This is a genomic window from Cerasibacillus sp., from assembly GCF_036516575.1.
In the GTDB taxonomy this organism is placed as follows: domain Bacteria; phylum Bacillota; class Bacilli; order Bacillales; family Amphibacillaceae; genus Cerasibacillus.
On sequence record NZ_DATBTY010000006.1, the window covers coordinates 57,672 to 115,342 of the forward strand.

Annotated in this window: 47 protein-coding genes, 1 pseudogene and 1 riboswitch (2 of these 49 cut by a window edge); of the genes and pseudogenes, 30 read left to right on the plus strand and 18 right to left on the minus strand. The window is 37.6% G+C overall.

The window, feature by feature from the left end:
* On the minus strand, window positions 1–568 hold the 5' portion of the coding sequence (locus VIG73_RS01540) for an ABC transporter ATP-binding protein (RefSeq protein ID WP_331638689.1). The gene continues 536 nt to the left of window position 1, outside the view; only the first 568 of its 1,104 coding nucleotides appear in the window; it begins with the start codon at window positions 566–568; the stop codon falls past the left edge of the window.
* 277 nt (window positions 569–845) lie between these two features.
* Between VIG73_RS01540 and VIG73_RS01545 the strand changes: the two genes are divergently transcribed.
* The 3 genes from VIG73_RS01545 to VIG73_RS01555 all read left to right on the plus strand — a co-directional run bounded on the left by VIG73_RS01545 (window position 846) and on the right by VIG73_RS01555 (window position 4,934).
* Window positions 846–2,207 (plus strand): alkaline phosphatase, encoded by a 1,362-nt coding sequence (locus VIG73_RS01545; RefSeq protein WP_331638691.1) that lies wholly within the window; start codon window positions 846–848, stop codon window positions 2,205–2,207.
* Window positions 2,208–2,429: 222 nt separating this feature from the next.
* Window positions 2,430–3,641, plus strand: a complete 1,212-nt coding sequence (locus tag VIG73_RS01550) for an MFS transporter (RefSeq protein ID WP_331638693.1) — start codon at window positions 2,430–2,432, stop codon at window positions 3,639–3,641.
* Window positions 3,642–3,704: 63 nt separating this feature from the next.
* Entirely contained in the window at window positions 3,705–4,934 is a 1,230-nt protein-coding gene (locus tag VIG73_RS01555; protein WP_331638695.1) for a DUF819 domain-containing protein, read from the plus strand.
* A gap of 63 nt (window positions 4,935–4,997) precedes the next feature.
* On the opposite strand, the gene VIG73_RS01560 is transcribed toward VIG73_RS01555, so the two are convergent.
* Together VIG73_RS01560 and VIG73_RS01565 are read right to left on the minus strand one after the other, a co-directional pair.
* On the minus strand, window positions 4,998–6,050 hold the full coding sequence (locus VIG73_RS01560; RefSeq protein WP_331638697.1) for a 2,3-butanediol dehydrogenase: 1,053 nt from the start codon (window positions 6,048–6,050) through the stop codon (window positions 4,998–5,000).
* Between the two features lie 140 nt (window positions 6,051–6,190).
* Window positions 6,191–7,516: a YjiH family protein gene (locus VIG73_RS01565; RefSeq protein ID WP_331638922.1), complete on the minus strand. Its 1,326-nt coding sequence runs from the start codon at window positions 7,514–7,516 to the stop codon at window positions 6,191–6,193.
* 394 nt (window positions 7,517–7,910) lie between these two features.
* Here VIG73_RS01565 and VIG73_RS01570 point away from each other — a divergent pair, with 394 nt between their 5' ends.
* From VIG73_RS01570 to hutG, 7 genes are all read left to right on the plus strand, one after another.
* Complete coding sequence (locus tag VIG73_RS01570; protein WP_331638699.1) at window positions 7,911–9,083, plus strand: CoA transferase; 1,173 nt, start codon at window positions 7,911–7,913, stop codon at window positions 9,081–9,083.
* On the plus strand, window positions 9,073–10,218 hold the full coding sequence (locus VIG73_RS01575; protein WP_331638702.1) for an acyl-CoA dehydrogenase family protein: 1,146 nt from the start codon (window positions 9,073–9,075) through the stop codon (window positions 10,216–10,218). The genes VIG73_RS01570 and VIG73_RS01575 overlap by 11 nt, the downstream gene beginning before the upstream one ends.
* Before the next feature lie 11 nt (window positions 10,219–10,229).
* Entirely contained in the window at window positions 10,230–11,903 is a 1,674-nt protein-coding gene (hutU, locus tag VIG73_RS01580) for a urocanate hydratase (RefSeq protein WP_331638704.1), read from the plus strand.
* Between the two features lie 102 nt (window positions 11,904–12,005).
* Window positions 12,006–13,661 (plus strand): urocanate hydratase, encoded by a 1,656-nt coding sequence (gene hutU / locus VIG73_RS01585; protein WP_414648353.1) that lies wholly within the window; start codon window positions 12,006–12,008, stop codon window positions 13,659–13,661.
* Between the two features lie 17 nt (window positions 13,662–13,678).
* Window positions 13,679–15,334, plus strand: coding sequence for an AraC family transcriptional regulator (locus VIG73_RS01590; RefSeq protein ID WP_331638708.1), 1,656 nt, complete (start codon window positions 13,679–13,681; stop codon window positions 15,332–15,334).
* A gap of 24 nt (window positions 15,335–15,358) precedes the next feature.
* On the plus strand, window positions 15,359–16,609 hold the full coding sequence (gene hutI, locus VIG73_RS01595; protein ID WP_331638710.1) for an imidazolonepropionase: 1,251 nt from the start codon (window positions 15,359–15,361) through the stop codon (window positions 16,607–16,609).
* Between the two features lie 16 nt (window positions 16,610–16,625).
* A complete protein-coding gene (gene hutG / locus VIG73_RS01600) occupies window positions 16,626–17,555 on the plus strand; it encodes a formimidoylglutamase (RefSeq protein WP_331638712.1) in 930 nt (309 codons plus the stop codon).
* A gap of 371 nt (window positions 17,556–17,926) precedes the next feature.
* On the opposite strand, the gene VIG73_RS01605 is transcribed toward hutG, so the two are convergent.
* Window positions 17,927–18,451, minus strand: coding sequence for a transcription repressor NadR (locus VIG73_RS01605; protein WP_331638714.1), 525 nt, complete (start codon window positions 18,449–18,451; stop codon window positions 17,927–17,929).
* Between the two features lie 450 nt (window positions 18,452–18,901).
* Here VIG73_RS01605 and nadC point away from each other — a divergent pair, with 450 nt between their 5' ends.
* From nadC to VIG73_RS01635, 6 genes are all read left to right on the plus strand, one after another.
* Entirely contained in the window at window positions 18,902–19,735 is an 834-nt protein-coding gene (gene nadC / locus VIG73_RS01610; RefSeq protein WP_331638716.1) for a carboxylating nicotinate-nucleotide diphosphorylase, read from the plus strand.
* An 89-nt stretch (window positions 19,736–19,824) separates the two neighbouring features.
* On the plus strand, window positions 19,825–20,829 hold the full coding sequence (locus tag VIG73_RS01615; protein ID WP_331638718.1) for a TAXI family TRAP transporter solute-binding subunit: 1,005 nt from the start codon (window positions 19,825–19,827) through the stop codon (window positions 20,827–20,829).
* Between the two features lie 30 nt (window positions 20,830–20,859).
* Entirely contained in the window at window positions 20,860–22,761 is a 1,902-nt protein-coding gene (locus VIG73_RS01620) for a TRAP transporter fused permease subunit (RefSeq protein WP_331638720.1), read from the plus strand.
* Window positions 22,762–22,825: 64 nt separating this feature from the next.
* Window positions 22,826–23,362, plus strand: coding sequence for an EndoU domain-containing protein (locus VIG73_RS01625; protein WP_331638722.1), 537 nt, complete (start codon window positions 22,826–22,828; stop codon window positions 23,360–23,362).
* Complete coding sequence (locus VIG73_RS01630; RefSeq protein WP_331638724.1) at window positions 23,362–23,736, plus strand: hypothetical protein; 375 nt, start codon at window positions 23,362–23,364, stop codon at window positions 23,734–23,736. Before VIG73_RS01625 ends, VIG73_RS01630 begins: the two co-directional genes overlap by 1 nt.
* Window positions 23,737–23,851: 115 nt before the next feature.
* On the plus strand, window positions 23,852–25,108 hold the full coding sequence (locus tag VIG73_RS01635) for a serpin family protein (RefSeq protein WP_331638726.1): 1,257 nt from the start codon (window positions 23,852–23,854) through the stop codon (window positions 25,106–25,108).
* Between the two features lie 640 nt (window positions 25,109–25,748).
* On the opposite strand, the gene VIG73_RS01640 is transcribed toward VIG73_RS01635, so the two are convergent.
* A complete protein-coding gene (locus tag VIG73_RS01640) occupies window positions 25,749–26,519 on the minus strand; it encodes a VLRF1 family aeRF1-type release factor (protein WP_331638728.1) in 771 nt (256 codons plus the stop codon).
* Window positions 26,520–26,748: 229 nt separating this feature from the next.
* On the opposite strand from VIG73_RS01640, the gene VIG73_RS01645 reads away from it, so the two are divergent.
* Window positions 26,749–27,024, plus strand: a complete 276-nt coding sequence (locus VIG73_RS01645; protein ID WP_331638730.1) for a PepSY domain-containing protein — start codon at window positions 26,749–26,751, stop codon at window positions 27,022–27,024.
* 222 nt (window positions 27,025–27,246) lie between these two features.
* Here VIG73_RS01645 and VIG73_RS01650 read toward each other — a convergent pair whose 3' ends face one another.
* The 3 genes from VIG73_RS01650 to VIG73_RS01660 form a co-directional block, all read right to left on the minus strand.
* Window positions 27,247–27,942, minus strand: coding sequence for an ABC transporter ATP-binding protein (locus tag VIG73_RS01650; protein WP_331638732.1), 696 nt, complete (start codon window positions 27,940–27,942; stop codon window positions 27,247–27,249).
* 30 nt (window positions 27,943–27,972) lie between these two features.
* Window positions 27,973–30,567, minus strand: a complete 2,595-nt coding sequence (locus VIG73_RS01655) for an FtsX-like permease family protein (RefSeq protein ID WP_331638734.1) — start codon at window positions 30,565–30,567, stop codon at window positions 27,973–27,975.
* A 64-nt stretch (window positions 30,568–30,631) separates the two neighbouring features.
* Window positions 30,632–30,916 carry a hypothetical protein gene (locus tag VIG73_RS01660; protein WP_331638737.1) on the minus strand — a complete coding sequence of 95 codons (285 nt, stop codon included), beginning with the start codon at window positions 30,914–30,916 and terminating at the stop codon, window positions 30,632–30,634.
* 310 nt (window positions 30,917–31,226) lie between these two features.
* Here VIG73_RS01660 and VIG73_RS01665 point away from each other — a divergent pair, with 310 nt between their 5' ends.
* From VIG73_RS01665 to VIG73_RS01675, 3 genes are all read left to right on the plus strand, one after another.
* Window positions 31,227–32,393, plus strand: coding sequence for an exonuclease SbcCD subunit D (locus tag VIG73_RS01665; protein WP_331638739.1), 1,167 nt, complete (start codon window positions 31,227–31,229; stop codon window positions 32,391–32,393).
* Window positions 32,394–32,408: 15 nt separating this feature from the next.
* Window positions 32,409–35,501 (plus strand): SMC family ATPase, encoded by a 3,093-nt coding sequence (locus tag VIG73_RS01670; protein WP_331638741.1) that lies wholly within the window; start codon window positions 32,409–32,411, stop codon window positions 35,499–35,501.
* Window positions 35,502–35,584: 83 nt separating this feature from the next.
* Window positions 35,585–36,691 (plus strand): nitric oxide synthase oxygenase, encoded by a 1,107-nt coding sequence (locus VIG73_RS01675; RefSeq protein ID WP_331638743.1) that lies wholly within the window; start codon window positions 35,585–35,587, stop codon window positions 36,689–36,691.
* 103 nt (window positions 36,692–36,794) lie between these two features.
* Here VIG73_RS01675 and VIG73_RS01680 read toward each other — a convergent pair whose 3' ends face one another.
* On the minus strand, window positions 36,795–37,883 hold the full coding sequence (locus VIG73_RS01680; protein WP_331638745.1) for an acyl-CoA dehydrogenase family protein: 1,089 nt from the start codon (window positions 37,881–37,883) through the stop codon (window positions 36,795–36,797).
* Window positions 37,884–38,161: 278 nt separating this feature from the next.
* Here VIG73_RS01680 and VIG73_RS01685 point away from each other — a divergent pair, with 278 nt between their 5' ends.
* The 6 genes from VIG73_RS01685 to VIG73_RS01710 all read left to right on the plus strand — a co-directional run bounded on the left by VIG73_RS01685 (window position 38,162) and on the right by VIG73_RS01710 (window position 44,430).
* Window positions 38,162–40,702, plus strand: coding sequence for a hypothetical protein (locus VIG73_RS01685; protein WP_331638747.1), 2,541 nt, complete (start codon window positions 38,162–38,164; stop codon window positions 40,700–40,702).
* Window positions 40,677–41,351: an ABC transporter ATP-binding protein gene (locus tag VIG73_RS01690; RefSeq protein WP_331638749.1), complete on the plus strand. Its 675-nt coding sequence runs from the start codon at window positions 40,677–40,679 to the stop codon at window positions 41,349–41,351. The genes VIG73_RS01685 and VIG73_RS01690 overlap by 26 nt, the downstream gene beginning before the upstream one ends.
* Window positions 41,352–41,412: 61 nt before the next feature.
* Window positions 41,413–41,524: riboswitch (TPP riboswitch) on the plus strand.
* A gap of 94 nt (window positions 41,525–41,618) precedes the next feature.
* A complete protein-coding gene (locus VIG73_RS01695) occupies window positions 41,619–42,626 on the plus strand; it encodes an ABC transporter substrate-binding protein (RefSeq protein WP_331638751.1) in 1,008 nt (335 codons plus the stop codon).
* A gap of 14 nt (window positions 42,627–42,640) precedes the next feature.
* The gene (locus VIG73_RS01700) at window positions 42,641–42,931 is read left to right on the plus strand and encodes a thiamine-binding protein (RefSeq protein ID WP_331638753.1); all 291 of its coding nucleotides are present in this window, start codon (window positions 42,641–42,643) and stop codon (window positions 42,929–42,931) included.
* A 1-nt stretch (window position 42,932) separates the two neighbouring features.
* Window positions 42,933–43,718, plus strand: a complete 786-nt coding sequence (locus VIG73_RS01705) for an ABC transporter permease (protein WP_331638756.1) — start codon at window positions 42,933–42,935, stop codon at window positions 43,716–43,718.
* Window positions 43,699–44,430, plus strand: coding sequence for an ABC transporter ATP-binding protein (locus VIG73_RS01710; RefSeq protein ID WP_331638758.1), 732 nt, complete (start codon window positions 43,699–43,701; stop codon window positions 44,428–44,430). Before VIG73_RS01705 ends, VIG73_RS01710 begins: the two co-directional genes overlap by 20 nt.
* A gap of 8 nt (window positions 44,431–44,438) precedes the next feature.
* Here the strand turns inward: VIG73_RS01710 and VIG73_RS15775 are convergent.
* The 4 genes and pseudogenes from VIG73_RS15775 to VIG73_RS01730 all read right to left on the minus strand — a co-directional run.
* A pseudogene (locus tag VIG73_RS15775) lies at window positions 44,439–44,694 on the minus strand (transposase); the annotation flags it as partial.
* A gap of 342 nt (window positions 44,695–45,036) precedes the next feature.
* On the minus strand, window positions 45,037–45,930 hold the full coding sequence (locus VIG73_RS01720; protein ID WP_331638760.1) for a manganese catalase family protein: 894 nt from the start codon (window positions 45,928–45,930) through the stop codon (window positions 45,037–45,039).
* Window positions 45,931–45,959: 29 nt separating this feature from the next.
* Window positions 45,960–46,184 carry a DUF2642 domain-containing protein gene (locus VIG73_RS01725; protein ID WP_331638762.1) on the minus strand — a complete coding sequence of 75 codons (225 nt, stop codon included), beginning with the start codon at window positions 46,182–46,184 and terminating at the stop codon, window positions 45,960–45,962.
* 142 nt (window positions 46,185–46,326) lie between these two features.
* Window positions 46,327–47,721, minus strand: coding sequence for an NAD-dependent succinate-semialdehyde dehydrogenase (locus tag VIG73_RS01730; protein WP_331638923.1), 1,395 nt, complete (start codon window positions 47,719–47,721; stop codon window positions 46,327–46,329).
* 148 nt (window positions 47,722–47,869) lie between these two features.
* On the opposite strand from VIG73_RS01730, the gene VIG73_RS01735 reads away from it, so the two are divergent.
* The 3 genes from VIG73_RS01735 to VIG73_RS01745 are packed head-to-tail and all read left to right on the plus strand — an operon-like array spanning window position 47,870 to window position 50,608.
* Window positions 47,870–49,051, plus strand: coding sequence for an RtcB family protein (locus tag VIG73_RS01735; RefSeq protein WP_331638764.1), 1,182 nt, complete (start codon window positions 47,870–47,872; stop codon window positions 49,049–49,051).
* A 34-nt stretch (window positions 49,052–49,085) separates the two neighbouring features.
* Window positions 49,086–49,793 carry a CBS domain-containing protein gene (locus tag VIG73_RS01740; RefSeq protein ID WP_331638766.1) on the plus strand — a complete coding sequence of 236 codons (708 nt, stop codon included), beginning with the start codon at window positions 49,086–49,088 and terminating at the stop codon, window positions 49,791–49,793.
* Window positions 49,794–49,825: 32 nt separating this feature from the next.
* Complete coding sequence (locus VIG73_RS01745) at window positions 49,826–50,608, plus strand: HAD family hydrolase (protein ID WP_331638768.1); 783 nt, start codon at window positions 49,826–49,828, stop codon at window positions 50,606–50,608.
* A gap of 271 nt (window positions 50,609–50,879) precedes the next feature.
* Here VIG73_RS01745 and serA read toward each other — a convergent pair whose 3' ends face one another.
* From serA to VIG73_RS01765, 5 genes are all read right to left on the minus strand, one after another.
* Window positions 50,880–52,466, minus strand: a complete 1,587-nt coding sequence (gene serA / locus VIG73_RS01750; RefSeq protein ID WP_331638770.1) for a phosphoglycerate dehydrogenase — start codon at window positions 52,464–52,466, stop codon at window positions 50,880–50,882.
* A 36-nt stretch (window positions 52,467–52,502) separates the two neighbouring features.
* Window positions 52,503–53,651 (minus strand): alanine--glyoxylate aminotransferase family protein, encoded by a 1,149-nt coding sequence (locus tag VIG73_RS01755; RefSeq protein ID WP_331638772.1) that lies wholly within the window; start codon window positions 53,649–53,651, stop codon window positions 52,503–52,505.
* A gap of 426 nt (window positions 53,652–54,077) precedes the next feature.
* Window positions 54,078–54,185 (minus strand): cytochrome bd oxidase small subunit CydS, encoded by a 108-nt coding sequence (gene cydS / locus VIG73_RS15680; RefSeq protein WP_414648355.1) that lies wholly within the window; start codon window positions 54,183–54,185, stop codon window positions 54,078–54,080.
* 17 nt (window positions 54,186–54,202) lie between these two features.
* Window positions 54,203–55,228, minus strand: a complete 1,026-nt coding sequence (locus tag VIG73_RS01760; protein ID WP_331638774.1) for a cytochrome d ubiquinol oxidase subunit II — start codon at window positions 55,226–55,228, stop codon at window positions 54,203–54,205.
* Between the two features lie 24 nt (window positions 55,229–55,252).
* Complete coding sequence (locus VIG73_RS01765; protein WP_331638776.1) at window positions 55,253–56,581, minus strand: cytochrome ubiquinol oxidase subunit I; 1,329 nt, start codon at window positions 56,579–56,581, stop codon at window positions 55,253–55,255.
* A gap of 261 nt (window positions 56,582–56,842) precedes the next feature.
* Between VIG73_RS01765 and VIG73_RS01770 the strand changes: the two genes are divergently transcribed.
* Window positions 56,843–57,671, plus strand: the 5' portion of a protein-coding gene (locus VIG73_RS01770) for a nucleoside hydrolase (protein WP_331638778.1). Its footprint extends 107 nt past the window's final position; 829 of the gene's 936 nt are visible here — the first part of the coding sequence; the start codon lies at window positions 56,843–56,845; its stop codon lies off the right edge, out of view.

Genomic DNA, 57,671 nt, shown 5'->3' on the forward strand with positions numbered 1-57,671 from the left:
ACGTAATTCCGAGCCGACGCTGAAGTTCTCTTAATTCATATTGCATTTGTGTCCGTAACTTTAAATCTAAGGCGGAGAGTGGTTCGTCAAGTAAAATAACGTCTGGTTCATTAACTATTGCCCGGGCAATAGCGACACGTTGTTTTTGTCCACCAGACATTTGCTTGATGTCCCTATCTTCATATCCCGAAAGATTAACAAAAGATAATGCTTCTTTTACTTTTTCTTCGATGATTTTTTGTTTAAACTTTTTGATACGTAATCCAAACGCGACATTTTCAAACACATTTAAATGAGGAAAAAGTGCATAGTCTTGAAATACGGTGTTCACTTTTCGTTTGTTTGGAGGAATCGTGTTTACTTTTTTACCATCAAAAAATATTTCACCTTTTGTTGCTTCAGTAAATCCAGCAATTAGACGGAGAATGGTCGTTTTTCCGCAGCCTGACGGTCCAAGTAATGTATAAAACTTCCCACGCTCTAATTCAAAACTGACATCATCAAGGACAAGATCATCATGATATGTTTTAGTCACATGTTGAAATTTAATAATGATATTATTTTCCATAAGATACCCCCATGTCATTATAGTTCTATGTTAAAAAGTGTTTTTTTATTTTTATCGGAATAATTATAACTGAAAATGAAAAAAAGGGAATAGTTTTTTTGAAAAAATTAAGTATCATGTTAAGTTTTTTTACGGTCATAGAAAGGAGAGCGTATTTAGTAGTATTGTCATTTGAAGGAATATAAAAGTTTAACACTGAATTTACAGGATATAAATAGTGACTTAATATTCATAATATATATTTGTATTAAATATATTAATAGGAGGTAGGTCATGCATGTCAAAAAGAATAGGTGTTGTTTTACTTAGTTTTTTACTCATTTTCTCTGGCTTATTACTAGGAACTACTGAGGCTAAGCCTGAGTGGGCGGGCAAACAACATCAACAAGAACGGACACAATTAGATAAGAATAATAACGGTAAGGTAAAAAATGTGATTTATATGATACCTGATGGTTTTAATGCCGATTATGCAACAAACTATCGCTGGTATAAAGGTGATGATGCTGTTTGGGATGAACACTTAAAAGGAATGTTTAAAACATACTCCGCGAATTCGCGTGTTACGGATTCAGCTGCAGCCGGTACAGCGATGGCAACAGGTGTTAAAACGAATAACGGTGTAGTAGGTTTAGATAAAGATGGTAATAAAGTGGAAACAATTTTAGAAGCTTCAAAGAAAGAAGGAAAATCTACAGGACTTGTTGCAACATCTACGATTACACATGCAACCCCTGCGGTATTTGCAGCACATGTAGAAAGTAGAAACAATCAAGCTGTTATTGCCAAACAATACATTGCTAATGACGTAGATGTTCTACTTGGTGGCGGAAAGGATTATTTCACCTTAGAATCAGATGGTGGTAAGCAAAAGGATGATCATTTGATTGAACAAGCTAAGGATAAGGGATACACTTTTATTGAAACGCGTCAAGAATTAAAGGCAATAAATAATAAAGACAAAAAGGTGTTAGGCCTGTTTGCAAATGATGCTTTAGCACCTGAGTTACATCGTGACTTAACAGAAGAACCGAGCTTAGCAGAGATGACAACTGCAGCCATTGATGTCCTTAGTCAAAATAAAGACGGTTTCTTCCTTATGGTAGAAGGAAGTCAGATTGATTGGGCGGGTCATGCTCATGATGCTGCGTGGGCTATGTCTGATGTTGAAGCTTTTGAAAAAGCTGTTGAAGTGGCAATAGAATATGCAAAACGTGATGGTAAAACATTGGTTGTTATTGGTGGTGACCATGAAACAGGTGGTATGACAGTAGGGGCAAATGGTGTTTATGATGTGGAACCTGAAATTTTGAAAGAAGTTACTGCGACTGGAAACTTTATGGCACAAGAATTAAATCAACAACGCTCAAATATTCGAGAAGTAATTGAAAAGTATACACCTTTTACCTTGTCAGATGAAGAAGTTCAAGTCATAAAGGACTCTAAAAATCCAGCTAACGAAATAAATGACATACTGAGTGATAAGGTGTTAATAGGTTGGACGAGTGGGGCACATACAGGTGTCGATATTCCAGTTTATGCTTATGGCCCACAATCAGAGCGTTTTGTTGGATTGCTAGAAAATACAGATTTACCTATTATAATGGCCGAAGTAATGAAAATAGAATTAAATAATTAAGTGAATGTGTTCGAATACACACCCTCTCCTCACATTAGGGAGAGGGTTTTTGCTGTCTTTTTATGTTATATGATATGATCTGATGGCTTTTATTAAATAGTGAACAGTAAAACATAAGTTTATAATGATTAAGTTATACTTTTCTGTACTTTTTTCCAAATTAAATGTCCCCATTAAGTAGACTTTATGCTATATTCTTATAGTAGGAAGGAGAGTCACCTTTTGTTTACAAAAGTATCTAAGAAACAATCAACCTTTCGCATATTACTTATTATTGGCATTCTTTTCGCAGCATTTAATTTACGACCTGCTATTACATCGGTTGGGCCCATTATTGGTATGATTCGCGATCATGTCGGTATGGCTAATTGGAGTGTTGGTTTATTAACGACTTTGCCACTCATAGCATTTGCTTTTATGTCGCCTTTAGTACCACGTATTGCTCGCCATTATTCGAATGAACGTGTTCTCTCATGGGGGTTAATGATTTTAGTTATTGGAATAGGGATACGCTCTCTTTCATACATGATTTCATTATTTTTAGGAACTTTGCTCGTTGGGATTGGCATTTCTATTTGTAATGTGTTATTGCCTGGAATTGTTAAAGAAAAATATCCAACCAAAGTTGGGTTAATGACGAGTGTATATTCGACAGCGATGGGATTATTTGCTGCGATAGCATCAGGTTTGAGCGTACCATTAGCCATTGGCCTTGACCTTGGTTGGCAAATGACGCTATTAGTTTGGATTATTCCAGCGATTTTAGGTAGTTTTATTTGGTTTTATTTATCTAAGAAAAATCGTGCGCAAAATAACGTAGATGTCGCTTTTATATCATCAAGTAAGCGCATGTGGCGTTCACCTCTTGCGTGGCAAGTCGCTTGTTATATGGGATTACAGTCTTTTTTGTTTTATGTGACGATTTCGTGGTTACCAGAGATTTTACATGACATAAGTGGCATGAATATGACCACTGCTGGTTGGATGCTATCACTCTTACAATTGTTAGGACTTCCAGCTAGTTTTCTTATACCTGTCATGGCCGGAAGAATGCGTTCACAAAGGAGTATTGTGATTATTTTATCTATTTGTTCAATTGGGGGATTCTTAGGTCTGTTATTTGGAACATCTATGTGGATGACTGTATTAAGTATCGTGTTACTAGGTGTGACTTTAGGTGGCACGTTCGCTCTAGCATTATCCTTTTTAGCGATGCGAGCCAAACATGCGAATGAAGCAGCTGAATTATCAGGCATGGCACAGTCAATTGGCTATTTATTAGCCGCATTAGGACCAGTCTTCATTGGCTTTTTGCATGATGTAAGTGATTCATGGACCGCACCACTATTGATGTTGATTATCATTTCTATTCTTGTTCTTCTATTTGGATTAGGGGCAGCAAGAGATCGTTATGTGTTTGATGATGTTCCATAGCCTATAGAAGGTGAATAAAATAGAGAGTTAATCCATATTTTCTTCAAACAAAGGAGGAGAGTCATGTATTTATATTCACTTATTCAACCAGATGATACGTTAACATTGTGGGGAATTATTGTCGTTTTAGCATCGGTTAGTATCTTGCTAGAACAGCGTTATACTTGGGCATCAAAGTTAACAGGGGCTATTATTGCTTTAATCGGTGCAATCATTTTATCGAATACAGGTGTTATTCCAACCGAATCACCAGTTTATGATGCTGTTTGGGGTGTGATTGTGCCATTAGCGATTCCGCTTTTATTATTTCATATCAAATTGGGTAAAATATGGCAAGAGAGTGGCAAGCTCTTGCTTATCTTCTTAATTAGTTCTATTGGGACTGTGGCAGGGACTATGACGAGCTTTTTCCTATTGAAAGACCATATTCCTTACCTTGATAAAATAAGTGCGATGATAAGTGCCTCTTATACTGGTGGAGGTGTGAACTTTGCTGCGATGTCAGCTAAGTTTGAAACGCCTGGTGAATGGGTATCGGCAACTGTTGTAGCTGACAACTTGATGATGGCCATCTATTTTGTTATTTTGATGTTAATCCCGACATTAAGCTTTTTTAGAAAACGCTTTCCAACACCGCATATTCAAGAAGTTGAACGTCAGGCAGATGATAAAAGTGGAAAAACATTGGCGGAAAGCTTTTGGAAACGTAAAGATATATCGTTAAAGGATATGGCTCTTTCAGTTGGAACTGCTTTTTTATTAGTGATTATATCGTTTAAGTTTGCTGGGGCATTAGGAGAAGTTATCCCTTCAGGGGAGAATGTATCTTTTCTATTGAATCTATTAAACGGATTATTAGGAGACAATTATTTAGTGCTAACAACACTAACGATTATTGCACTAGCGTTATTTCCTTCTTATTTCGAAAAACTTAACGGTAGTCAGGAAATCGGAACATATTTAATTTATTTATTCTTCGTCGTCATTGGAATTCCGGCATCCATTCCTCTTATTTTGAAGAATGCGCCGTTATTACTGTTATTCGTCTTTATTATTGTTCTCATTAACATGGTTGTTTCCTTTACAGCTGGGCGTTTCTTGAAAGTAAATCTTGAGGATATCATTTTAGCCAGTAATGCAAATATTGGTGGACCAACGACAGCAGCTGCATTAGCGATTGCAAACGGTTGGAAAAACTTAATCGGTCCTATCCTCGTCGTTGGAACGTTAGGTTATATTATTGGAAACTATATCGGTACATTTATAGGTGTTTGGTTTTCAGGATTGATGTAATGAATAAAAACGAGTAATTACTAAATTTAAAAAGGGCGCCTTTATGGAGAGACGCCCTTCAGTTTATTCTGGTTTAACTAATATTTTAATTTGATTTTTCTCTTTAACAAGTGCTTCAAATCCTTCTGAAACGATATCATCAAGCTCAATTTTCTTTGTAACGAGTTTGTCCGCTGAAAAATAGCCTTGATTCATTAATTCCATAACAGCGGGGAAAATATCACGATAAGCGATAATACCTTTTACTGTGCGCTCACTTAAAACGATATTATTTGGCTGAATATTAGCTTCTGTTTCCCAGATTGATACGATGACTGTTTCACCTTCGAATGTTGTTGAGTCAATACATTGTTGTAGGACGACGGGTACTCCCGTAACTTCAAAAGCAACGTCGACACCACCATCAGTTAGTTGTCGTATACGTTCAACAGCGTCGATGTCAGCAGGATTAATCACTTCTTTAGCACCTAGTTCTTTAGCTTTAGCGGCTCGTTCGGGAGATAATTCAACCGCATAGATTTCCGCTGCTCCTGCCGCACGAAGCGCTTCAATAACAAGAAGACCAATTGGCCCTGCACCGAAAACGGCTGCTTTATCGCCGGCTTTAACTTTACTTAAGCGCACGGCATGTAGAGCAACGGCGGCAGGTTCAACTAGTGCACCTTGTTCAAATGACAGGCCTTCAGGCATTTTATGTACCATATGCTCATCGACCATCGTGTATTCAGCAAAACCTCCACCACCGCCCGATAGACCGTGGAATCCAAGGTGTTCACATATATTATATTTTCCTTTTTGACAGGCAGCACATGTTCCACAGCTTAAAATAGGTTCTACGACGACGGGATCTCCGACTTTAACTTTAGTAACCCCTTCGCCTATTTCTGTAACATAGCCCGAAAATTCATGTCCCATAACAATTGGGGCTTTATCTTTACTAACATAATGTGGCTCTTCTACAGGAACAAAGATAGGACCAGCTGCATATTCATGTAAATCACTACCACAAATTCCAGTCCATTCGACTTTTATTTTCACTTTTCCTGGTTCAATCTTAGGTTCCTCTATCGATTCGATACGGATATCTTTTTGAGCGTGCCATCTAGCTGCTTTCATGTAAATCCCTCCACATTTATATTTAATTGTACATATTCATTATATCACGATTAATACGTTTAATAATGCGATAACCTTATGAACTTATGCCAATAAAAAAACAGCTCTGGAATTAAAGAGCTGCTTGCATAATTAAAAATTCAAATCACGAATAGTAAAGTAAATGGAATGATAATAATTAATGTTAAAATAACACGTTGGAACCAGATGATGATAATATTTCTTATGCTAATTGGAATATCAGTTGCTAAAATCGTAGGTATAATAGCCGAGAAAAAAAGAATAGAAGAAACAGACAATACACCGACGATAAATCGTGTTGCTAGAACAGCATCAGTAACTAATAATGAAGGTAAAAAGATTTCTGATATTGAGATAGCTGCTGCTTTTGCTGTTAGTAAAGGCTCAGGTGCTCGTAGGACATAGGTCAGTGGGTAGAAAATATAACCCATATAATCAAATAATGGTGTATAAGTAGCTAAGACGAGCCCGATTAATCCAATAGACATAATGGTTGCTAAAATATTCATTGTCATGATGAGACCATCTTTTAGGTTAGCCCATATATTGATAGGAAGAGAAGGTGTTTGATCAGCTGTTTTCATCGCTTCATTCCAGGCTGTTTTTATACGGTTTCTCTTAATGATTTCTTCAGGTTGACCTTCACCATTCTTATATTCATCACTGATTGTTCGTAATGGACGTAGGCGAACGGTAATAGCTGTGACAATAAATGTAACAATAAATGCTGTCCAAAAGTATAGATTCCACATTGGCATGAGGTTGAGTGTATTTGCGATCACGACCATAAATGTCACCGATACTGTAGAAAATCCTGTTGCAATAATCGTTGCTTCACGGATAGTATACTTTCCTTCATTAAAAATTCGATTTGTAACTAATAAACCAATCGAATAACTACCGACAAACGATGCAACGGCATCAATGGCTGACCGCCCAGGTGTACGGAAAATCGGACGCATGACGGGTTGCATGAATACACCAACAAATTCCAAAAGTCCGTAACTAACGAGAAGTGCAAGAAAAACCGCCCCAATAGGTATTAATAGACTTACCGGTTTAATTAATTTATCAAATAGAAATGGCCCCATACTTGGATCAAATAACCATGCTGGACCGACATTGAAAACAATCATTAGGCCAAAAATAGCCCCGAGTATTTTTAAAAAAGAAAAAATGATGTTGGCAGCAGATTCATTCCAAGTCTGATTAATAATAGGATATATCGCTCCAAGCATGAGGATGACGAGTGCATACATTGTGACCATTTGTGGTGCGAACTGACTAATTCCGGAAACAATATGATCTAAAATAATTGACGACTTTCCGTTCCAATTAATAGGAATAAAAAAGACGATAATCCCAATGAAACTGTAGATAAAAAACTTCAAAATATTTGTCCCCGTTGTGACGATCTTTGGAGCTACTTTTTTTGTTTCTGTTATTCCTTCAGATATTTGCTCACTTGCAGTAAAATGCTGTTGACCTTCGACGCGTGAGTTTGACACAATTTCCACCCCTCAAATAATTGTTCACTGACAGAGTCCCCAAATCTCCTATATCAGTGAATGAAAGTAAGCGCTTTCTATTACTCTTGTTAATTATTATAGAAAATAGAGTAAATTGTTAACAGTGTATGATTTGTTGAAAATGAGTATTATTTTACGTTAGCTTACTAAAAAATTTCCATATAAAAATGAATTAACCAGTTAATGATTCTCGTGTGCAATATATTCAGATTAATCGTAATAAAATCCACGTTTTCTTTAAAAATACGACTTTTCATGAAAAAGTAAACAATCCATAATGGAATTAATAGAAAGAGAGGGGGAGGAATAATTGAGACAACCGTTAGAAGGGGTAAAGGTACTTGATTTTAGTCGTGTATTAGCTGGGCCTTATTGTGCTACTCTTCTCGCAGATATGGGGGCAGAGGTCATAAAAATTGAACGCCCAAAGTATGGGGATGATTCACGACATTTCGGTCCTTTTCAAAATAAGGAGAGTGCTTATTTTGAGTTGTTCAATCGTGGGAAGAAAAGTATTGCACTCAACTTAAAGGATGACAGAGATTTGGAAATTGTCGAGCAACTCGTTCGGGAAGCTGATATAATAGTAGAGAACTTCCGACCTGGTGTAATGAAGAAACTTGGTTTAGATTACGAGAAAATGAAAGCGGTTAATCCGCGGATTATTTACACTTCTATTTCAGGATTTGGTCAATATGGTCCATATAGTCAACGACCAGCTTATGACCTGGTTGCACAAGCGATGGGTGGGATGACTAGTATTACAGGTCATCCTAACGATCCACCGACACGTGTTGGATCTTCATTAGGTGATATGAGTGGTGCATTATACGGTGCATTTGGATCAATGGTCGCTCTGTATCATCGTGAAAGAACAGGAGAAGGACAACATGTAGATGTAGCCATGATGGATACCATCTTTTCAATGCTAGAGACAAACGTATTACGTTATACGATTTCGGGTGAAAACCCAGGGCGTATTGGTAGTAGACATCCAATCAGTACACCATTCGATATTTATCAAGCGAAGGATGGCTATATCGTTATTGCTGTTGCAAATGACTCTTTATTTAAACGTTTATGTGAAACAATCGGTAGAGAAGATCTTATAACTGATCCACGTTTTATAACCGATCCATTACGGACAAAACATGAAAAAGAGTTAAAAGGAATTCTCGAGAAGTACTTGGCTGATTATACAGTCGAAGAAGCAGAAGAAATGATAGGTATTAAGGCAGGCATTCCATGTTCAAAAATATATACGATACAAGATGTTGTTGCGGATGAACATTCGAGGATTAGAGAGATGGTGTTTGAAGTTGAACATCCGCGTGCTGGAAAGATGACGATGGTTGGTAATCCGGTTAAACTTTCTAAAACACCACCGCAAGTGAAAAAGGTAGCGCCTGCATTGGATGAACATCGCGAGGAAATAATGGAACATTTGAACAAATCGGTAGGGAGTGTCGAATATGGACTTTAATTTAACAGACGAACAAAGAGAAATTAGAAAAATGGTGCGCGAATTTAGTCAAAATGTATTAAAACCAAAGGCACAAGAATTAGATGTTAATAATCGTTTTCCAATTGAAACAATCCCACAATTGGCGGAACTTGGTTTACTTGGTATTGCTTACCCAGAAGAAGATGGTGGGGTTGGAGCAGACGCTGTATCCGAAGCTATTGCAGTAGAGGAAATCACGGCTGCTTGTGCGGCAACTGGCTCAATTGTAACAGCGCATTATTTGGGAATTGATGGTCTTTACTTGGCGGCAAATGAAGCACAACGCAAAAAATACTTAGTACCTGGTTGTAGAGGGGAAAAACTATTTGCATTTGGTTTAACTGAACCAAGTGGTGGAACAGACGTAAATGCGATGCGAACAACAGCAGTTCAGGATGGAGATGACTACGTACTAAATGGGTCAAAAGTGTTCATTACAAATGCCGGGTATGCAGATATAGTCGTTGTTTATGCAAAAACGGATCCAGCAAAAGGTTCGAGAGGGATTAGTGCTTTTATCGTTGAAAAAGATACACCAGGATTATCCTTTGGAACCGGTGATGACAAAATGGGTATTCGAGGTGCTCAAACGAATGAAGTGATTTTCGAAAACTGCCGAATCCCGAAAGAAAACCTGGTCGGTGAAGAAGGGTCTGGCTTTAAACTAGCCATGCAAGTTGTTGACCGTGGACGTATTGGGATTGCCGCCATGGCGGTTGGATTATCTCAAGCTGCTTTAGATGAAACAATTCAATATTCAAAGGAAAGAATAGCATTTGATCAAACAATTTCTAAATTTCAAGGTATCCAATGGATGATTGCTGATATGGCTGTTGATGTGGAAGTTGGTCGACTGTATACGTATTACGCAGCGAGTTTGAAAGATAAGAAAGGTTACCGACTATCAAAAGAAGCAGCAATTTCAAAATTATTTACATCAGAAGCTTCAAATAGAGTCGTCAATAAAGCTGTACAAATTCATGGTGGATATGGCTATATGAAAGAATATACGGTCGAACGTTTATATCGAGACCAACGTATTTTAGAGATTTTTGAAGGAACATCTCAAGTTCAAAAAATGGTTATTTCGAGCCATGTTATACCAAGGGATTAGGAGGAAGAAAAATGACAAACAAACTAAAAAGAATGATTCGTGCTGACAGAGGGACAGAGCTTTCATGTAAAGGATGGCAACAAGAAGCCGCTTTAAGAATGTTGATGAATAATTTAGATCCAGAAGTGGCAGAAAATCCGGATGAGCTCGTTGTTTATGGGGGAATTGGAAAAGCAGCACGAAACTGGGAAAGCTTTGATGCGATTGTACGAGAATTGAAAGAATTAGAAAACGATGAGACACTGCTTATTCAATCGGGAAAACCAGTTGGTGTGTTTCGTACACATGACCGGGCACCACGCGTATTAATTGCGAATTCCAATCTTGTACCTGCCTGGGCTAATTGGGAAACGTTTAATGAATTAGATCAAAAAGGCTTAATGATGTATGGACAGATGACAGCAGGTAGTTGGATTTACATTGGGGCACAAGGAATTTTACAAGGGACGTATCTCAGTTTTGTTGAAGCGGGTAAGAAAGTGTTTGGTACAGCTGATTTAACAGGTAAATTCATCCTTACTGGTGGGATGGGTGGTATGAGTGGGGCTCAACCACTTGCTGGAAAAATGGCCAAAGCTGTTATTCTTGTCGTTGAAGTTGACCGTAAGCGGATCGAACGAAAAATTAAAGAAGGCTATTGTGATTATATGGCTGAAACCCTTGATGAAGCACTAGAAATGGTAGAAAAACTTAAGAAAGAAGGTAAGCCAGCATCGATTGGTCTTGTTGGAAACTGTGCTGATGTTTATCCAGAAATGGTAAAACGTGATGTTGTTCCAGATATTGTGACAGACCAAACAAGTGCTCATGATCCGTTAAATGGATACGTGCCAAATGGGATGACAATAGAAGAAGCTTTTGAATTAAGAAAGCAAGATCCAACAGCTTATGAACAAAAATCAAAACAAGCGATGGCAGATCATGTGCAAGCGATGCTTGATTTACAAGCTAAAGGTGCGGAAACATTTGATTATGGAAATAACATAAGGAAATATGCAAAAGAGATGGGTGTCGACAATGCTTTCGATTTCCCAGGGTTTGTTCCCGCTTATTTACGTCCGTTATTCTGTGAAGGAAAAGGACCGTTCCGTTGGGCTGCTTTATCTGGAGACCCAGAAGATATTTACAAAACGGACCAACTCGCAATGGAAATGTTTAAGGAAGATGAAGGATTAGTTAACTGGATTCAAATGGCGCAGAAAATGGTCAAATGGCAAGGTTTACCAGCGCGTATTTGCTGGTTAGGTTATGGAGAGCGCCATCGCTTTGCATTAAAAGTAAATGAGATGGTTGCTAGTGGTGAGATTAAGGCACCAGTTGTATTTGGTCGTGATCATTTAGATTCAGGTTCTGTTGCATCACCGAATCGTGAAACAGAATCAATGAAAGACGGTAGCGATGCAATTGCTGACTGGCCGATTTTGAACGCTTTAATCAATACAAGTGGCGGTGCTAGTTGGGTAAGTGTCCATCATGGCGGTGGTGTTGGTATGGGCTATTCAATACATGCTGGTCAAGTTCTTGTAGCTGATGGAACAAAAGAAGCCGAAGAACGAATCAAACGTGTCCTTGTTTCTGATCCAGGGATGGGAGTTATTCGTCATGCAGATGCGGGGTATAGCCGTGCCATTGAAGTAGCGAAAGAACGGGGTGTTAAGATTCCAATGCTAGATGCAGAAAAATAAAACTGAAGAGCTGTCTCGTTGATCGGGACAGTTTTTCATGCTTCAATCGTTTTAATATAATATAATTATATGTAAGCGCTATCCTGGTATATCTTCAAGGAGGTGAGTAAGGTGTCAAAAACAGCAAGATATTCGCCAGTCGGTTTAGAAAAATCATGCACCAATTGGGAAACAGAGGCATTACTAAGATTATTGCTAAATAGTTTGGATCCACGAGTTGCTGAAAAAGCAGAAGAACTTATTGTTTATGGGGGAACAGGAAAAGCCGCTCGGGATGAAGTGCACTTACAACAGATAATCCTTGAGTTACAACAACTTAAAGCAGAAGAAACCTTACTCATTCAATCTGGGAAACCTGTTGGCGTTTTTCAAACATATCCCGAAGCACCACGCGTCGTTTCTTCAACAGCGATGCTTGTGCCGAGTGAAGCCGACTCAGACACATTTCGTCAACTAGAAGAAAAAGGCTTAACCATGTATGGGCAGGCAACCGCTGCATCTTGGTCTTATATCGGTGTTCAAGGTGTTCTGCAAGCGACATTTGAAACAATGGGGGAAGTGGCCGACCGTTATTTCGGTGGTTCATTAGCTGGTAGAATCGTCCTTTCTTCTGGTTTAGGTGGAATGGGTTCTGCTCAGCCTCTATCGGTATCGATGCATCATGGCGTTTCAATCATCGTTGAAATTGATGAGGCGAAAATTCATAAACGTCTCATGAATAATTATTGTGATGTTATTGTAAAAGATATTGATGAGGCTATTTCACTTGCTAAAGAATCAGCTGAATTAAAAAAGCCATTTGCTATTGCTTTATTAGGGAATGCCCCTGATATATATGCAGGGTTTTTAGAACGGGAATTTATTCCAGATGTCGTCACTGACCAAACAGCAGCCCACGACTTGCTAAATGGCTATATACCAAGTCGTTTAACACTCGAACAAGCGAATTATTTACGTCAACATAAAAAGTCAACATATATTGAATTGGCGAAAAAGTCAATTCTCTATCATGTTGATACGATGCTTAAGTTTCAAGAACAAGGTGCGATTGTTTTTGATTATGGGAATAATATTCGCGGGCAGGCTGCACAATTAGGGGTAAAAGAAGCATTTCAATTTCCAGGTTTCGTTTCAGAATATATTCGACCACTCTATAGTGAAGGGCGTGGACCTTGTCGCTGGATTGCCTTATCAGGAGATCCGAATGATATTTATAAAATCGATGAGCGATTATTGGATCTCTATTCAGATGATGAACGCCTCCAACGCTGGATCACATATGTACAAGATCAAATCTATTTCTATGGATTACCAGCCCGAACATGTTGGTTGAATTATCAGGAACGAAGTGAGTTAGGAATTTTATTAAATGACATGGTTGCATCTGGGGAATTATCTGCTCCAATCGCTATCACAAGGGACCATTCAGAAGGTAGTACCATTGCTGCACCAACTCGTGAAACAGAACAAATGAAAGATGGCAGTGATGCCATTAGTGATTGGCCAATTTTAACCGCTTTACTTAATGTGAGTGCGGGCGCTACGATGGTGACATTACAACATGGTGGAGGCGTCGGTATTGGAAATTCGATTCATACAGGTATGACAGCTGTAGCAGATGGTACTCAAGTGGCACTAGATAAACTAAATCGCGTTTTAACCGTTGATCCAGGTATGAATATCATTCGCCATGCAGATGCAGGGTATGAAAAGGCAGTTGATAAATTGTTACAGTATCACATTCGGAAACCACTTTAGAACAAAGGGGGAGAATGATGCAAAGTCAAGGGGGAATCATCGTTTCACAAGATTGGAAATTAATGAATGATTTATATGATAGATATGAAGCCAATAATTATAATTTTCATCTGGCAACATTATGTTTAAACGATGTATCACAGCTAAATAGCTTAGATCCGAATGTGAAAGTGATCGTGGTTGATTTAACATGCTTAACAAAAGAACAGCAATATTTTATCGAAAAACGGATTAACTTTGATAAAGATAGACAATATATCATTTTGGATCAAAACTTAGATATGACAAAGGTGCGGATGTATTTTCGATTAGGGGTTAAAGATGTTTTTTGCCACCCCTTACAGCAATCTGACATAGAAGAATTGTTTCAATCAATGAATCTTTTACTTCGGCATCATGCGAATCAAAAAAATAAAAACAAGAAAGTGATCAGCTATTTAAAACGAAGTCTCGCCTATGATTTATTATTTGGTAGAGTGAAGAGTCCAAAAGAAATCTGGGACCGGAGTTATACTGTAGGTCTAACGATTGTCCCGAACATCGCAATGGTCGTACATATTGACCAGTTCAAAAAAATGATTCGTCATAAAAATAAAAAATGGGCATGGTCGATTCGGCAAGAAATTAGCGACGTGATAGGAGAGTATATCCAAAATCTTACTTATGACATACTCGTTATTCCAACTGATATCAATAAGATTGCTATATTACTAGCCGCTCCATTAAAAAATAATCCAAATGAATATGTTGTCTATACTAAAAAATTAGCTGAGGAATTAAAAGAATTAGTACTTAGCCGAACTCATTTCTCAGTCACGATTGGGATTGGTAATTTTTATGAGGATGCTAGAAACTTAGAAAGCTCCTATCGTGAAGCATATCAAGCACAAAGAAATAAATTTTATATTGGTGATAATACCGTCACACATATTCAAGACATTAATCAAGATTCATCCAATCACAAGGCAATCTTTTATTATGATGTGTCAGAATTATCACGTCATGTTTTAGCGGGTGATTTTATTCGTGTGAATGACATACTTGATAGCTTTCGACAAATTTTATTTGAGCAAAAAAACGTTCAACCGCAAATGTTTTATGTGCAAATGATGGATATTTTAACAACGATTGCGCGTGCCGCTGTAAAGAGTGGAGCCGATCCGAAAAATGTTCATCATGTTTATCGGAAAGCGCAGTATAAATTTCCATTACTAGAAAATGTGTTTGAGGTCGAACATTATTTTCAACGTGTAACAGATGAACTATTAAGTGTCGTCATGCATACCCATAATGAACAATCATTACGTTCTGTCCAGAAGGCGATGACATATATTGAAGCACATTTTAATCAACATATTACATTAGAGGAAATTGCCGAACATGTCAATTTAAGTCCAAATTATTTTAGTAATATTTTTAAGAAGACAACAGGAAAGACGTTTGTCGAATATTTATCACAACGTCGTATTGAACAATCAAAAGAATTACTGCTAGATTTAGATTACACAGTTTATCAGGTTGCCCATGCTGTTGGATATAATGATGCGCGGTATTTCAGTCGGGTTTTTAAATCAATTGTTGGTAAAACACCGACAAAGTATCGTAATTCAAAGCTTGTTAGAAATATGAAAAGGATACAGTACACTGAACATACCGTTTTATCAGAAGCTTAATCACAGGAAAGGATGGATTTAACAATGATTACATTTATTAAACATGCAGCACAACTAGCAACATTAACTTCTAGTGTAAAAGGACCTCGTACAAAAGAGTCTATGTCTGAGTTAGGGATTATTGAAGATGGTAGTGTCTTAATTGAGGATGGTGTGATTATTGCCGTTGGAAAAACAGATGAAGTAGAAAAAGCCTATCCAGAAAAAGTTGAACATGCAACTGTTTATGATGCAACTGGAAAACTTGTGACACCAGGACTTGTCGATCCACATACACATGTTGTTTTTGGGGGAAGTCGTGAAAGAGAATTCGAGATGCGTCTTGAGGGTGCGACATATATGGAAATTATGAATGCTGGTGGCGGCATTCATGCAACAACAAACATGACAAGAAAGGCAACAGAAAATCAGCTTATTGAACAAACAAAGGTACGCCTTGACTCCTTTCTAAAACACGGTGTGACTACAGTTGAAAGTAAAAGTGGTTACGGAATGGACTTAGAGACTGAGTTAAAACAGTTACGTGTCATGCAAACATTACAAGAGACTCATCCGGTTGATTTAGTTCCTACATTTATGGGGGCTCATGCTGTTCCATTAGAATATAAGGGAAAAGAAGATGAGTTCGTTCAGCATGTTATAGACGAGATGTTACCAGTTGTAGCGGAAGAAAAGCTAGCTGAATTTAATGATGTGTTTTGTGAAAAAGATGTTTTTACACCAGAACAATCTGAGCGTATATTGGAGGCCGGGAAAAACCTTGGTTTAATCCCGAAGATTCATGCAGATGAAATTGCCTCATACGGAGGAGCTGAAATGGCGGCAAAAGTTGGAGCGATTTCGGCAGAACATTTATTAAAAGCATCTGATCAAGGGATAAAAGATATGGCTGAAGCAGGTGTCATCGCCTGTTTATTACCTGCAACAGCATTGTATTTAAGAGAAGAAGCAGCTCGTGGTCGCTATATGATTGATGAAGGTGTGGCGGTAGCCATTTCGACAGATTGTAATCCTGGTTCCTCTCCGACAACATCGATGCCACTTGTTATGAATCTAGCTTGTATCTCTATGCGTATGACACCAGCAGAAGCATTAACAGCAGCAACATACAATGCGGCTTGTGCGATTAACCGAGAAGAACGGGTGGGTTCTTTAGAGATTGGTAAATTAGGTGATGTCGTTTTATGGGATGTAAAAAATTATCAAGAACTACAATATGTTTTTGGTGTTAACCATGTGCATTCTGTATGGAAGAAAGGTAAAAAAGTCGTATAGGAGGCATGCTGAGATAATGGACGAATTACAAGATATTTGGATAGGTCGTGTGGATAGCGAGACAGATCAAAGTCAATCTCGCTATCATCAAGTCGTACGTTTTCAAGAGCAAGGAGAAAATAATGTTGGATTAATTGGCTTTGCATCTGATGAGGGGGTTCGACGTAATCATGGGCGTTTAGGAGCGAAAGAGGGACCAAATGTGATTCGTAAGCAGCTCGCGAGTTTACCGTGGCATTTTTCTAATGGGATATTTGATTTTGGGAATATTTATTGTGTGGATCAGGCTCTTGAGGATGCCCAAATAAAATTAGGAAAAGCTGTTTCACAGGTGCTTAATAATAATCATAAATTAATTGTTCTAGGTGGAGGGCATGAAACAACATATGGACATTATTTAGGAGTAAGAGAAGCAATCGGTTCTGAGAAGAAGCTTGGAATCATTAATATTGATGCTCACTTTGATATGCGACCTTACGATATAGAACCAACCTCGGGAACGATGTTTAAACAAATCCTGGATGACGATCCAAACGCCTCTTATTTTGTCATGGGGATTCAGCAGTTTGGTAACACGGTATCTTTATTTGAAGAAGCAAAAGTAAAAAATGTTCACTATGTCCTTGAGGAACATCTGAACCATACAGCGATAGAAGACTTAACGACTAAACTTAAACAGTTTATTGATCGTCATGATGCTGTTTATTTAACTTTATGTATGGATGTATTAAATGTATCTTATGCACCGGGTGTAAGTGCAACAAATGCGTTTGGTTTAGATCCCTTTAAAGTTAGGGAAATCATTCGTACTGTCTTAGCGAGTGATAAAACAACATCATTCGATATTTGCGAAGTGAACCCAGCGTATGATATTGATAATCGCACAGCAAAGCTAGCGGCAGCATTTGTGAATGAAGCGATTCATATGTTTACAACAAGAAAATAGAAACAGAAATCAGCTTGAGACTTTATTGGTACTTAAAGATTGCCCTACAGTCTAATGTCGACTCGTAGGGCAATCTTATTTTAGCTTGGCGTGAGTGCTAATGTGTTGGTTATTTGACGTTTATCCTTTCGATTAATTAGTTTAGAAGTAGTCAATGTTAAAAAACGACACACTTTCGCCCGAATTGATCGTCATGAGATTTCCAATGTAATGTCATCTATAGTGCTTACGTGATAATAGATAACATTGAGGCGTTCAATGTGTTGTAATACGATCTTGTGTTGAGTGTGTTATATTTCCACCCCCTCACATTTAAAGCGAACACTTGTATTTACTCTTGGTTATAATCAGTACCCATCAATTGTCAAATCTTAATCGAGTAGTATATTTGCTTCTTGCAACGCTTGACAAGCATCTTTGATTTTGTCCATTGAGTCAGCTTCCAACGTATGTAAATGAATACCATTTGTAAGAGTTGCTAAATAAGCCGCTTGATTTTCTTTTATTTTCTTAATAAACTGTTTCACTTCTTTACGATTACTTACCATAATCGAAGCTGTTAAATCACCGTAAACAGCGTGTTCAATAATGACATCTCTAACCGTGACACCATGATCGACGATGATATTTAATTCTTCCTGGACTTTTTCTGGACTATGTTTTACAGCAATGACATGTTTAAATTTTGAGCTACGTTGATAGATGTACCCTTGACTAGTTGCAATAATCGGTTCACCTTTTGCTTTTAGTAAAGAGACATCTTGAACGATGACTTGGCGACTAACATTTGCTTGTTCGGCAAACTGTCGACCCGCTATTGGTATAGTTGTCTCCTTTAGTGCATTGATTATCATATGTTGCCTCTCTTTAGAAGACATTTTCCTAATCTGATTCACTTCATATATTCTCCTTTATCATTCGTATATTTTTGTTAAGATTGAACTCGTATTATTCCTTTCTTCTAGCTTTATTTTTTATTTATGAGTAGTGTAGAGCGCTTTACTCCTCATGGTATTCCCAAATAAATCGTATCTGTGAGGATTGAATGGCTCTACTCCTCATGGTAGCCCCAAATAGCTCGCATCTGTGTGGAATGTATCATTGTACTCCTTATAAGTAGCACTAATTTTGTATTTATGTGTAGTGTGCAGAATTCTTCACGACGTATAAAACTTCATCTTTACCATGCATTATAACATTTTTGCATTTAGCTTGTTTTTTCTATTTCCTTATGTCAATATAGGTGTCAAGACAGTTGTAAAATTATATTATTCGAATTAATGTTCAGTATTTCACAAACGAACGAACTAAAATAAGTATGTCATATGATCAATAAGGAGATTAAGATGAATCAATTAAAATTACATCAAAAATTACAAACATTTTTATTAGAAGATATTGGTGAGAAAGATATGACGAGTCAAACGATTTTTTCTCCTAATCATCAAGGTGAAGGACTGTTTTTAGCGAAGGAGTCTGGTGTCGTTGCGGGACTCGCTATTATTAAAGAAACGTATCATTTGCTCGATTCAAAAATTAATATACAGTATCAAGTTCGTGATGGAGATGTAGTAAAGAAAGGCGATGTATTGGCGAAAGTGAATGGTCCCGTATCGAGCATATTAACTGGAGAGCGCGTTATTTTAAATCTTATACAGCGGATGAGTGGTATTGCTACATTAACTAAAAAAAGTATTTCTGCATTGAGCGATTCTTCTATACAAATTTGCGATACGAGAAAAACAACACCTGGTTTAAGAATGTTTGAAAAGTATGCCGTTACTGTCGGTGGAGGTAAAAATCATCGTTTCGGTTTGTATGATGCAGTGATGATTAAAGATAATCATATTGCGTTTTGCGGTTCCATTACACAGGCGGTTAAACGCGTGAAGCAGCAGTTAGGGCATATGGTTAAGATCGAAGTTGAAACAGAAACGAAAGAAGACGTATTAGAAGCTGTTAACGCCGGTGTGGATGTCATCATGTTTGATAACTGTACACCGCAACAGGTAAGAGAATTTTCAACTTATGTACCAGGACATATCGTAACAGAAGCATCTGGGGGCATTACGTTAGAAACACTACCAACATATGCTCATACAGGTGTAAATGTTATTTCGTTAGGATATTTAACACATTCTGTATCCGCGTTAGATATTAGTTTAGTTGTTAATATGTAAGTTCGGCAATGGAAAATATTTTATCATGCAAAACATGTGAATTAGTGAGCAATCATTTCGCGGTTCGTATATTTAGGGGAGAGATTTTAATGAAAAGAAGGTATTTACTATTCATATTTATGACGTTATCAATCATTTTTTTAAGCGGTTGTCAAAGTGAGCAAACGGAAACTCGTCGTGTTCAACCATTAGATGGAAACTTAACGGTCCATGGTGGGAGTGTTGGTGGAGTCTGGTCTTTATTTACTGAAGGTATATCAGAAGCAGTACGTAAGGAATTTTCAGGAACATTAATTAGTGCAGTTCCAGGCACTGTGGCGGGTAACCCTGTTTTAGTTGATCAGAAAGAAACAGATTTCGCAATAGCTGAATCATTAACAGCTCGATTTGCTTATGAAGGAAAAGAACCATTTGACAAGAAATATGAACATATACGTGCTGTGGCTGCAATCATGCCTGAGAATGTGTTTCAGCTTGTCGCACCAGTTGATGCACCGTTTGATTCTATTGAGGACATTGTTCAAGAACAATTGCCATTACGTTATTCAGCAGGTGAAAAAAATGCTTTAGGTGATATCGTTTCTGCTGCTAGCTTTAATTCTTATAATATGACTTATAAAGACATGAAAGCAAACGGGGGGCAGGTGCATTTTTTATCTGGTAATAAAACATTTGAATTGATACGAGATGGACGTATTGATGCGCTTGGAAAATTAGCTCCTCTTCCTGCAGGAGATATTATGGAAGCTTCAACAGCCATTGATTTAAAGTTTATTTCTCTTGGTGATCAAGCGATTGATAAATTAATTGAAACATTTGGTGTCACTCGTTATACGATACCTGAAAACAGTTATGATTTTCAAAAAGAACCTTATGAAACGATTAATAGTCCGACTATTTTAATAACACATGCTGAACAGGATGAAGAGACTGTTTATCACATGACACAAGCCATTTATAATCAATTAGATTATTTAAATGATGTGCATAAAGGATTTCAAAAGATAAATGATGAGACAATTATAGAAGTCGGTGGCGTGCCAATTCATCCGGGAGCAGAGAAGTTTTTTAAGGAAAAGGGATTATTACAATAAATTTGAAATGGTCATTCAAAGGGGATTAACATGAAACGAATGGAAAGGCATTTGTTACAAGGGGACAATTTAAAACAAGAAAAATATGGTCGTTTTTTGTCGAGATGTATGATTATAATAAGTCTTTTCTTTATCATGTATCAAATATGGTCTGTTGCTTTTTCGACAATAGATCCTATGTACCAGATGTCCATTCATCTAGTCTTTATTCTTGTTTTAACGTTTTGCTTGTATAGATCAATCCCATTAATCGACGGTCTATTTCTTATACTTGCAACAAGTAGTGGGATTTACTTTTCTATTCATGCGGAACGGTTTGCGACACGCATTGTAGGAATTGATCCGTTATCAAATTGGGATATATTCTTTGGACTTATTCTTGTCGTACTAAGTATGGAAGCGGCTAGACGGACAATAGGAATGCCGATTATTATCATCGCATTGTTGTTCTTAGCTTATGCACTATTTGGTCATTACTTAAGTGGGATTTGGTATCATCGTGGAATGTCATTGACTGAGCTACTGGAACAATTAGCGTTTAGTTATAACGGTTTATGGGGATCACCAATCGCTGTTGCAGCTTCATTTGTGTTTATGTTCGTCTTGTTTGGAGCTTTATTACAAACATCTGGTGCAAGTGAGTTTTTCTTTAGATTATCTGTTGCGGTGGCAGGCCGTTCTCGCGGGGGCGCTTTGAAAATCGCTGTGTTAGCAAGTGCTTTTTCTGGGATGATTTCTGGTAGTCCGACAGCAAATGTTGTCACAACAGGCTCATTTACGATTCCAATGTCGAAAAAACTAGGCTATTCTCCACGTTTTGCTGCGGCAATTGAAGCGATTGCATCTACTGGTGGAAGTCTGTTACCACCGATTATGGGGTCAAGTGCGTTTCTAATGGCAGCTGTGACGAGTATTCCGTACACATCAATTATTATTGCAGCAACTTTACCAGCTCTTTTATTTTATGTTGCTTTATTGGCTGTCGTCCATTTTGAAGCACGGCGTCTCAATTTGCCACGAATGGACGAAAAAAATCATCTACCATTAAAAACAGTCATAAAGCAAGGGTGGTTTCATATGATTCCAGTTCTTGTATTAACCGTTACTTTATTAAGTGGAGCAAGCCCTTCACGAGCAGGATTATTTGGCATCATAACGATTATCGTCATTCATTTATTAAGGACAGGTTGGAAACAACATTTAAGTATGTTACGAAAAGCGATTGATGTAGGTGTCAAAGCGATGATTCCGATTAGTACGGCTTGTGCTGTAGCAGGGCTTGTTATTGCTGGAATAATGACAACCGGTTTAGGTGGAAAATTAAACAGTTTGATTCTTGGGTTTACAGCAGGTCATTTTGGTTTAACACTTATCTTCATTATGGTCATTAGTATTATTTTAGGAATGGGTATGCCAGTAGCGGCGACATATGTTTTAACAGCGATGGTTGCAGCGCCAACGTTAATTAATCTTGGCGTTAGTGAAATGGCAAGTCATTTATTCATCGTTTATTTTTCTGTTTTATCAGCGATTACCCCACCAGTTGCTGTCGCATCATTTGCAGCGGCGGGTATTGCAGGAGCTAATCCGACTAAAGTTGGTGTTGAAGCTGTTCGTCTCGGTTTAACATCATTTATAATTCCATTTGCATTTGTATTGAATCCAGCTTTATTAATGGAAGGGACAGTTGTTGAAATTGGATTTGGCTTTATTTTTAGCATCATTGGTGTCATCACTATTGCAAGCGGAATGACGGGCTATTTAAATAAAAAACTTCATTATGGCATACGTATTCTTTTAGTAGGATTAGGGGGAGTCTTATTGTATCCTACCTTTGTCATACGATTGATTGCTCTGTTATTGATTGGCCTCATTATTTATGTCCAACACGGGAAAAACATCATGTCATTTCCCGTTTTTAGGAAATTGTAATGTTGTATCTAACGGAAGCGTCATGTATGATAAAACGTAAGATCGTTTGAGGGAAGTGACACCAATGTGGAAAAAATTACAAGCTCGAGTCATATTAATATTAAGTATTCTATTGGTATTAAGTAGTTGCGCCTTGATTGATGATGGTCAGGGCGATGTTCAAACTGATGATGTCACGCCAATTTCGGAGTTAGCACATACAGACATTTTTAGAGAAGGTGCACTTGAACATATTTTAGAAGGAGAGTTAAATAAACGGGGACAAGCAGTCGGCTTTCATTATGATCAGTTACCTAGTAAAAAAGGCGAAATCATACAAAATACGAAAACACCACTTGATGAGAATGGCGTTTATGAAGCGGAAGTTGAAGTAGAAGGTGTTTTAAAACAAGCGAATCGTGGGAAGTCGTCATTTTTCCCTGACGCTTGGGATACACAAGATGTCGTCGATGCGATTAATGATGCATATGAAAACCGCACCTTTATCTCAGGAAATACATATGAAGGTTTAACCGAAGAAGGCATGATTATTCGGATGTATTTAGATCAAAAGGAACGAATTATTTCTGCGTTTCCAGTTTATGAAGGTGGTGGGAAATAATGTGTCATTTTCGAACCGTCACATTAAAAAATGGAGCTCATGAAAGAAAGCGGCTTGTCATTGAATTTACGGACCCAAACCGAGCAATCATCGGTGAATTTTTAATGTCTGATAGTCAATTCGTTAATAAAGCAATCTACCGCGATGTGCTCGCTGTCTTAAACGGTGAAAAAGCGCATGTGACAACAAGTGGTAATCGATGCCATTTAGATATTAAGCCTAAGCAAACGGTGATAACCGATTTATATGCTGATATGTTTGCTGATGTTGATACGTATCCAACTTGTGAAATTGAGACACATGAATTAAAACAATTGATGGACATGTGGTTTAAAAAACTGGAAGAATTTAAGCGAGATATTGCTGAGGAATAAATTAGAGGAGACTAGTCGCAACGGCTAGTCTTTTTTATTGAGGCGTAGATGCAACAAATGAATAAGTCTCTTCGTCATACGTATAGAGAGTAAATTTTTTAGAGGAGGATTCCCTGTGAAAAGGTTGTTGATTATCTTGCTGTCGTGTCTCATTATGATAGGGTTGGGTTGTGGAAAGGAAAGCGAAGGAAACAGCGCTTTAAAAATCGGAAGTGATGTAGAGTTTGGCGAAAATGATTATCAAAACATCACGACTGCCTCGAATACGTTTGGTTTTCAATTGCTAAATGAAATTGAAGCTGAGCGAGATGAAAATATATTCATTTCACCGTTAAGTGCTTTTATGGCATTATCGATGGTTTATAATGGCGCTCTTGGTGAAACAAAAGAGGAAATGGCGAAAACATTACATGTGTCCGGCATATCCGTTGAACAATTAAACAAGGCGAATGCTTCATTAATGGCAAAATTATATGAACATACGACACAGGCTGAGCTACAGATTGCAAATTCACTTTGGTTAAATGAGGATTATCACTTTAAAGAAGCTTTTCAAACGAATAATGAAACGTATTTTAATGCTGAAATGAAATATTTTGATCTTGATGACCCACAAGCGCCGGAGAAAATAAATAAATGGGCGTCAGATAAAACAAACGAAAAAATTAAAGAAATTATCGAACCACCACTTCACCGCGACTTAGTCAGTGTCATCATGAATGCGATTTATTTTCAAGGGGATTGGACATACCCATTTGAGAAAAGTATGACAGAAGATACTTCTTTTTATTTGTCTGATGGAACGACGTCGTCTGTATCGATGATGTCACTCAATGAGAAGCTCGAGTATATGGAAAATGATGTGTTTCAGGCGGTTAGGCTACCATATGGTGAGGATGATGATAGACAATTAACGATGAAAATATTTTTGCCTAAGGAAGATGTCGGGATTGCTGGGATGGAAAAGGAATGGACGGCTGACAACTGGAAAGCTTGGAATAATAGCTTTAACACGTCACAAGGGACGTTAAAACTTCCACGTTTTCAAGTAGAGTACGGAGTGGAATTAAAAGATGCACTAAAAAAGCTGGGCATGTCATCAGCTTTTACTCGAGATGCCAATTTTAAAGACATGATCACAAGAGATGATATCCCGTTATGGATTCATAAAGTAACCCAAAAAACGTTTCTTGATGTTAACGAAGAAGGAACCGAAGCGGCTGCGGTTACTAAAGTCGAAATGATTACTGAATCAGCTCTTGTAGATGAACCATTTGTGATGGAAGTGAATCGCCCGTTCTACGTTGTTATTGCTGATGAAGAGTTGGATGTTATCTTGTTTATGGGTAAAATTGTCAATCCAGAGTCATAGAAATGATCTGGTGTCTTGTAAATAGAATTTGAAGGCGCCTTATTCTATCAAAGTGGACGAGGCCTTGAAATGAGTGTCCAATGTGTAATAAGTCGGGTGAGTGGCAATTACTTATATGACATTGGCGTGTTCAATGTGTAGTAACTAGAATGAATGCCGAGTACTTATATGATATTGGCGTGTTCAATGTGCAGTAACTAAAGTGAATGCCGAGTACTTATATAACATTGACGTGCTCAATGTGCAGTAACTAAAGTGAATGCCGAGTACTTATATAACATTGACGTACTCAATGTGCAGTAACTAAAGTGAATGCCGAATACTTATATAACATTGACGTGCTCAATGTGTAGTAACTAAAGTGAATGCCGAGTACTTATATGACATTGGCGTACTCAATGTGTTATAACTCGAGGCATTCACACGCACTTGACTCACATTGCAATCGGAGAATTCTCCCATACTAACTAGTATATGATTGAAATGCTCAGTACCAGTAAACTATGCTCCACCAACAGAACACAGAATTATAGATCTGATCATGTAACTTTAGCGTCTAGCTTTATAAAGTAAAAACAAGCGGAGAATCTAATTTCTCCGCTTGCACTGAACTAAAAGGACTTTTCCCCCCCAATTTGTTTTATTTAGTTAAGAAATCCTGGGCAATATCATGTGCCGATTTACCGGTATAGTTTTGATTAATCACTTTGATGATATTTAATCGTGGAAGATGAGCTTGCATGTCATTTGTTAATTCTGTTGGTCCGGCGAGATAAACATTCTTCCATGCAAACTCTTTTGCGTGTTTTTCAATTATTGGGACAAGCCCTCTGAACCAGCGTGCTTGGTGTTCTTTTAAGCGTCGATCATATTTGTCACGGTGGTTTGCACTACTTGAAATGATGGCACCGAAAGCAATGCCTTTATAACGACGCCAATCTTCAGTGTTTAAATCAAATTCATAATGTGCCTCACCCATTACTTCAGCAAGTAATGTGTCGATTAAGGCAACGCGATCACGTTGAACTAAAATAATGCCTGTTCTCGGATATTTTTCAAAAAGATTATCTAATTGTTTCGTAACGGGTTCTTTTTCCCAGTGAAATTCATTATCTAACGGGATTTGTGTTTGTTTGAGGAGTAACTCATCAGATGTCGCAAAACAAATCAGTCCATGTTTTAATTGACGTTGATGGTCAAAGATTGCTGTTTCTACTTTTTTCTGTATCGCTAGAAATGGTTTATGTTCATTAGGTTGTGAGGCTTTTACGTATTCGGAAATCCGTTTTATACCGTTTTTTAAGCGAATTTTCCAGTCCTCACTGTTTGGATCTGTTTCGAGATAAATCGTTAATACAGGTCCATCGAGTTGTGATATTTTTTTTCTTAAGTCTTTCAATTCGAGTGCCATAGATATCCCCTTTCTCTTTGTACTCAACTATAGTGTAGCATTGGAATAGGATACGTGACCAGGTGAAAACTGACAAATTTCCGAATAATTCGCGAAAAAGGTGGGACTGCTAAATAGCCTTTTAAACGTTTCAAGCATTTCTGGAAAGAAATCCCGGGGCAATAGCACATTTGAGCTAAAGGTGAATATAATGACATCGTAAAAATGATTAAGTAAATGGGGGAAAATGATGCAACAGAATCAATATTGGGGATTTCCGGAACAACACGGACAATATTATCCATCTACAGTTCAGCCAAGGCACCAATGGTTTCGTCAGATTGTGATAGAGGATGCAATCGGTATAGCTAGACAACAAGTAGCTGGAGAGGTTGTAAAGGCGGAATTGGAGAGAGAGCAAGGAAGATTGTATTATGAAGTTGATATTCTAGCCACGAATGGTAGGAAATATGAAGTGAAAATTGATGCAAATAATGGTGCTGTATTAGGTGTGGAATTAGATTAGAAGACTTACCTAAATCTACCTCGAAAAAAAGAGGGTCCAATGAATCTTTTAGATGATTGGACGCTCTCTATTTTTTTACTCCTCATACAGTCCAAAAGCGACTTAATCTGTTTCCCAAGCGCCATATTTGGTCGCTATCCATCGTAAATGCGACCTAATCTCGCTTTACATGCCCCCCCCAATCAATTCGCATTAACTGCTAATATGCTTTATAATTACAACTTATTCGGCAACAAACGTGTTTAAATTCCGATCTACTTTGGACAAATGTCCATTCCTTAGTTGATATGCGTCTTCGGTGTATTTGATTAGTTCTAAATTGTGTGTGACCATAACAATTGTTTTCTTATCTTGTCGGTGGATTTTTTGAAAAAGTTCCATCATGTTGTTGGCTGTATCCTCATCCAAATTTCCAGTCATTTCATCTGCTAAAATAATGTCAGGTTGACTCATAAGGGCACGGGCTATGGCAATTCGTTGTTGTTCTCCACCTGATAATTTAGCAGGGGTATGATGGCGACGATCTTTTAACCCAACTTGTTCTAATAAATGTTCCGCACGCTCAATCACCTCTTTATTTTTCTTAAATTGGAGGATAGGTAGCATAATATTTTCAAGCGCTGTTAATCCCGGCAGTAATTGATACTGCTGGAAGATATAACTAATCTTGCGGTTACGTAGGCGATTCCGTTCTTTATTAGTTAGTTGATTCACATGAACACCATCAATGATGATTTCTCCAGAAGTCGGTTCATCAAGGAGACCTATCACTTGTAATAAGGTTGTTTTACCTGAGCCAGACGGACCGATAATACTAACAAATTTTCCAGGGTCAATGGATAGTGTTATATTGTCTAAGATATGCACGGTTTCATTTCTAGACGTATAAGATTTGCTGATGGTTTTTAAGTTAATCACTCGTTTCATCCTCTCTATTCAAACAAAAATCTAGTGAAATTCACGTAAGCGATAACGATTAGAGCGGAGCAATAATGTTACGACACTAATTAACAGACTGACACCTAAACTAATAGCAATCAAAACAATGACATCTGTTATTTTTAAAACAACGGAATCACTAAATGATGTTAGAAATAGATAACCACAAATTGCTCCGACAGAGACAGCCACACCACTAATAAAAAATTCCTCCAAAAGATACAAAAATGCCCAGCGTTTTGTTTCCCATCCCCAAGCCTTGTAAAGTTGAATTTCTCCGATTCTAGCTTCTGTTTGATTAATATGGATCGCAATATAACTAAATAACGCCAGAAGAATGCCGATGGTAAATAATAGCCACTGATGGGCTTGTAAACTTACATCTACTCTTTCACCGAGGAAAGTAAGCACTAACAATGCCGATGCTTGTTGTTTAGATAATAGAAACAGTGAAACATAGAGTAAAGTAGCGATGATAATCACTGCTTTTGTCATACTACGAATCGGATGACGAATCATGTTGCGAAAACTATATGACCATAATGTGTTACTCGGTCGCTGAGAAAGGATGGTCTTTTTCGTTTGGTTGGCACCCCGTAAATTTTTGTGACGATCCAAATGACGAATAACTGGAATAATGTAAAGACAAATCATCACGAATAAAGAAAGAAGTAGACTTCCTATCATAGCGACTAGCATTTGTATTGTGTCCCAGGCAGTGCCAATCGTAATATATAGAGTGATAAAGCAGATGGTGACTAAAAATAAAATACCAATCGATTCAAAAATTAATGATTGAATAATTCTCCATTTCGACCACCCGAATGTGTACTGAATGGTCATATCTCTTTTTCGGTTTTCCGTGTAATTTCGATAGATGAGACTTAGACCAATTAATCCCATTGCAACGATAAATATGGTAAGTAGTAAGGTCGTTGAACTGACACGTTCTTCAATAACAAAGGAGGCGCCTTCTTCACTCCAACCTTCTAATAAATAACCGTAACCGGGAACACCATCAAAATCATCTAATAACACATGGACTTTACGGTCCGCACTGCCTAACATGATATCGACGTGTAGATTTGTTTCTTGGCGAATTATTTTGGCGATATGTTCGACTTTAGCCATGCTTTCAGGACTTCTCTCTCCGGCTCCTTCAACAATGACACGAATAATGGAAATCGGTTTATCTCCGAGTAAATATTCAGCTGCTGCTAATGTTGTTATCGCATCAATACCGCCTGTATAATAACTGTCTTTATATGGTGAACTTTGATAGATGTAGGGGGCAGCTAATTTAGTTCCCGTTGTATCATGTGTAACATAAACGTCCTCCGGTTGATAATAATCAGGAGAAACTGGCTTGTCGCTTGTTGTAAAATGATTCTCTATGCGTGTGGCATCAAAGCGACCGACAATGTCAAAACTAAAATGTTTACTTAAATTAACAGATTCAGCTTGCCGGTAATTAATTTGTTCCTTACGTGTGGATTGGGGTATGGCTTCAACAACAGGAATCCCATTTGTCAGCTCCTGATCTAGGTGTCTATATTGAAGTGGAGAAAAGTCTAAAATAGTACGTTGATTACTGAACCCAGGGTGACCTTCGTTATTTATAATCTTCCCGTTTTCCAGTTTTATCGAACCGATATTAAATAAATATGCTCCACTAAAAGGATTGATATTGATATCAACTACTTTTTCACGTGGGCGTGATGCCAAATATTCTTTGCCACCTGCTTCAATTAAACGGTCCACATCTAAGTATTTCTCAGGAACGTCTATTTTATATATCGTTGATTGATAAAGCGTGTCATATGGTTGATTCAGTAAAATGAGTGGAATAATTGGAATGTCCTCTCGCCTTTGTATTGTGTGATGTCCATCAAAAAAATGCCCTTCAACGATGGCTTTGTCTAAATTTAATAGTTTAGCTTCTTCATCGGGATCAACGGCTACCATTGACCATGTACTACCATCTGTACGAAGAACGCTATTTGGAGGTTCGCTCGATAAATTCCATCGTCCCAATTCCCAAATGTCTTCAAAACGCTCAAATAAATGTTCCTCTTCATTCGAAAGAAACTGCGAGTAAGAAAGGTCAGCTAAAAAGTCTGGGGTAATATCGCGATACCGGTTACCGTCAAATACTTTTGTAGACTCTTCTCTGTAATAAAATCCGAAATCTTTAATGCCAAAGTCAATACTTAGTCCTTCATTTTCTACATTTCCAATAAATGTTAGGGGTGCCGCAACTTCAACACCATCAAGTGCTTTAATCCGTTCATATTGTTCAAGTGTGATCCCACTGTGATGCTGTGCCAAATCCCCTCTTCTTACTAAACCGTCTAACACAGTATTTGAGTTCTCGCCCGTTTCACGTAAGTTTATTTTATGAGCCATCTCTTCCGTCTTCGGCCTAATCAGTAAATCATAACCCGTTCGCCAGTTTTTCGTTAATTGCTCCGTCGCTTGTACTTTCATATGTTCAGATGTTTGGAATGTATAAATAAATGCGAGACCAATTAATACGAGAATAACGACAATAGATAGGGTTGATCGCCAATAATAAGTAACACTTTTTAAAATGACTTTAATCATAATATCACCATTCATTTTCCGTTATGTAAAATGGGAAGGAGTCTCCTTCCCAAGCTAATGATTATTAAATAGGGCAAGCATTAATAAAATAGTATTGCTTTTTATATTCCCACCCCTTATTAGGACAATATCTTTTAAGATACTCTGTGACTAATGTTCGGTTTCCATCAACGCATTCTCTTGTAGTGCGATATATTTCCCAACTTGAGCAACTTGCAAGGTCATAATGATTACTCGCACCTGTATTTGCGTGTGCTTGTTGTGGCTGTGTATCCATCGATGTAGCAAAACCAAACATTATTACAAGCGTTAACATTGTACTGCCCACTATTTTTTTCGCCTTTTTCATTATAAATCCTCCTTTCGTGAAGTATTTTCCGTATTATCTGAGATGTATAAAAATTATAACATATCCCTCTTAGAAAAACAATTGGAAAAGAGGGAATATTAATAGTGGATCTTGTTAACTAAAATATATCATGTTTATTCTTTGTGGTTGTATGTTTAATGTTTATTGATAACGTGATACAATTATTAATAATACCTTCTATCCATTTCATTTTTTAAACTCTTCATTTAAACTCTATTCTCGATTTTTGCTACTAATCTCCTATATACTTATCTCCAATTACAATAATTAAATAAGAAGGAGAATCCATATGAAATTATTTCATACGGCTGATTGGCATTTAGGAAAATTAGTACAAGGTGTTTATATGACAGAAGATCAACGTCATATTTTGCAACAATTTGTCCAAGCAGTTGAAGAGGAAAAACCGGATGCTGTCATTATTGCAGGTGATTTATATGATCGTTCAGTGCCTCCGACTGAAGCCATTCAACTACTTGATGAAGTGTTAAATACGATTGTTTTAAAATTAGAGACGCCAGTCCTTGCGATTGCAGGAAATCATGATAGTCCAAGTCGGCTAGATTTTGGTAGTCGGTTAATGGAGGCAAATGGCTTATTTATGGTGGGGCGCTTTTCAAAAGATTTAGAACCTATCATTTTACATGATACGTTCGGAGAGGTTCATTTTCATTTAGTACCTTATGTGGATCCAAGTGTTGTGCGCAATGAATTTGAAGATGATGAGATTCGCTCACATAATGACGCCATGCGGAAGATTGTGGAACATATTCAAGCGAAAATGAATCCATCTGCAAGACATGTCTTTGTTGGACATGCATTTGTCACACCATATGGAGAGAAAGAAGCGAACACAAGTGATTCCGAACGTCCATTGTCGATTGGCGGTTCAGAATATGTAGAAGCACGACATTTTGAATCATTCCACTATACAGCACTTGGGCATTTACATCAGGCGCATTATGTTCAAGAAGAAATGATCCGCTATGCTGGTTCTCCATTAAAATATTCCATTTCTGAAGAGCGCCATCAAAAAGGTTATTATGTCGTAGAATTAAATGGAACAGGCGATGTACAAGTTGAAAAGCGACTCTTTAAACCGATTCGTGATATGCGTACAGTAGAAGCAACAATGGTGGAACTTTTAAAGCATCCTGTAAATGAAGATTATGTGTTTATTAAACTACTAGATGAAATGCCAGTTCTATCACCAATGGAAAAGGTTCGTTCTGTTTATCCGAATGCGATGCATGTTGAAAGAAAGTATTTTCAACTTGGATTAAATCAGGAGAAAAGCGATGTCATTGAACGGACGAAGATGTCAGATTTAGAGCTTTTCCGAGCATTTTATAAAGAGGTTAAAGGAACAGACGTCTCAGAGGAAACGGAAGCGATTTTTAAAGAAGTCCTTGATGCGTTTTTACAAGAAGAACGGGAACAAGTGCCAGTAAAATAAGGGAGGGTGAAATAAGTGAGACCATTAAAATTAATGATGCGAGCGTTTGGTCCGTATAAGGATCACGAAACGATTGATTTTAATGAACTAGGTGACCATCAATTATTTGTCATTTCTGGAAATACAGGTGCTGGAAAAACGACGATTTTCGATGCGATATGTTTCGCCTTATACGGTAGTGCGAGTGGTGAAGACCGGGAAAATCAAGCGATGCTCCGAAGTCAATTTGCCAACGACGATATACATACATCAGTGGAGCTTCTATTTGAATTAAAAGGACGGACTTACCGGATTTTCAGGCAACTCGGTCATATTAAAAAAGGGAATAAAACGAAAACCGGTGAACGATATGAATTTTTTGAACTCATTGACGGTGATGAAGTGCCATGTGTTGATCGCCAAATCGTAACGGAAATTAATGAAAAAGTGGAAGCTTTGATGGGATTAACGGAAGATCAATTTAAGCAAATCGTTATGCTCCCACAAGGTGAGTTCCGTAAATTATTAACATCAGAAACAGAAAATAAAGAAGCGATTTTGCGACGCTTATTTAAAACGGAACCATATAAACAAATTGGCGAACAATTACGGATACGAAAAAAAATATTAGAACAATCTTATCAAACTGAAAAGCAAACATGCGATCATTATATCCATCAGTTAGCCTCGTTACCAAATCGTGAAGAAAGTTTATTATTTCAGGTATTAAATGAAGACCATTATAATGTCCATCAAGTTTTAACCGGATTAAAAGCTGAACTAACCTATTATGAGCAAAAGATGGTTACCGATTTAGAAACTTATAAGACGATTGAAAAAGAACATCAACGTGCAAATGAAACGTACTATAAGGTGAAAGCACTTCATGAAAAATTTGCTGAATATGAGGAAAAGAAAGAGCGTCTCAATCAATTGACAGTTGATCAAGAATTGTATCAAACGAAGGAAAAAGAATTGGAAGCGGCTGAGCGTGCTCATAATATAGAACCGTATGAAAAGCAAGTATTGGATTGGAAAGCGGATATTCAACATAAAGCAACCACTTTAGAAAAAGCAACAACCCAATTAAATGAAGCGAAAGCTCACCATGAAAAAGTGGAAGAACATTATAAAGTTGAAGAAGGAAAAGCGAAAGACCGTGAACAAGTAAAGCAACAGTTACATCGTTTACAAGAGTTTCTACCGACAGTTGAAGCGATGGAGGAAACGAAATCCAAGTTAAATCGCTTAAAACAACAAGCTTTAAAGACCTATGAAAAGATTGAGCAAAATAAGGCGCAACGTAAACAAAAGCAGGAACAGATTGAAACAATCGAAAAAGCCGTGCAACAATTGGATGAGGCGGTGAGTTCAATTGGGAAAAAAGAACAACACCGTACTCAACTTCGCGAACAACATCGTCTTTTAACAAAACATATCCAACACACCGAAAAGAAAAATCACTTAGAAACAGTTGGAAAAGAGCAAAAACAAACGTATTTAAAACAAAAAAGAGCTTATGAAACAATTGAAGAAACGTGGTTGAAAAATCAGGCTGGTATATTAGTTAGCCATTTACATGATGGTCAACCATGTCCCGTATGTGGGAGTGTTGAGCATCCGAATAAGGCGACATATGGAGAGCATTCTGTTACAAGAGAACAGTTAGATGAAGCGAAGCAATTATTAAAAGAAGTAGAAAATGCTTATCGAACAACACAAGTTGAATGGAAACAAAATCAAGCTGAGCTTAAAGAGATTGAAAAAGAAATTGTGACCGAATATAACATCTCTATTGAACATATTCCTACAGCACGCGAGCAAATTACAAAGCAAGGTAAAAAACTAAGTGAAGACTTAGAGCGCCTAGAGCGAGCTCAAGCTGAACTAAAAACAAAGCGGCAGCATCTTGAAAAAGAAAAGCAACAGATTAGAGAACTTGAACAACAGAAAGAACTGTTAGATAAAGTGTATCAAGAAGAACGCGACCAGTACACGAGTAAGAAAGCAACTTATACTGAACGACTTCGTGTTATACCAGAGGAGATGCGTTCACTGACAGCTCTAAGACAAGAAATGAATCAAGTAGAAAAGGCGAAACGAGTATTAGAAGAAGCTTGGGAACACGTACAGAAACAATTACAATTAGCAAAAGAAAAAGTGACAACGACAGAAGTGAATGTTAAGCATGCCCGTCAACAATTAAAAGAAGCGAAAGAAAAACATCAACAAGCAGAAGAGCAATTTGCATTAAAATTAACGGAAGCTAAATTTCCATCAGTCACTGATTATCAAGATGCAAAGAGAGAGGCATCTGTTCGTCAAGAATTAAAAACAGTTATTGACCGTTATAAAGAAGAAGTCACAACGCTCACTAAACGGGTGGATGAATTAAAAGAACAGCTAAAAGATAAAGAGAGAGTGCCAATCGTTGCGTTGCAAGAAAAAGTGAAGCAACTTAAAGAAAAATATGATGAAGCGTTTAACCAATTTAATGAAACAAAAGGATATTTACGAGATGGAAGACGGCATTATGAAATGATTGAACAGACGTATCAAAAAATACAAGAAATGGAAGTTCAACTAAGCCGTGTCGTTGATTTACATGATATGATACGTGGTCAAAATGATTCGAAATTATCATTTGAACGTTTTTTACAGATCGAGTATTTAGAACAAATTATCGAAGCAGCTAATCAAAGACTCCGCCATTTATCCCAAGGGCAGTTTATGTTAATGCGTAGTGATCGCCAAGAATCGCATGGCCGCCAAAGTGGCTTAGCACTTGATGTGTATGATGCGTACACAGGGCAAACCCGCGATGTAAAAACATTATCAGGTGGAGAGAAATTTAATGCTTCACTTTGCCTTGCGCTCGGCATGTCAGATGTCATTCAAAGTTTTCAAGGGAATATTTCTATTAAAACGATGTTTATTGATGAAGGGTTTGGCTCACTGGATGAGGAATCATTGCATAAAGCAATCGACACACTGATTGAACTCCAAGAATCAGGTCGTATGATTGGTGTTATTTCTCACGTAAAAGAGCTTAAATCAATTTTCCCAGCTGTTTTAGAAGTGAAGAAAACAAAAGAAGGTCATAGTGAAGCGCAATTTATTACGAAATAACATGAGAAAAATGTCATACATTAGACATACTATTCTTCAGTCTATTTTGTTAAGATAAGAAAGCATGGACTGGAGGAAACATCATGGAAAAAAAGACATTAATTGATGAAGCACAGCAATTTCTCACTCATTTATATAAAGAATTAGGAAAAACAACTGAACAATTTGCTCATCGCTGGCGTGAAGTGGAGCATTCGATTGAATTAAATGGCTATTATGAACACACGTATGAAGAACTTGTCTATGGTGCACGTGTCGCCTGGCGAAATTCTAATCGCTGTATTGGACGTCTCTTCTGGAATCAATTGAAAGTCATAGATGGAAGACAAGCAAGTACTTATGATGAGATTTTTCAATATCTTTTTGAACATATACGAATTGCGACAAATAATGGAAAAATTAAACCACTGATTACGATTTTTAGACCAGAATTAAATGGTAAAAAACAAGTCACCGTTTGGAATCATCAGCTCCTTCGCTATGCTGGCTATGAAACAGAGGGAGGGATTGTTGGAGATTCGGATTCAATTGCGTTTACGCGCTTTTGTCAACAGCTCGGCTGGAAAGGAAACGGAACAGCCTTTGATATGTTACCACTTGTTGTTCAAATCGGGGATGAAGCACCTGAATATCGGGAAATCCCGGAAGATATGATAATGGAGATACCGATAAAACATGAAGAGCATGATATTTTTGGAGATAGGGAAATAAAATGGTATGCCGTTCCGATTATTTCTGATATGCGATTAGAAATTGGTGGCATCAACTATGTGGCAGCACCGTTTAATGGCTGGTATATGGGAACTGAGATTGGTGCACGGAATCTCGCAGATGAATCACGCTACAATCTACTCCCAACTGTTGCTAAACAGCTCGGTCTAAATACGAAACATCAACGGTCACTTTGGAAAGATGAAGCATTAGTCGCATTAAATCAGGCGGTGCTTGATTCTTATAAAAAATATGGTGTCACCATCGTCGATCACCATACAGCAGCTGAACAATTCCGTGTGTTTGAACAAAAAGAAGAATCTGATGGTCGCCATGTAACAGGAAAGTGGTCATGGCTTGTTCCACCAATGGCTCCAGCGACGACACATATGTATTTTAAACCGTATGATAACGCGTTAGTAACGCCGAATTATTTTTATCAAAAAATGAAATATCCAGATGTTCAAAAGAATACGTGAAAAACGTTAAAATTAAAACGCAGTCTACTTCATTTGAATTAGACTGCGTTTTGTTTTGAACAAGATGTGATTAAATTATATTCTGTTTATGTTTTGAAAGATTTTAATCGGGACTATACGCCAAACTATCTTCAGCTACAGTAGGTGTAAGAAAAGTATGCTGACTTGCAGTATGTAAGTCGCGCCAGATTTGATTAATCTCTGAATGCTTCATAATTGCTTTCATTCCGATAAAACGGAATAGATTGTTAGCGCAAGTAAGCATTGTTGTAACAGCTCGCTTACAAACTGTACCAAATGCTCGTTGTTCATCTTCTGATAGGTCCTTATCAGAAACGTAGTCTTGCCAAATGTTTTTCACAGCATCATGAAAAGCCTGTTCGGCGTTTTTCCAACGTGCTGTTTCAGTTTCAATTTTATCCATCATGACTTCATATCGACTCGGTTTACCGTGTTGCCAGTTTGATTTATTTTGCTCTGTAAATGATACCACTTCTTCGATGAAATGTTTGCCGATTCCTAATGTAATCGCCGCAAAAGAAGCTTCTGAAAAAGGGAGAAATGGGAATTGATGAATCGGTAACCCGTATTCATTCTTTGTTTCAAAAATCGAAAACGCACGTATTTCTGGTACAAACTGATTCGTAATACGAATCGTATGGCTACTCGTTTTTTCCAAACCAAAGGCATCCCAATCTTGTAAAACATCAACTTGATCCTTCTCAAAAATAAATGAGATGAGCTTCGATTCATCTTTTACTTGACAAGTAGCCGTGAAAATCGAAGCGTAATCAGCACCACTACAATAAAACCATTCTCCGTTAATAGTATAGCCTCCGTCTGTACGTTCAGCGATGCCGGCTGGAAATCCACTCCCAGCGATGACTGCATCTTTCGGTTTATAATAAGTTTCTGCAGCTTCTTGGGTGAAGTTACTAGTAAACATCCCTCCGCCTGAACCGACTGTAACGAGCCAGCCAAAACTTCCATCGACATAGGAGGCATCTTGAAAGACGCGAACAGCTTCAGGTAATTCAAGTGCTTTTCCACCGAGGGACTTAGGAACAATCAGTTTAAATAATTGGTTGTCTATCATATATGAAAGGACAGTGTTTGGGATTGATGTTTGATCATGATGCTGATTCATTTCATTTCTAATCCATTGAACGGTTTCTCTGTTTAATAGTGACATATGATGATTCATCCTTTATGAATTGGTTTCTTTTATTATAGCAAATGATTACCTTCTTATTATAGGTTATGGGGATGAATAAGTAATAGTTAGATAGAGAACTTCACAAAAAATATCAATTAAGAAGGATTTTCGACATATATTATCGAATATTAATATATAGGCAAATTATTCCACTAAACGCAAAAATTATTCTCCTAAGATAATTCAATAAAATGATTGCTAAGTACAATGTAAGTAAAGGTGAAAAAGAGTCGATAGAATAAAGGTGATGATTTATGAAAGGGATTCGTTTATTTACGAAAAGAACGATTATCATCATGGTTACTGTGCTTATGCTTGTCATAAGCACCGTTTCTTACACATTATCAACGCTAGCTGATGCAAAACAACAAGTAAAACAAGATATTACGGCCTTTTCTCGGGGCACATATGATATCTTGATAAGACCGCCACAGGCCCGAACCAATCTCGAAAAGCAACTTGGTTTAATTGAAGAAAACTATCTTGGAATCGGAAGCGGTGGTATAACGATAGACCAGTGGAAAGAAATAAAAAACCACCCACAAGTTGATATTGCGGCTCCTGTTGCTTCAATTGGCTTGTTTACCGCAAGATTACGTTCCTGGATGCTTGAAAAAACGGAAACATTGAAATACTATGAAGTCAACTACGAGACGAGTGATGGATTAAATACTTATACATATAACGAAGATACCTTTGTTTATGATTTTATCGATGACTTCGATGATGAAGATTTAGATTTACTTTGGTATCCTTCATCTTTTGAAGTAGGAAACAACTATCTCGATCATGTTGCGGCACTTTTTGCTTTTCCACCTTCTTATCATCAAGTAGTAGCGATTGATTCAGAAGAGGAAGGGAGATTAGTGAATGATGATTTAAGCTTACTTGAAGGAATGGCTCGTAATCATCGGGCTTATAAAAGTGGAAAGCTGGCTATCCCAGTGCTGAGCTTGAAAGATGTCTCGGTACCCAATACGATTAAACTGACAATCGATGACTTACTTAAACCGACAGAAGAAGAGTTAAGAGAGTGGAAAAGTAAACATAAGGATGGGCTTGCCATTCGTACATTAGTCGAAATGCCTGCCGATTATGAGCAATTTTTGGATGAGTATATTCGTAAAAAACGTATGCACAACAATGAAGTCTATGTATTTCATGCCCATGATGGTCCTTCTCCTTTTGAAGATTACCCTTTTTTTGTTAATAAGGAAAAGAAACTTGTCGCAGATGATGGTACGGGAAAGGGCGAAGGGTATTTAAGTGGATTTTATAGGAAATTTGGACAACGCATTGGCTATCAGCTTGACCCAGTCGTTTATAACATGGTAGATAACAAGAATCTGAGCATTAATCAGATGGGAATCGATGAGAATTATGGCGCGCCGATTTATAGAAAGATGACAGAAGTGGAATTTTTTGAAGTTGATGATGCAAATATTCCACTAAATGAAGATGATGCATTTGAATTTTCTCATGTAGGATTCTTTTCAATTGAAGAAAACCAAGATATGTTAGCGTCTTCCCCTTTAGGTATTTATGGGCGTGATATGCCATATTTGGCAACAGATTCATCAGTGAAACTTCATCCATCAGCTGTGCCGGGAAGTTTTATAACGACACCTGCACACGGACTGATTTCGATTGATTGGGCGGAGAAAATAAAAGGTGAGGCTCCGATTGACGCGATTCGAGTTAAAGTTGCCGGAATTACTGGCTATGATAAACGAGCGGCAACACTTATTCGTGAGTTAGCAGATGAATGGGAAGAAGCTGGTTTTACGGTTGATATTGTAGCAGGGGCATCACTTCAAGACCTCACCGTTGATGTTGAAGGAATTGGTAAAGTTGTTCAAATGTTTACGACGTTAGGAGCAGCAGATACGGTCATATCGAGTTGGAATGCGCTTCAAGTGCTTTTAACTTTATTATATGGTTTGGTAGCACTTACATTTGTCGGTTATTCATTTTCTAATTTACTTGTAGACCGTCAAAGAGATGAACAATTGCTAGCACAACTCGGTTGGTCAGAAAAACTTATCCGCCGGGTTCGCTATAAAGAATGGATAACGATGTTAGGCATTCCTATTACTCTCGTGATGATTGGTTTTACCGTTTATGGTATGTATATCAATGACTGGTTACCACTTATTTTATCAGCTGTGATTAGTATTATCTTTCTACTTTTACTTTTATTAGCCAGCTTCGTACAGAAAAAGAAAATACGACATCCTAAGAAACAAGGTAAAACGGTCGTTATGCAAAATATTCGTTTTTATAAATCAAGCATTATTGCCGCATGTATTCAGTTGTTTTTAATGACGCTTTTGACATGTTTTCTACCATTCTTCTTAATACAAACGGTCGCAAATACGACACTCACAAGACTTGGTGCTTATGTACATGGCGAAGTTGAGGGGTTATTTTACCTTGTTATCGTCCTATTGTACGTGTTAAGTTTAACAACAGTCTATCAATCACTTAGCCGTATGTGGGAAACACGTCAGTCAGAAATTAAGCTTTTTCTATATCTCGGTTGGGAGAAAAAAGCAATCCGAAACTATTTTATAAAAGAAGTGCTTATATGGGCTGGATTATCGATAGGTTTCGGGTGGATTGTAAGCTCTATCATTATGTTCATATTTATTGAGACGACGCTAATAGCATTTATATCAGGAATCATTGGATTTTTATTCATTTTGGCTGTGACTATTGGCGGTTCGATTTATTCATTACATCGAACACAAGTAAAAGGAGGTGCTACAATTGGACATCAAGCTTCATCATGTTAATAAATCATATGAAACAGGTGTCGAAACAATTAACGTTTTAAAAGAAATTGATTTTACCGTTGCATCTGGGAGTTGGCTTACGATAACTGGTCCATCCGGTTCTGGTAAAACAACATTACTGCGACTTTTATCAGCTATTGAGCAAGCGGATCGTGGACAAGTGATAATTGGCGAACTTGATGCGATGACAGCACTTGAAGCAGAACGTCGCTCTTTTCGTCGGAAATATATCGGCTATATTTTTCAGGACTTTCAACTGTTTGATCAGTTCGATGTGCTTACGAATGTGATGATTCCTTTATTACCATACGAATCGAAAGCTGTTGTCAAAGAAAAGGCGGAACAATTGCTTGACATGGTTGGCCTTACGAATAGGAAAAATCATATGCCATCACAATTATCTGGTGGAGAAAAACAACGAACAGCCATTGCTAGGGCCTTGATGAATGACCCACAGCTCATATTATGTGACGAACCAACAGGAAACCTAGATCTTAAAAATCGTGATCAGATTATGGCTATTTTACAAGATATCCATAAAAAAGGCGCAACGATTGTCCTTGTCACACATGATTTAGAACTGACAAAACATGGTAATTTCCAATTTGAACTAAGAAATGGCGAAATCGTGGATCGTATAATGAATTGAAGAAGCTTCATCTTGAAATTTAATCGTCGATATGGCATAGTTATGATGAAGACAAATAAAAGATTCATTGTAGGGGTACCAGTGTTTTGCTGGTTGAGATTGTATCCGTAAGATACTAACTCTTTGAACCTGATCTGGTTAATACCAGCGAAGGGAACATGTGACACAACTATGTCTATATATGTGTTCATGCCCCTAGATTTTCTAGGGCTTTTTTTATGAATTCGTATCATTCCCTACGACTGAATCGAAAAAAGGGAGATTAACATGAAGAGACTACTAGCTATACTCATCACTGTATTACTTATTATGACAGCTTGTGGTAATAATGATACAAAAGAAAAAACATCTGATGAATCAAACAAGAAGAAAGATGAATTAACAGCAGTAAAAGTTGTTTTAGATTGGACACCGAATACAAATCATACAGGTCTATATGTCGCTCAGGAAAAAGGTTACTTTCAAGAAGAAGGCTTAGAAGTAGAGATTATGTTGCCAGGTGAAGCTGGAGCTGACCAACTGATTGCATCGGGACAAGCTGATTTTGGAATTAGTAACCAGGAGAGTATTACAGAAGCAAGAGTTCAAGATATCCCACTTGTTTCGATTGCAGCAATCATTCAACATAATACATCAGGTTTTGCCGCACCGGTTGATAAAAATATAAAATCACCGAAAGATTTTGAAGGTAAAACATATGGTGGCTGGGGCTCACCTGTAGAAGAAGCTGTCTTATCAACATTGATGAAACAAGACGGTGGCAATATTGATAAGTTAAACATCGTTAATATCGGTACAGCGGATTATTTCACTGCTGTTACACGTGATATTGATTTTGCTTGGATCTTCTATGGATGGACAGGAATTGAAGCTGAATTGCGTGAGGAAGAATTAGACATGCTCTATTTAACTGATTTCTCGGATAAGCTCGATTATTACACACCTGTTCTCGCTACAAGTGAAGAACAAATTGAAAAAAATCCAGAAACAGTAGAAAAGTTTTTAAGTGCCGTATCTAAAGGATATGAATTTGCGATAGAAGACCCTGAAGCAGCGGCAAATATTTTAATCGATGCGGTACCAGATCTTGACGCAGATTTAGTAAAAGCTAGCCAAGAGTGGCTAAAAGATAAATATCAAGATGATGCTGAGCGTTGGGGCGAACAAAAACTAGAAGTATGGGAAAACTATGCAGAGTGGATGCTGGAAAATGATTTACTTGATAAAGAATTAGATAGTGATAAAGCATTTACAAATGAATTTTTACCAAAATAAAAGAGGTGTCCATCATGGCAAACGCACTTATAAGTATACAAATTATACCAAAGACGAAAAATGGTGAAGATGTCATTCCATATGTTGATGCAGCTATTGAGGTCATTGAACAATCTGGTGTTAAATATCAAGTGAATCCACTTGAAACAACGATGGAAGGTAATTTAAGCGAATTGTTAGCGATTGTCGAACGTATGAATGAAAAAATGGTGGAACTGGGTAGTTCGAATGTGATTTCACAAGTGAAAATATTATATGAACCAAGTGGTGCTTCAATGGATAAATTGACGGAGAAGTATCGATAATATGAAGCAATTAATAAATAAAGGATGGCGACCATTATTGGTCATCATCCTTTTCATCATCGGCTGGGAAGTCGCTTGTCAAACATTCGAAATACCAACATGGCTCTTACCACCACCGAGCGATATAGTGGATGAAGCATTAACTGGTTGGAATCAGTATTCTAAACATATTTCATCAACCGTGCAATTAGCAATTATTGGATTTTTAGTCGGTTCAAGTGTCGGAATTGTTGTCGCTATATCATTGCATCTCATTCCGTTTATGCGGGAGGCTTTTTATCCTGTACTCATTATATCGCAAAATATTCCTGTCATTGTTTCTGCTCCCTTACTTATTATTTGGTTTGGTTTCGGGATGTTACCGAAAGTAATTATTATTACACTTGTCTGCTTTTTTCCAATTACAATTGCTGCGTTAGATGGATTTAGACAGACGAATCGTGATTGGCTCCATTATATGCAAATGGCGGGTGCTTCTAAGTTACAAATTTTTAGGAAGCTTGAATGGCCACATGCTTTACCAGCTGTTTTTTCTGGTTTGAAAATATCGGCTACTTATAGTGTCATGGGAGCAGTTATTTCTGAATGGTTAGGTGCAAATAAAGGGATTGGTGTTTATATGACACTAGCATCATCTTCTTTTCGGACAGATCGGGTATTTGTCGCCATTTTCTTAGTGATTATTTTAAGTTTATTATTCTTTGGTCTTATCGTTTATATCGAAAAAAAGCTCGTCCGTTGGAAACCAATAGAAGAAGGGAATGCCCATGAGTCATTTAGTCATTAAACAAATCAATAAATCATTCGGAAATCATGCTGTATTAAAGAACCTATCCTTAACAGTAAATGATGGCGAATTCGTATCAATACTTGGTCCGTCTGGTAGTGGTAAAAGCACATTATTTCGTTTAATTGGTGGCATTAGTCTTCCTGATAATGGAGACATTTATTTAGATGAAGTAAAAATAAATGGACGTCGTGGTTCGATAAGTTATATGCCACAATCACCAGCACTACTCCCATGGCGAAGTATTTTAAAAAATGTCGTCCTTGGTGCTGAACTTCATGGTCCATATGATAAAAAAATAGCTCTGCAAATGATTGAACGTGCGGGTCTAAAAGGTTATGAAAATCATTATCCATATGAGCTATCAGGTGGAATGCAACAGCGTGTCTCTTTTATACGTGCATTGCTTAGTCCGCAAAAATTCATGTGTCTTGATGAACCGTTTTCTGCTCTTGATGAATTTACGCGCCTCGATATGCAGAAGTGGTTAATGGATGTATGGAGTGAATATCGCCGCTCAATTTTATTTGTGACGCATAATATTGAAGAAGCGATTTTTCTTTCTGACCGGATCATCATCTTGTCTGAACGTCCAGCGACCGTAAAACATGAATTCGTTATTCCTTTTCCACGTCCACGCCATGAAGGACTATTGTTAACAGAGGAATTTTTACACTTTAAAAAGAAAGTGTATGAGAAAATGCAGAAATAAGGTCTCAATTAATCATAAGAGAAAGGGGCTGGGACAAAACCAGTTTTAAATGAGAAAAATTGCGGAATCAACATTGAAATGTTGTTTCCGCAATTTCTTTTTTGTTTCGAATTTTGGCGGTATACTTCTTAAGTCTACCGCCATTAATGCAAATGCTCATTCATTTTCTACTTTCGATTTTCCTCTGACCGAAAATTGAGAGAATGACAAATTAGCCTTCAGGAATCCAAAAGCTGGTTCAACATCTATTTTACGTTTTTTATATTTGTTAAAATCTATTAGATGATAAAATACAAAAAATCCAAATTGGAAACGAGTAAAGTTCTCTACTCCTCATGGTTAAGCATAAATCTTTGAATCCATGCAGAGTAGTTAGTTCCACTCCGCATGGTTACGAACAAATTTTCAAATCCATGCAGAGTAGATAGTTCCACTCCGCATGGTTAAGCATAAATCTTTGAATCCATGCAGAACAGCTCGCTCTATTGATAATTCACGTACTGTCATTATGATTAGGAGAAGGAGACTGGGACATAAGGAAAAAGTGAACAAGAATAGTTTTTTCATTTTTCAGAGGTTTTGCCCCAGCCTCGTTTTATTGTTTAATTATATGTTTTCCATTAAACGTTTCGCTATTTGTTTATATTCATCTGGTCCAATACCTGGTGCGAATTCTTCTGGTAACTCATCTAAATCGGGAATAGGTGCTCCTTCAGGTGTCCCTTCTTTTACAATAAGGCGCTCGCCAGTTTCGGGATTGGTACCTTTCCATATTTTTCGTATGTCGGCATAATCTCCTGAATCATTCCAAGTAAATAGGACATTTCCAACACCTTGGTCTTCAAATTTCCGTGCATGATCAAACTTTCGATTATCTAAATTCGGGATTGGAAGCATTTTAGTTATATTGACACCTGTTATGATTTCAATCGCTTTAGCGTATGCCAGTATATGGACGCCACCTCTAACGAGTAAATAACCAATCATTTCACGAGCGGTTGGATGATCGGTCATTTCGTATACGCGCATCTTATGCGTACGTGCACCACATTCTAAAAAGAAGTTGTGTAGTAAATCTAATAATAAATTACCACTTGAAAAGACATAGCTACCATTCCATGGATGCCCCATTGAATCTCCTGGAATAGCTGTCTGTGCATTTGCTATAAAAGCATGTGTATTACGTTTATCCTTTGCATTATGCATAGGTGTTAAATCAGGATCCGCTTCAAAAGTCGTCCCTTTTTGAATGAGATTGATTGTATTAGACACTAACTCAACATGACCAAATTCCTCAGCAGTTATGCTTGCAACAAGGTCGTAAAAAGGTTTTAATCTTCGTTTTCCACGAAAATTAAATGATTGAAACATATAGTTATTTAAAGTCGACATTTCCCCGAACTTTCCCCCGAGCAATTCTTGTACAGCAGCTGCTGCATTGGCATCACCATATTCTGGTTCAGGAAGTTCAATTAATAACTTGTTTACGCGTTTAAACATTTTGTTCATTCCTTTCCTACGATATGTCGCTATTTAGCTCGTGTGACCCATACGATCATTTGATTTCGAATGTAAAAAGAAACACCACTTACTTCAAGCACAACATGGTCTGGTGTAATCGTTTTTAATATACCTTGAATTGGGTTTCTCACTGTTTGAATGACGATGTTTCTTCCTTGAAGATGATTTAATGAACGATAAAAATAAGGATCAAATGGATGGGTGAATTGGACAGATTGTCTTTCTTGTTCCACTTTTAATCACTCCTAACAATGATTTTCGTCATATCATATGTCTAGGGATAGGCGAATGTGCTTTTATGAAAGAAGTACATGAAAAAAAGGTATGGAAGTCACTTAGCCTTCCATACCTTTTCTAAATGTATCATTTTATTTATCACACATTTCCAATCGATAAATATTTTGTTTCTAAATATGGTTCGATCCCTTCGATACCACCCTCACGCCCGAGCCCACTTTCTTTCATACCACCAAATGGGACGTGTGCGGCAGATGGTGCCCCATCATTCCAACCAATGATTCCAAAGTCTAAATGATCATGCAAGTATGTGCCGATGCGATAATCATTCGTAAAGAAATAAGCGGCTAAACCGAATGGTGTATTATTGGCAATATGAACAGCTTCTTCAAGTGTTTCATATGTAGTAATTGGTGCGACTGGACCAAATGTTTCTTCTTGCATCATAATCATCTCATCAGTGACCCCTTGTAAGACAGTTGGATAAACGTAATAGTATCCTTTCTCTTCGTTCACATGATAGTTGTCACCTGTTAGGACAGTGGCTCCTTTATGAATGGCATCTTTAATTTGTTGAGAAATTTTTTCAAAGCTTTTTTTGTTTATGATTGGTCCTATATCCGTTTCTTCGTCAAGTCCATTACCGACTTTCAATTTATTCACATGGTCAGCTAATTTTTTTGAAAAAGCGTCACTGATCTTTTCGTGGACAATGAGTCGGTTGGCACAGACACAAGTCTGGCCAGCATTACGGAATTTCGAGGCCATTGTTTGTTCGACAGCTAAGTCAAGATCGGCATCTGCATGAATAATTAGTGGAGCATGACCACCTAACTCCATTGTGACATTTTTAACTGTATGAGCACTTTGTTCAATCAATGATTTACCAACAGGTGTTGAACCGGTAAAGGTTATTTTCCGTACGAATGGACTGCTTGTAAAAATGTCACCAATCTGTTTACCACGTCCATTCACATATTGGATGACATCTTTTGGAATACCAATATCATGTGCCAATTCAATAAGTCGCATCGCTGTTAACGGTGTTTCAACTGCTGGTTTCACGACAAATGTACAACCAGCTGCTAATGCTGGAGCGGCTTTACGTGTCATCATCGCTGCTGGAAAGTTCCAAGGTGTAATCGCAGCTACAAGTCCAATCGGTTGTTTAGATACGATAATTCTCTTCGTTTCCGTGTGAGCTGGAATGGTACGTCCATAAATGCGTTTCGCTTCTTCGGCATACCAATCAATATAGCTTGTTGCATAATCAACCTCTCCAAGGGATTCATGAAGCGGTTTACCGTTTTCCATTGTCATGATGCGAGCAATGTCTTGCTTTTTGTCTTGAATCTTATTTGCCCATGCTTTTAGTAAGCGTGATCGTTCATGGGCATTTACTTGGGACCACGATTTGAATGCTTGATTCCCTTTTTCAAGTGCTAAATGTATCTCTTCTTCAGTATGTGAATCAATTTCATCAATCATTTCCCCGGTAGCAGGGTTTTTGATTTGTATTTTTTTCACGGTTATTCGCTCCTTTGTTCATATTTTAGTCTCTTATTCCAGTTTATCATGCTATATTTAGTTTTTCGTTCAATATGTTTACCGTCATTTTGAACGACTATTCAAATTGATTAAAACTTGCTATGATAGATTTAGAGAACAGGAGGCATGAACGATGAAAACGGTTATTTTCGGAGAACATGACACGAACACTTTAAGACAATTTGAAAATTGTTTGAAAGTTGGTCAAGTCGTAGGTGGTGTCATGTGTGCGGATGGTCATTATGGATATAGCCAACCTGTTGGTGGTGTCATTGTATATGACAATCAAGTGGCACCTTCAGGAGTTGGATACGATATCGCATGTGGCAACAAAGCAGTCAAGACGAATTTAAAATATGACGATGTAAAATCACATATGTCGGAAATGATGGATGAAGTACAAGCGGCAATTCCTTTTGGGGTTGGAACGGGAGCCAATTCAAAATGGGGAGACCATGATATCTTTAATGATCCGGCATGGGATGTTTATAAAGAAATAGGTCAACATGAACATGATCAATTAAAAGCAATTGCGAGAGAACAATTAGGAACGGCTGGTTCTGGTAATCATTATGTTGATATATTAATAGACGAAAAGACAGAAGACGTATGGATTGGGAATCATTTTGGCAGTCGTGGTCTTGGTCATCGGACTGCAACAGGCTTTTTAAACCTTGCGAAGGGTTTAAAGTTTTCAGATAAGGCGCCACGTGAATCAATGGAACAACCACCAACTCTACTTGATATAGATAGTGAACTTGGAGGGCTTTATTTTTCGGCGATGGAATTAGCCGGTCGTTATGCTTATGCTGGGCGGGATATCGTGATTAATCAAGTAGCCGAAATTCTTGGTGCTGAAATCGTTCAGGAAGTGCATAATCATCATAATTATGCATGGAAAGAAACACATTTCGGTAAGGAATATATTGTTGTAAGAAAGGGAGCAACACCTGCTGCACCTGGTCAACTCGGGTTTGTAGGAGGAAGCATGGGGGATATTTCGGTCATTTTGGAAGGTGTAGATTCGGAAAAGAGCCGTCAAGCTTTTTATAGCACGGTTCATGGTTCAGGCCGAATTATGAGTCGTACTAAAGCGGCTGGGCGTATGAATTGGAAGACAAGAAAGCGCGTAGGAGGGGCTGTTTCAGAAAAAGAGATGCACCGAGCCGTACGTGAATTTGGTGTCGAATTACGTGGTGGCGGCACGGATGAAAGCCCATTTGTTTATCGAAAGTTAAAAGATGTTTTAAAAGCACATGAAGGAACAATTAACGTTCTACATGTTTTAAAGCCAATCGGTGTATTGATGGACTAATCCATAGAAATGTAGCCTATATGGGGGAACAGTGATGGTCAAAAATTCAGATAGATTTATCGTAGCATTTAACAAAATAGAGAAAGTCTTAAAAACGATGGTAGATAAAAATGATCTCGGTTTTTCAAGATTAGTGAAAATAACGAGTAAATACCACGCCGTTTTAAGACGTTATCGTGATGATTTACTAGAATTCGCCCAACTAAGAAATGCGATCGTCCATAATCGTGTTGATTTTGAATATGCTATTGCAGAACCACATTTGTCCATTGTTGAGCAAATTGAATGGATTGAACATGAAATCACAAAACCACAGTTGGTCTATCCGATGTTTAAACGGAAGGTTTACATTTTTCAGGAAACAGATCCACTATTTAGCTTGCTCCACGTTATTAAACAAAGAGATTTATCTAAATTTCCAATTTATCGTGGCGACCATTTTATTGGTGTTTTATCTGAAAAAGGGCTAGCTCATTGGTTAGCTTATCAAATGAGCATTGACTCTAAATCTATTAGTCATACGACTGTCGGCGAAGTGATGACATTTCAAGAAGATCACACGTCAGCATTTATTAAAAAATCAGCAACTGTATATGAAGCAGAGGATCGTTTTAAAAGTACGATTGGCAGAGGCAAACGACTAGATGCTCTATTAATAACGGAAAATGGGCAAGCTCATGAATCACTACTAGGTATAATAACGCCACGTGATATAATTGATACGGTGGCAAATAATCGATAAACAATTGCAATGAAATAAGGAGAGGCTTGTGGATGGTTAAAGCTATTATATTCGATTTAGATGATACATTGCTCTGGGATGAAAAAAGTGTTAAAAAAGCATTTGAACAGACCTGCTCATTAGCAAAAGAAAAATACGGCGTTGATCCTGAACGACTAGAAGAAGCCGTAAGAGAAGCAGCGAAACACTTATATCCAACATACGAGACGTACCCATTTGTTAAAAATATTGGAATTGGTGTTTTCGAGGCCTTTTGGGGAGAATTTAAAGATGAGGGTGAAGATTTTAAAGCACTACGGCAAATCGTACCAGCCTATCGTAAAGAAGCGTGGACAAAAGGGTTGGAGAAGCTCGGTGTCCATGATGTTGCGCTAGGGCAAGAAATGGCTGAAACATTTCCAAAAGAAAGACGTAAACATATTTATTTATATGAAGATACGTTAGATGTTTTAAATACATTACAAGGAAAATATAAGCTCGCTTTATTGACTAATGGTTCGCCAGATTTACAACATGAGAAATTATCATTTTCAAAAGAGTTAGTGCCTTACTTCGAACAAATTGTCATTTCTGGAGACTTTGGTAAAGGAAAACCGAGTAAGGAAATCTTTGCGCACGTTTTAAACCTATTAGATGTAGATCGCGATGAAGCCGTGATGGTAGGAGATAACCCAATGACAGATATTTTGGGAGCTACAAAGCTTGGTATGACATCGGTCTGGATTAATCATCATAATAGAAAACTAGAAGATGTAAAGCCAACTTACGAAATCTCTAGATTGCAAGAGTTATTACCAATTATTGAGCGCTTGTAAAAATGGGTGATTTGAACATCCCCGCGGGTACGTCATGCGTCATTATGTCCAAGTAATGCCGTTAAGAACATCCCCGCGGGTACGTCATGCGTGTTAATGTCCAAGTAATGCCGTTAAGAACATCCCCGCGGGTACCACATGCGTGTTAATGCCTAAGCAATGCCGTTAAGAACGCACCACAGGTACAACACGCATTTCAAGATACAGTACCGTATAACATAAAATAAAAACGCAGTCGGCCTAATATGGTGACTGCGTTTTTTGCTGGTCCTTATAAATTAATCGCTTTAACGGTTTTTATTTCATCAAGTTGCTGTAAAGCATCTAATGTTTCTTCTTTAACATGCTTATCGACTTTTAAGAGCATGATTGCATCTCCCCCGGCATCAGCACGGTCGACTTGCATTGTGGCAATGTTGACATCATGTTCTCCTAATAAATTCCCCATTTTACCGATAACACCTGGTTGGTCATTATGGTAGATAAAGACAATATGTCCTTCTGGTGTTACATCGACGCGGTAATGATCAACTTTAACAATTCTTGCACCTAAGCCATTAAGTAATGTACCTGCAACACTACGTTTACCGGATTTAGTTGTAACTTCAACAGTGAGTAAGTTTGTAAATCCTTTAGTTAAAGATGTTTTGTTTTCGTGAACGGCTATCCCTTTACGCTCAGCTAAATATAGGGCATTAACATCATTAACATGAATACCTAAATAGCGTTTAAGTAGACCTTTAACAGTGTTGCGTGTTAATGGAGCAACCTCAGTACTAGATAACTCACCAGAATAATAGATATTTACTTCATGAATCACTTCATCAGTTAAGTAACTTAAAAATTTCCCTAGCTTTTCTGCTAGATAGAAATAAGGCTCAATCTTACTCATAAGTTCTTTCGGTACAGAAGGTAAGTTAACTGGATTTTGTACGACACCATCATGTAAAAAGCTAACGACATCATGACTGACATCAACGGCAACATTTTCTTGTGCTTCAACTGTACTCGCCCCAAGATGTGGTGTTGCAATAACTTCAGGTAACTCAAGTAAACGGTTATCAATGGCTGGTTCTTCTTCAAATACGTCTAAAGCTGCACCAGCTACTTTATTCGAAACAATCGCTTCATATAATGCATTTTCGTCAATGATTCCACCACGAGCACAATTAATAATATGAATGCCGTCTTTCATCATAGAAAACGTCTCTTTATTCAATAGATGCTTGGTGTTTTTCAGAAGTGGGGTGTGGACGGTGATAAAATCTGCCGTTTTGATCACTTCTTCAAGAGTTCCATATCCAATTCCCATTTTTTCAGCTTTTTCTTTTGTGAAGAATGGGTCATAGGCAATCACGTTCATACGTTGACCTTTCGCACGGTAGGCAACTTCTGTACCAATGCGGCCAAGTCCAATAACCCCGAGTGTTTTTCCTTTTAATTCAACACCGACATATTTACTTCGTTCCCACTTTTTAGATTTTAATGAATGATGAGCTTGTGGTATTTTTCGTGATAATGACATCATCATAGCAACTGTATGTTCAGCAGCTGAATTCGTGTTTGCGTTCGGTGCATTGACAACAATGATTCCATTTTCTGTGGCGGCATCTAGGTCAATATTATCAACTCCTACACCAGCACGAGCGATAATTTTTAAGTTTTTAGCTGCTTCAATCACTTCGCGTGTTACTTGTGTTTGACTTCTTACGAGTAGGGCGTCGTACTTTTCAATTTGTTCAAGTAGTTCTTCGGCTGTTAATCCTGTTTTAATATCGATATTCATGTCTGATTGTTCTTGTAATGGTTGAATACCTTCATCACTTAGTGGGTCTGCAATAAGTATGTGATAAGTCAAGTTAAATCCTCCTGCACTATTAATAAATAAATTCCCTTACTGTCCTAAATATACCTTTTGGGCAGCTTGAACTCCTTTTCCAAGTTCAATATCTTTACCAACTTTTCTTAAAGCAATTTCGATAACACCTAAATATTGTAAAACATCAGCCGGTGACGAGTACCCCATATGACCAACGCGGAATATTTTGCCTTTTAGATGTTGCTGTCCACCTGCGAGCGACATACCGAATTCTTTTTTAGCAACTTGTCGTAAGTCGTCCGCAGAAAAATCAACTGGTTTCACTGCTGTCACTGTTGGTGAAGCATCTTTGTCAGTTGTTAATAGTGGGATATTAAGTGCTTTAAAGGCCTCACGTGTCATTTCCTTCATCACACGGTGACGCTCGAAAACTTGTTCCATACGTTCTTCCTTCATTAATTTTAACACCTGTTCTAAACCAAATAAAAGTGATAATGCTGGCGTATATGGCGTTGAGTTTTGTGCTAATTTATTACGATAAGTACGTAAGTCAAAGTAAAATCGTGGACGATCATTTGCCTCCATAACTTTCCAAGCACGTTCACTAGCAACTAAAAATGTTAGCCCAGGTGGAAGCATCATCGCTTTTTGGGAACCAGTAATAATTAAATCAATTCCCCATTCATCCATTTTTGTTTCGACACCACCAACACATGACACACCATCGACAATCGTAAGAGCATCGGAGTGTTCTCGGACAACTTTTGCAATATCTGCAATCGGATTTAAGACACCTGTTGACGTTTCACAATAAGTCATAAAGACAGCTTTAATATCAGTATGCTCATTAAGATGTGCTTTCACTTGGTCCGGTGAAACGGCCTCTCCCCATGGAACATCTATACGGTGAGCTTTAATATCGTGTGCTTGGCAGATTTTGTAAAATCGATCACCAAATGCTCCTGTTACAATGACCAATGCTTCTTCATTAGGTTTTACGGCATTTGTAACAGCTGCTTCTAATCCTGCTGTTCCACTTCCTGCAAGAATTAAAACATCTTGAGTTGTTCCAAAGACAGCTTGTAACCCAGGCTTTATCTTTTCTAACAGTTCAGCAGTTTCTGGATCACGGTGTCCAATCATTGGACGACTCATGGCACGTGCCACACTTGGCGGAATGGGTGTTGGACCGGGAATTCGTAGTAATTGTTGATCAGGTAACATGATTGTCATTCTCCTCCAATTGACTGAATGTTTATTCAAAATTTATTATCTTTATCAATATTTATAATAATAATAGTATACCTGTTATAATGCAATTTTTGGGATAATATGATTGAAACGGTAAACTTGCGTGAACATTACTGAAAAACGTGCCTAATCTAGAAACAAATAGTATTATGAAAACTTAAAATGGATAAAAGAATAGACTAGAACAAAAGTGTTTTATTAAATATACTGAACAAGGTAAATATACACCGCTTCGTAAATATACTTCGCTTTCCGCGGGCGGCTGGTGAGCCTCCTCGTGCTACCGCACTCCGGGGTCTCACCGATGCCTTTTTTCCCGCAGGAGTCTTCGTATATTTCCTACGCTAAAATTGTATAATGTTCAGCTTCAGGGTTGATCATATTACTTTTGGCCTAGCCTCATTCTTCATCAAAGGATATAGGGTCTTTAAATGCTACGATAAAAGCCAATAAAATGGATAAAATTAAAACAATGAACGGAGCGATAAAAATGAGAAACTCAGTCATAGAATCACCTCTTGTATTTAGTAATGACGACTCGCTCTACCACGTACATATTCTTTATTAAACAGAAATAGTTTGAGTAATAGGTATAGAGACGGGAGTAATAAAGCGAATCCAGCTATAAACGCACTAATGAGTGAGATGGCCATCGCCTCATTTGTAAAACTATCGTAAAGTGTTAAATGAGGATAAAGTAAATATGGGTAATGTGAAAAGCCGTAACCATAGAAAGCAAAAGCAAACTGAGCAACTAATAAGATAAAGGCAAGGCCGTAATTCTTTTTCCGAAACAGAAGCCACACGCTACCAAGAAAAAAGATAAACGAAATCGCAAATACCCACCAAAGTTGTAATAAATTCGCATAGTGTGTTGGATTATGCGATTGTAAAATATAGATAATACCAACTGCGGCAATGATTGTAGGAAAAGCCCAAGTAAGTGCATATTTTCTTAATAATTGACTGGCTCGTTCATCTTGAGCCTGGGCAGCATACCAAGTTAGAAAGACAGCTGAAATGTAGAGAAGTGCAGTGATGCTTAATATAACGATTCCCCATGTTAATGGACTTGTGAATAGCGTCCAATAATTTAATTGTGGTTCCCCATTGACGATGGAGACAAAACCACCTTCAGAAATTGTAAAAACAATGGATAAAGAAGCGGGGAGTAATAACCCAGAAGCACCATAAAGGAATGTGTATCGTTTTTGTTCTGTTTTGCCATATGTTGCAAAAGCATAATAAGCCCCGCGAATACCAAGTAAAATAACGGCAATCCCAACAGGAACTAAAAGCGTTGTTCCATAGTAAAAGGCCGTTTTTGGAAAGAAACCAACAATCCCGACGAAGAAGAAGACTAAGAAAACATTCGTCACTTCCCAAACGGGTGATAAGTACCGTTGAATGATCATTGACAAAATATGTTCTTTTCCAGTGAATTCACTATATGCATTGAAAAAACCGGCACCAAAGTCAATTGAAGCAATCATCGTATAGCCAAATAAAAACGTCCATAACACGAGAATACCGATGATTTCTAAGTCCATTTTAAGCACCATCCTTTGAAGATATTATGTGTATCTTTCTTTTAATTCACGTTCAATTGGATTTTTATTAAACATCCGTGTTAAAACAATGACTGAACCAATACCTAACATGATATACAGTCCAGAAAACAGCCAAAGCATGAGTTCCACTTGATTACTCGTAGTAGCCCCTTCCGCTGTACGCATAATCCCATATAGTACCCATGGTTGACGACCGACTTCATTAAGCCACCATCCGGCCTCAATCGCTATCATACTAAGTGGCCCACCAAGGACGAGTAGCCAAAGAAAGGCTTTACTTTTAATCCACGTCCATTTTCTTTTCACACCAATCCAATATAAGAGTGGCACGATAATTAAGAGTGTGCCAATCCCAACCATAATATTAAATAAGTAATGAATGTAGAGTGGTGGAATATCTTCTTCTGGAAATTGGTCTAGACCGATGACTTCAGATGTTGGGCTACCGTGTGCAAGAATACTTAAAGCATATGGTATCTTAATACCAAAACGAATATCACCATCGTCTGTTAAGTAACCTAGTAACAATAATGGTGCTTGTTTTTGTGTTTCAAAATGCCATTCTGCTGCAGCTAATTTTTCTGGTTGGTACTGTGCTAAATATTTCCCAGATAAATCTCCAATGATTAATGATGCGACAGAGAAGATAAGTCCAATCGTTAATGTTAAATGTAGTGCTTTTTTATGATATACATGTTTAGAACCGCGTACCAATCGGTATGCAGCAATGGATGCTAACACAAACGCAGATGTCATAAAAGCAGTTGAAACGACATGGGATACTTTTGTTGGCATCGAAGGATTAAACATCGCTAATAGAGGATTAGCATTAATTAATTCTCCATTTAATAAATCAAATCCTTGCGGTGAATTCATAAACGCATTAACAGTTGTAATAAAAACCGCTGAAAATGATGACCCAATGGCGACTGGAACGAGTAGGAGTAGATGTTTAAATTGATTGGCGAAACGGTCCCATGTGTAGAGATAAATGCCTAAAAAAATCGCCTCGAAAAAGAATGCGAATGTTTCCATAAATAGTGGTAGAGCAATAATATGTCCTGCTACCTCCATAAACTTAGGCCATAATAATGAGAGTAATAAACCGATCGCTGTTCCAGTAACGACACCCACTGCAACCGTGATGGCAAAACCGCGTGTCCATCTTCTAGCGAGTAATATATAATGTTCATCTTGTTTTCGTATTCCTAACCATTGCGCAATCATAATAAAAAGCGGAATTCCAACACCAATTGTTGCGTAGATAATATGAAATGAGAGGGTCAATTCTGTTAATATTCGACTGTAATACACGGCTTCTTCATTAATCAAACCAAGCATTCCTTTCTAAATATACTTTTAATTGAAGGATAATTTTCCAATAATTGATATAATCATGATTAGCGCTACAATAAATGATAGCCAGATTAAGCGCCGCTCTTGCTTCTTATACATATTTAAACCTCTTCTCTAAACATGATTGCTAGTTACTTTTAGCGTCCCCCAAAAACATAAAAACATTTCAACTATCAATTTTCTTATTGGCAAGTTAAAATAAAGGGGATACATATTTATTGTGAAGGAGACATATAAATGGAAAAAGTGATTATTGATGTTGATACAGGTATTGATGATGCGTTAGCGATTATATTTGCCGAAGAGAGTGGGAAATTAGATTGCTTAGGGATTACGGCTGTGAATGGAAACGTTCCTGTCGATCAAGTGATGATCAATACGAAAAAAGTCTTTCAACTGATGGGAAAAGAAGACTGGAAAGTATATCGTGGCGCGAGTCGTCCACTCGTTAGAGGCTCCCATCATGAATATTCTGTGCACGGTTCTGACGGAATTGGTGGTGCTTTAGATCATATTGTCGTTAGTGAAGAAGAGCCTGAGTTATCTGCACCAGACTTTATCATTGAACAAGTCAAAAAGTATCCAGGTGAAGTGACGTTAATTATGGTTGGTCCATTAACAAACTTGGCATTAGCACTTAATATAGAACCTGAATTACCGGAATTAGTTAAAGAAGTTGTCATTATGGGAGGGCTTGTAGCCAAAGCAGGTTACGGAAATACGTTACCAACTTCTGAGTTTAATATTTTTGCTGATGCAGAAGCGGCTAAAGTTGTCTTCCATGCAGGCTTCCGTTTGAAATTAGTCGGTCTTGATGTGACAACACAAACATTTTTAACTCGTGAACATATCGAGAAGTTAAAGGGAACACGCTATTATGATTTTGTGTTAAAAAGTACAGAAATTTATCGGAGCTATAGTAAAGAAACTCTCGGAATGGATGGGTGTGCTTTACATGACCCATTAACAGTCGGGATTGTTCTTGATCCAACCTTAGTGAAAACAGCATCTCACTATGTTGATGTTGAAACGAAAAGTGATTTAAGCTATGGGCAGACGATTTGTG

Coding starts and splice junctions, on each gene's coding strand:
- VIG73_RS01545 (WP_331638691.1), top strand. CDS start 846: ATGTCAAAAAGAATAGGTGTTGTTTTACTTAGTTTTTTACTCATTTTC.
- VIG73_RS01555 (WP_331638695.1), top strand. CDS start 3,705: ATGTATTTATATTCACTTATTCAACCAGATGATACGTTAACATTGTGG.
- VIG73_RS01560 (WP_331638697.1), bottom strand. CDS start 6,050: ATGAAAGCAGCTAGATGGCACGCTCAAAAAGATATCCGTATCGAATCG.
- VIG73_RS01575 (WP_331638702.1), top strand. CDS start 9,073: ATGGACTTTAATTTAACAGACGAACAAAGAGAAATTAGAAAAATGGTG.
- hutU (WP_331638704.1), top strand. CDS start 10,230: ATGACAAACAAACTAAAAAGAATGATTCGTGCTGACAGAGGGACAGAG.
- VIG73_RS01590 (WP_331638708.1), top strand. CDS start 13,679: ATGCAAAGTCAAGGGGGAATCATCGTTTCACAAGATTGGAAATTAATG.
- hutI (WP_331638710.1), top strand. CDS start 15,359: ATGATTACATTTATTAAACATGCAGCACAACTAGCAACATTAACTTCT.
- hutG (WP_331638712.1), top strand. CDS start 16,626: ATGGACGAATTACAAGATATTTGGATAGGTCGTGTGGATAGCGAGACA.
- nadC (WP_331638716.1), top strand. CDS start 18,902: ATGAATCAATTAAAATTACATCAAAAATTACAAACATTTTTATTAGAA.
- VIG73_RS01615 (WP_331638718.1), top strand. CDS start 19,825: ATGAAAAGAAGGTATTTACTATTCATATTTATGACGTTATCAATCATT.
- VIG73_RS01620 (WP_331638720.1), top strand. CDS start 20,860: ATGAAACGAATGGAAAGGCATTTGTTACAAGGGGACAATTTAAAACAA.
- VIG73_RS01625 (WP_331638722.1), top strand. CDS start 22,826: ATGTGGAAAAAATTACAAGCTCGAGTCATATTAATATTAAGTATTCTA.
- VIG73_RS01630 (WP_331638724.1), top strand. CDS start 23,362: ATGTGTCATTTTCGAACCGTCACATTAAAAAATGGAGCTCATGAAAGA.
- VIG73_RS01640 (WP_331638728.1), bottom strand. CDS start 26,519: ATGGCACTCGAATTGAAAGACTTAAGAAAAAAAATATCACAACTCGAT.
- VIG73_RS01645 (WP_331638730.1), top strand. CDS start 26,749: ATGCAACAGAATCAATATTGGGGATTTCCGGAACAACACGGACAATAT.
- VIG73_RS01655 (WP_331638734.1), bottom strand. CDS start 30,567: ATGATTAAAGTCATTTTAAAAAGTGTTACTTATTATTGGCGATCAACC.
- VIG73_RS01660 (WP_331638737.1), bottom strand. CDS start 30,916: ATGAAAAAGGCGAAAAAAATAGTGGGCAGTACAATGTTAACGCTTGTA.
- VIG73_RS01665 (WP_331638739.1), top strand. CDS start 31,227: ATGAAATTATTTCATACGGCTGATTGGCATTTAGGAAAATTAGTACAA.
- VIG73_RS01675 (WP_331638743.1), top strand. CDS start 35,585: ATGGAAAAAAAGACATTAATTGATGAAGCACAGCAATTTCTCACTCAT.
- VIG73_RS01680 (WP_331638745.1), bottom strand. CDS start 37,883: ATGTCACTATTAAACAGAGAAACCGTTCAATGGATTAGAAATGAAATG.
- VIG73_RS01685 (WP_331638747.1), top strand. CDS start 38,162: ATGAAAGGGATTCGTTTATTTACGAAAAGAACGATTATCATCATGGTT.
- VIG73_RS01695 (WP_331638751.1), top strand. CDS start 41,619: ATGAAGAGACTACTAGCTATACTCATCACTGTATTACTTATTATGACA.
- VIG73_RS01700 (WP_331638753.1), top strand. CDS start 42,641: ATGGCAAACGCACTTATAAGTATACAAATTATACCAAAGACGAAAAAT.
- VIG73_RS01705 (WP_331638756.1), top strand. CDS start 42,933: ATGAAGCAATTAATAAATAAAGGATGGCGACCATTATTGGTCATCATC.
- VIG73_RS01710 (WP_331638758.1), top strand. CDS start 43,699: ATGAGTCATTTAGTCATTAAACAAATCAATAAATCATTCGGAAATCAT.
- VIG73_RS01720 (WP_331638760.1), bottom strand. CDS start 45,930: ATGTTTAAACGCGTAAACAAGTTATTAATTGAACTTCCTGAACCAGAA.
- VIG73_RS01735 (WP_331638764.1), top strand. CDS start 47,870: ATGAAAACGGTTATTTTCGGAGAACATGACACGAACACTTTAAGACAA.
- VIG73_RS01740 (WP_331638766.1), top strand. CDS start 49,086: ATGGTCAAAAATTCAGATAGATTTATCGTAGCATTTAACAAAATAGAG.
- VIG73_RS01745 (WP_331638768.1), top strand. CDS start 49,826: ATGGTTAAAGCTATTATATTCGATTTAGATGATACATTGCTCTGGGAT.
- VIG73_RS01755 (WP_331638772.1), bottom strand. CDS start 53,651: ATGTTACCTGATCAACAATTACTACGAATTCCCGGTCCAACACCCATT.
- cydS (WP_414648355.1), bottom strand. CDS start 54,185: ATGACTGAGTTTCTCATTTTTATCGCTCCGTTCATTGTTTTAATTTTA.
- VIG73_RS01760 (WP_331638774.1), bottom strand. CDS start 55,228: ATGGACTTAGAAATCATCGGTATTCTCGTGTTATGGACGTTTTTATTT.